At 61.9% G+C, this 57,671-nt stretch carries 49 protein-coding genes (1 of these 49 cut by a window edge); 24 read left to right on the forward strand and 25 right to left on the reverse strand.

Annotated features, from left to right (window positions below; translation table 11 throughout):
- Positions 1 to 1,198, forward strand: partial view of a CaiB/BaiF CoA transferase family protein gene (locus HGHM_RS18620; protein WP_019143082.1) — the 3' portion only. 26 nt of this gene lie to the left of the window's left edge; only the last 1,198 of its 1,224 coding nucleotides appear in the window; its start codon lies off the left edge, out of view; its stop codon occupies positions 1,196 to 1,198.
- A 152-nt stretch (positions 1,199 to 1,350) separates the two neighbouring features.
- Here HGHM_RS18620 and HGHM_RS18625 read toward each other — a convergent pair whose 3' ends face one another.
- The 7 genes from HGHM_RS18625 to HGHM_RS18660 all read right to left on the reverse strand — a co-directional run bounded on the left by HGHM_RS18625 (position 1,351) and on the right by HGHM_RS18660 (position 9,445).
- On the reverse strand, positions 1,351 to 2,181 hold the full coding sequence (locus HGHM_RS18625) for a DUF3014 domain-containing protein (RefSeq protein ID WP_019143083.1): 831 nt from the start codon (positions 2,179 to 2,181) through the stop codon (positions 1,351 to 1,353).
- Between the two features lie 85 nt (positions 2,182 to 2,266).
- Positions 2,267 to 4,036 (reverse strand): chloride channel protein, encoded by a 1,770-nt coding sequence (locus HGHM_RS18630; RefSeq protein ID WP_019143084.1) that lies wholly within the window; start codon positions 4,034 to 4,036, stop codon positions 2,267 to 2,269.
- Between the two features lie 25 nt (positions 4,037 to 4,061).
- Positions 4,062 to 4,487: a MarR family winged helix-turn-helix transcriptional regulator gene (locus HGHM_RS18635; protein ID WP_019143085.1), complete on the reverse strand. Its 426-nt coding sequence runs from the start codon at positions 4,485 to 4,487 to the stop codon at positions 4,062 to 4,064.
- A gap of 354 nt (positions 4,488 to 4,841) precedes the next feature.
- The gene (locus tag HGHM_RS18640; protein ID WP_019143086.1) at positions 4,842 to 6,284 is read right to left on the reverse strand and encodes an MFS transporter; all 1,443 of its coding nucleotides are present in this window, start codon (positions 6,282 to 6,284) and stop codon (positions 4,842 to 4,844) included.
- 147 nt (positions 6,285 to 6,431) lie between these two features.
- Positions 6,432 to 7,004, reverse strand: a complete 573-nt coding sequence (locus tag HGHM_RS21900) for a DUF4337 domain-containing protein (protein ID WP_019143088.1) — start codon at positions 7,002 to 7,004, stop codon at positions 6,432 to 6,434.
- 111 nt (positions 7,005 to 7,115) lie between these two features.
- Positions 7,116 to 8,348: a polysaccharide pyruvyl transferase family protein gene (locus HGHM_RS18655; RefSeq protein WP_245549299.1), complete on the reverse strand. Its 1,233-nt coding sequence runs from the start codon at positions 8,346 to 8,348 to the stop codon at positions 7,116 to 7,118.
- Positions 8,345 to 9,445, reverse strand: a complete 1,101-nt coding sequence (locus tag HGHM_RS18660; protein ID WP_019143090.1) for a 6-phosphofructokinase — start codon at positions 9,443 to 9,445, stop codon at positions 8,345 to 8,347. The genes HGHM_RS18655 and HGHM_RS18660 overlap by 4 nt, the downstream gene beginning before the upstream one ends.
- Positions 9,446 to 9,664: 219 nt before the next feature.
- On the opposite strand from HGHM_RS18660, the gene HGHM_RS18670 reads away from it, so the two are divergent.
- The gene (locus HGHM_RS18670) at positions 9,665 to 9,877 is read left to right on the forward strand and encodes a DUF3820 family protein (protein WP_019143092.1); all 213 of its coding nucleotides are present in this window, start codon (positions 9,665 to 9,667) and stop codon (positions 9,875 to 9,877) included.
- Positions 9,878 to 10,146: 269 nt separating this feature from the next.
- Entirely contained in the window at positions 10,147 to 10,368 is a 222-nt protein-coding gene (locus HGHM_RS18675) for a hypothetical protein (RefSeq protein ID WP_019143093.1), read from the forward strand.
- Between the two features lie 31 nt (positions 10,369 to 10,399).
- Here the strand turns inward: HGHM_RS18675 and HGHM_RS18680 are convergent, their stop codons facing one another.
- Together HGHM_RS18680 and HGHM_RS21905 are read right to left on the reverse strand one after the other, a co-directional pair.
- Complete coding sequence (locus HGHM_RS18680; RefSeq protein ID WP_051155346.1) at positions 10,400 to 10,786, reverse strand: VOC family protein; 387 nt, start codon at positions 10,784 to 10,786, stop codon at positions 10,400 to 10,402.
- Complete coding sequence (locus HGHM_RS21905; RefSeq protein ID WP_034349383.1) at positions 10,771 to 11,400, reverse strand: DUF1326 domain-containing protein; 630 nt, start codon at positions 11,398 to 11,400, stop codon at positions 10,771 to 10,773. Before HGHM_RS21905 ends, HGHM_RS18680 begins: the two co-directional genes overlap by 16 nt.
- 266 nt (positions 11,401 to 11,666) lie before the next feature.
- On the opposite strand from HGHM_RS21905, the gene HGHM_RS18690 reads away from it, so the two are divergent.
- On the forward strand, positions 11,667 to 12,968 hold the full coding sequence (locus HGHM_RS18690) for a solute carrier family 23 protein (RefSeq protein WP_019143096.1): 1,302 nt from the start codon (positions 11,667 to 11,669) through the stop codon (positions 12,966 to 12,968).
- A 119-nt stretch (positions 12,969 to 13,087) separates the two neighbouring features.
- Here HGHM_RS18690 and HGHM_RS18695 read toward each other — a convergent pair whose 3' ends face one another.
- The 7 genes from HGHM_RS18695 to HGHM_RS18725 all read right to left on the reverse strand — a co-directional run bounded on the left by HGHM_RS18695 (position 13,088) and on the right by HGHM_RS18725 (position 19,716).
- Entirely contained in the window at positions 13,088 to 13,531 is a 444-nt protein-coding gene (locus tag HGHM_RS18695) for a DMT family transporter (protein WP_019143097.1), read from the reverse strand.
- Positions 13,532 to 13,626: 95 nt separating this feature from the next.
- Complete coding sequence (locus tag HGHM_RS18700) at positions 13,627 to 14,067, reverse strand: DUF2721 domain-containing protein (protein ID WP_026076196.1); 441 nt, start codon at positions 14,065 to 14,067, stop codon at positions 13,627 to 13,629.
- A gap of 173 nt (positions 14,068 to 14,240) precedes the next feature.
- Positions 14,241 to 14,906 (reverse strand): hypothetical protein, encoded by a 666-nt coding sequence (locus tag HGHM_RS18705; RefSeq protein ID WP_019143099.1) that lies wholly within the window; start codon positions 14,904 to 14,906, stop codon positions 14,241 to 14,243.
- A 157-nt stretch (positions 14,907 to 15,063) separates the two neighbouring features.
- Positions 15,064 to 16,491, reverse strand: a complete 1,428-nt coding sequence (locus HGHM_RS18710) for a hypothetical protein (RefSeq protein ID WP_019143100.1) — start codon at positions 16,489 to 16,491, stop codon at positions 15,064 to 15,066.
- 235 nt (positions 16,492 to 16,726) lie between these two features.
- Positions 16,727 to 17,626: a DMT family transporter gene (locus HGHM_RS18715; protein WP_019143101.1), complete on the reverse strand. Its 900-nt coding sequence runs from the start codon at positions 17,624 to 17,626 to the stop codon at positions 16,727 to 16,729.
- Positions 17,627 to 18,070 (reverse strand): thioesterase family protein, encoded by a 444-nt coding sequence (locus HGHM_RS18720; RefSeq protein ID WP_019143102.1) that lies wholly within the window; start codon positions 18,068 to 18,070, stop codon positions 17,627 to 17,629.
- 89 nt (positions 18,071 to 18,159) lie between these two features.
- Positions 18,160 to 19,716, reverse strand: a complete 1,557-nt coding sequence (locus HGHM_RS18725; protein WP_019143103.1) for a right-handed parallel beta-helix repeat-containing protein — start codon at positions 19,714 to 19,716, stop codon at positions 18,160 to 18,162.
- Between HGHM_RS18725 and HGHM_RS23425 the strand changes: the two genes are divergently transcribed.
- On the forward strand, positions 19,688 to 19,990 hold the full coding sequence (locus HGHM_RS23425) for a hypothetical protein (RefSeq protein ID WP_161603799.1): 303 nt from the start codon (positions 19,688 to 19,690) through the stop codon (positions 19,988 to 19,990). The genes HGHM_RS18725 and HGHM_RS23425 overlap by 29 nt on opposite strands.
- 325 nt (positions 19,991 to 20,315) lie before the next feature.
- Positions 20,316 to 21,014, forward strand: a complete 699-nt coding sequence (locus HGHM_RS18735; RefSeq protein WP_026076197.1) for a hemerythrin domain-containing protein — start codon at positions 20,316 to 20,318, stop codon at positions 21,012 to 21,014.
- Between the two features lie 2 nt (positions 21,015 to 21,016).
- On the opposite strand, the gene HGHM_RS18740 is transcribed toward HGHM_RS18735, so the two are convergent.
- From HGHM_RS18740 to HGHM_RS18755, 4 genes are all read right to left on the reverse strand, one after another.
- Positions 21,017 to 22,360 (reverse strand): GAF domain-containing protein, encoded by a 1,344-nt coding sequence (locus HGHM_RS18740; RefSeq protein WP_019143106.1) that lies wholly within the window; start codon positions 22,358 to 22,360, stop codon positions 21,017 to 21,019.
- A complete protein-coding gene (locus tag HGHM_RS18745) occupies positions 22,357 to 22,854 on the reverse strand; it encodes a hypothetical protein (RefSeq protein ID WP_026076198.1) in 498 nt (165 codons plus the stop codon). Before HGHM_RS18745 ends, HGHM_RS18740 begins: the two co-directional genes overlap by 4 nt.
- Positions 22,855 to 23,022: 168 nt before the next feature.
- On the reverse strand, positions 23,023 to 24,069 hold the full coding sequence (gene pstS / locus HGHM_RS18750; protein ID WP_019143108.1) for a phosphate ABC transporter substrate-binding protein PstS: 1,047 nt from the start codon (positions 24,067 to 24,069) through the stop codon (positions 23,023 to 23,025).
- Between the two features lie 168 nt (positions 24,070 to 24,237).
- Entirely contained in the window at positions 24,238 to 24,954 is a 717-nt protein-coding gene (locus HGHM_RS18755) for a glutathione binding-like protein (RefSeq protein ID WP_019143109.1), read from the reverse strand.
- A 275-nt stretch (positions 24,955 to 25,229) separates the two neighbouring features.
- On the opposite strand from HGHM_RS18755, the gene HGHM_RS18760 reads away from it, so the two are divergent.
- The 4 genes from HGHM_RS18760 to HGHM_RS18775 all read left to right on the forward strand — a co-directional run bounded on the left by HGHM_RS18760 (position 25,230) and on the right by HGHM_RS18775 (position 32,282).
- Positions 25,230 to 25,667 carry a MarR family winged helix-turn-helix transcriptional regulator gene (locus tag HGHM_RS18760; protein ID WP_019143110.1) on the forward strand — a complete coding sequence of 146 codons (438 nt, stop codon included), beginning with the start codon at positions 25,230 to 25,232 and terminating at the stop codon, positions 25,665 to 25,667.
- Positions 25,667 to 26,869, forward strand: a complete 1,203-nt coding sequence (locus HGHM_RS18765) for a multidrug effflux MFS transporter (RefSeq protein ID WP_019143111.1) — start codon at positions 25,667 to 25,669, stop codon at positions 26,867 to 26,869. Before HGHM_RS18760 ends, HGHM_RS18765 begins: the two co-directional genes overlap by 1 nt.
- Positions 26,870 to 27,049: 180 nt before the next feature.
- On the forward strand, positions 27,050 to 30,079 hold the full coding sequence (locus HGHM_RS22460) for a PAS domain-containing protein (RefSeq protein ID WP_019143112.1): 3,030 nt from the start codon (positions 27,050 to 27,052) through the stop codon (positions 30,077 to 30,079).
- A 400-nt stretch (positions 30,080 to 30,479) separates the two neighbouring features.
- A complete protein-coding gene (locus tag HGHM_RS18775; protein WP_019143113.1) occupies positions 30,480 to 32,282 on the forward strand; it encodes an SLC13 family permease in 1,803 nt (600 codons plus the stop codon).
- Between the two features lie 30 nt (positions 32,283 to 32,312).
- Here the strand turns inward: HGHM_RS18775 and HGHM_RS18780 are convergent, their stop codons facing one another.
- Complete coding sequence (locus HGHM_RS18780; protein WP_148415791.1) at positions 32,313 to 33,932, reverse strand: FAD-dependent monooxygenase; 1,620 nt, start codon at positions 33,930 to 33,932, stop codon at positions 32,313 to 32,315.
- Positions 33,933 to 34,377: 445 nt separating this feature from the next.
- On the opposite strand from HGHM_RS18780, the gene HGHM_RS18785 reads away from it, so the two are divergent.
- The 4 genes from HGHM_RS18785 (at position 34,378) to HGHM_RS22465 (ending at position 38,917) form a co-directional block, all read left to right on the forward strand.
- Positions 34,378 to 34,884, forward strand: coding sequence for an SET domain-containing protein (locus HGHM_RS18785; protein WP_026076200.1), 507 nt, complete (start codon positions 34,378 to 34,380; stop codon positions 34,882 to 34,884).
- A gap of 114 nt (positions 34,885 to 34,998) precedes the next feature.
- Positions 34,999 to 35,391, forward strand: a complete 393-nt coding sequence (locus HGHM_RS21915; RefSeq protein ID WP_034349387.1) for a DUF2946 domain-containing protein — start codon at positions 34,999 to 35,001, stop codon at positions 35,389 to 35,391.
- 163 nt (positions 35,392 to 35,554) lie between these two features.
- Entirely contained in the window at positions 35,555 to 36,517 is a 963-nt protein-coding gene (locus HGHM_RS18795) for a transporter (protein WP_019143117.1), read from the forward strand.
- A 189-nt stretch (positions 36,518 to 36,706) separates the two neighbouring features.
- Entirely contained in the window at positions 36,707 to 38,917 is a 2,211-nt protein-coding gene (locus HGHM_RS22465) for a hybrid sensor histidine kinase/response regulator (protein WP_019143118.1), read from the forward strand.
- Positions 38,918 to 39,037: 120 nt separating this feature from the next.
- Here the strand turns inward: HGHM_RS22465 and leuA are convergent, their stop codons facing one another.
- The 3 genes from leuA to HGHM_RS18815 all read right to left on the reverse strand — a co-directional run bounded on the left by leuA (position 39,038) and on the right by HGHM_RS18815 (position 43,229).
- Positions 39,038 to 40,741, reverse strand: a complete 1,704-nt coding sequence (gene leuA / locus HGHM_RS18805) for a 2-isopropylmalate synthase (protein WP_019143119.1) — start codon at positions 40,739 to 40,741, stop codon at positions 39,038 to 39,040.
- 490 nt (positions 40,742 to 41,231) lie between these two features.
- The gene (locus tag HGHM_RS18810) at positions 41,232 to 41,999 is read right to left on the reverse strand and encodes a ferritin-like domain-containing protein (RefSeq protein ID WP_019143120.1); all 768 of its coding nucleotides are present in this window, start codon (positions 41,997 to 41,999) and stop codon (positions 41,232 to 41,234) included.
- 57 nt (positions 42,000 to 42,056) lie between these two features.
- Positions 42,057 to 43,229, reverse strand: a complete 1,173-nt coding sequence (locus HGHM_RS18815; RefSeq protein WP_019143121.1) for a hypothetical protein — start codon at positions 43,227 to 43,229, stop codon at positions 42,057 to 42,059.
- A 623-nt stretch (positions 43,230 to 43,852) separates the two neighbouring features.
- Here HGHM_RS18815 and HGHM_RS21925 point away from each other — a divergent pair.
- The 10 genes from HGHM_RS21925 (at position 43,853) to HGHM_RS18865 (ending at position 55,244) form a co-directional block, all read left to right on the forward strand.
- The gene (locus HGHM_RS21925; RefSeq protein ID WP_051155365.1) at positions 43,853 to 45,076 is read left to right on the forward strand and encodes an MFS transporter; all 1,224 of its coding nucleotides are present in this window, start codon (positions 43,853 to 43,855) and stop codon (positions 45,074 to 45,076) included.
- 400 nt (positions 45,077 to 45,476) lie between these two features.
- Positions 45,477 to 46,688 carry an ABC transporter substrate-binding protein gene (locus HGHM_RS18825; protein ID WP_019143123.1) on the forward strand — a complete coding sequence of 404 codons (1,212 nt, stop codon included), beginning with the start codon at positions 45,477 to 45,479 and terminating at the stop codon, positions 46,686 to 46,688.
- A 60-nt stretch (positions 46,689 to 46,748) separates the two neighbouring features.
- Entirely contained in the window at positions 46,749 to 48,257 is a 1,509-nt protein-coding gene (locus HGHM_RS21930) for an amidase (protein WP_019143124.1), read from the forward strand.
- Positions 48,244 to 49,134: a branched-chain amino acid ABC transporter permease gene (locus tag HGHM_RS18835; protein ID WP_019143125.1), complete on the forward strand. Its 891-nt coding sequence runs from the start codon at positions 48,244 to 48,246 to the stop codon at positions 49,132 to 49,134. Before HGHM_RS21930 ends, HGHM_RS18835 begins: the two co-directional genes overlap by 14 nt.
- Positions 49,131 to 50,126, forward strand: a complete 996-nt coding sequence (locus tag HGHM_RS18840) for a branched-chain amino acid ABC transporter permease (RefSeq protein WP_019143126.1) — start codon at positions 49,131 to 49,133, stop codon at positions 50,124 to 50,126. The genes HGHM_RS18835 and HGHM_RS18840 overlap by 4 nt, the downstream gene beginning before the upstream one ends.
- Complete coding sequence (locus tag HGHM_RS18845; RefSeq protein ID WP_019143127.1) at positions 50,123 to 50,845, forward strand: ABC transporter ATP-binding protein; 723 nt, start codon at positions 50,123 to 50,125, stop codon at positions 50,843 to 50,845. The genes HGHM_RS18840 and HGHM_RS18845 overlap by 4 nt, the downstream gene beginning before the upstream one ends.
- On the forward strand, positions 50,838 to 51,572 hold the full coding sequence (locus tag HGHM_RS18850) for an ABC transporter ATP-binding protein (protein ID WP_019143128.1): 735 nt from the start codon (positions 50,838 to 50,840) through the stop codon (positions 51,570 to 51,572). Before HGHM_RS18845 ends, HGHM_RS18850 begins: the two co-directional genes overlap by 8 nt.
- Positions 51,572 to 52,090, forward strand: a complete 519-nt coding sequence (locus HGHM_RS18855; RefSeq protein WP_019143129.1) for an ureidoglycolate lyase — start codon at positions 51,572 to 51,574, stop codon at positions 52,088 to 52,090. The genes HGHM_RS18850 and HGHM_RS18855 overlap by 1 nt, the downstream gene beginning before the upstream one ends.
- 133 nt (positions 52,091 to 52,223) lie before the next feature.
- Positions 52,224 to 53,510 carry an MFS transporter gene (locus HGHM_RS18860; protein ID WP_019143130.1) on the forward strand — a complete coding sequence of 429 codons (1,287 nt, stop codon included), beginning with the start codon at positions 52,224 to 52,226 and terminating at the stop codon, positions 53,508 to 53,510.
- 183 nt (positions 53,511 to 53,693) lie between these two features.
- Positions 53,694 to 55,244 carry an ankyrin repeat domain-containing protein gene (locus tag HGHM_RS18865; RefSeq protein ID WP_019143131.1) on the forward strand — a complete coding sequence of 517 codons (1,551 nt, stop codon included), beginning with the start codon at positions 53,694 to 53,696 and terminating at the stop codon, positions 55,242 to 55,244.
- Positions 55,245 to 55,297: 53 nt separating this feature from the next.
- On the opposite strand, the gene HGHM_RS22470 is transcribed toward HGHM_RS18865, so the two are convergent.
- A complete protein-coding gene (locus HGHM_RS22470) occupies positions 55,298 to 57,376 on the reverse strand; it encodes an ATP-binding protein (protein ID WP_051155347.1) in 2,079 nt (692 codons plus the stop codon).
- Positions 57,377 to 57,671 lie beyond the last annotated feature (295 nt).

Genomic DNA, 57,671 nt, shown 5'->3' on the forward strand with positions numbered 1-57,671 from the left:
CGTCCTCGACCTGACGCGCGTCCTCGCCGGTCCCTGGGCCTGCCAGATTCTGGCCGACCTCGGCGCCGAAGTGATCAAGATCGAACGCCCGGGCAGCGGCGACGATACCCGCGCCTGGGGGCCGCCCTACCTGAAGGACAGCGACGGCAAGGATACCCGGGAGTCGGCGTACTTCCTGTCCGCCAACCGCGGCAAGAAGTCCGTGACCCTCGACATTTCGAAGCCCGAGGGACAGGCGATCATCCGCAAGCTCGCGGCCGAAAGCGATGTCTTCATCGAAAACTACAAGGTCGGCGACATGGCGCGCTACGGCCTGTCCTATAAGGACCTGAAGGAACTGAACCCGCGCCTGGTCTATTGCTCGGTCACCGGTTTCGGCCAGGACGGCCCGATGTCCGGCTTTGCCGGCTACGACTTCATCATCCAGGGCATGGGCGGACTGATGAGCATCACCGGCGAACGCGACGACCTGCCGGGCGGCGGCCCGCAAAAGCTCGGCGTCGCCTTTTCCGACCTGATGACGGGCATGTATTCGACCGTCGCCATCCTGTCGGCGCTGGAAAACCGGCACCAGTCTGGCCAGGGTCAGTACATCGACATGGCGCTGCTGGACGTGCAGGTGGCCGCGATGGCCAACATGAACATGAACTACCTGGTGTCCGGCGCCATTCCCAAGCGCCAGGGCAATGCGCATGCCAACATCGTGCCCTACCAGGTATTCCGCTCGAAGGATGGCCACCTCGTGCTGGCGGTCGGCAATGACCGGCAGTTCGCGAAATTCTGCGACATCGCCGGCTGCCCGGAACTGGCCAAGGACGAGCGCTTCGCGACCAATGCCAACCGGGTGCGGAACCGCGAAATCCTGGTGCCCCTGCTGCAGGAAGTACTCCTGCAGCGCACCACGCAGGAATGGGTCGCGCCGCTGGAAACAGCCGGCGTGCCGTCGGGCCCGATCAACAACATCGCGCAGACCTTCGAGCATCCGCAGGTCAAGCATCGCAAGATGCACGTCGATCTGCCCCATCCGCAATCGGGCACCGTCCCGTCGGTAGCGAACCCGATCAAGTTCTCGGCCACGCCGATCACCTATCGCAGCGCCCCGCCCATGCTCGGGCAGCACACGCAAGACGTTCTTTCCACGCTGGGCGGGCTGTCCGAGGCCGAGATCAAGGCGCTGAAGGACAAGGGCGTCATCTGAAGCGGCATCCGGCGGGCGGGACCCGCCGGTTTTTCGTCGCCGGGTCGGAATGGTTCAGGCGGTACAGCCGTGAAGACTGGGCCGCCGGCGGCAGGCTGCGGCTGATGGCCGGGCGCTGCAATCCATGAGAAAAGGCAGTGCCGGCGCTGCCGTCATTGCGTCGATTCGGTTTCCTTCAGCGTTTCCTTGCTGGTCAGCTCCGCGCGGATCTGACGCAATTTGCTTTTGATTTTTGCCGCATTCTCGGCTCCCATGCGCATCATGATCTTGTGCCCGGCCGAACTGGCTTCCAGCTCCGGATCGGCAAACTTGTAGAGTACGTGCGGCTGCGTTAGCTGTACCGGCGCCTCGGGTTCGGGTGCGGCCAGCAAGTGGTCGATCACCGCGACCAGGCGATCGTTGAAGTAGGCGTTCGGGTATCCCTGTTCCCGATAGGCGTGCTGGAACAGGGGATAAAAATGAATGTACAGCGCGACCAGCTTCTTCGCATCGAACTTATCGGCAAGCCGTACATAAGGTGTGTAGCGCTCCGCATTGCCGGGCGCGATGGCCAGCTCATCTCCCGTTCCGGTCGTGCGGAAGGTGCCTTCAGCCGGCTTCGTGGGGAGCAGGCGCGCAGCCAGCGTCTTGCGCGGCAGATTATCGACGGTAACCACAATGTGCCGCACGATGTCCTCCGGCCGCAGCAGGGCTTTGATCCCTCTCTCGCCGAGCATGGCAGCCAGCGCCTTCCACACATCGCTGTCGCTCTCGTTCAGGGCGGGAAGCGCGCTCGCATCCGCCTCTTCCTTCAGGGGATAGCGGATGGCCGGTTCGGCCGACTCTGCCCGCGGCGGCGGCGAATCTGGCACATCTGCCGGCACGGCTACCGGCTGCAGCACCGGACTTGCCGGCTCCTGCGCCAGGTAGAGCGCGACGCCCGTCACGGTCCCGGCCAGCAGAACGCCAGCCGCCGTCCATCCTCGCGTTTTCCGTCTCATCATGTACCTCCCTGCAGGCAATAACTGCTGCCGCCAGCCTGCACTTGCCCTATTCTGGCCCGATTGTCGGCGCCGGGTTTATCCGGGATCAGGAACTTGCACTCTGGCTGGGCCGTTTCCTGGTCCAGTGAATCAATTTTTCGCGCTGATGTTCTTCTTCATAAAAATGCAGGGAAGTCTTGATCAGGTCGCTGCGCGAAATCAGTCCGACCAGGCGGCGCCGGGCGGGATGGTCCACGACGGCGACGCGCTCCACCCCATGCACCGCCAGGTAGGTGGCGATGGTGCGGCAGGTCTGGTGCGGAAGCGCAATCAGGGAAGCCTCTTCCAGCAGCTCGCCGATCCGTGCATGCCCCGAATGCTGCGCCCGCAGGCGATGGAGCGTTTCGCGGTCGACGAGGCCGATGAAGCGGCCTTCGGCACTGGTAACGGGATAGCTGCGGAACTTCTGCTGGCCTTCGAAATAGCGCGCCGCCATCTCTTCCAGCGGCATTTCCGCGGGAATCCTGACGATTTCTGTGGTCATGATGTCTTCGGCGTGCGTGCGTTCCATTGGATCGACGCCGTATTCGCGGTAGATATGGCGGCCGCGCCGGGCAATTTTTTCCGTCATGATGGAGCGCCGCATGGCCAGCACGGTGAATCCATAGGAAACGCCGGTTGCCAGCAGCAGTGGCAGCAGTGCATTGAAGTCGCCGGTCAGGCCGAGGGCGAAGATCGCGGCCGTCAGGGGCGCACCCAGCACCCCGGCCAGCACTGCCGCCATGCAGACCAGCGACCACAGCGAGGGATCGCCGCCCGGCGATACCATCGACACCACCGTTCCCAACCCGGCGCCCAGCATGAGCAGCGGCGCCAGCACACCGCCGGAAGTTCCCGACCCGAGGGCAATCACCCAGATCACGGCTTTCACTGTCAGCAGGGCCAGCGCTGCGCTCGCAGCGATCTTGTGGTTCAGCAGGTCGGAGATGACGTCGTAACCGACGCCGAACGCACGCGGTTCGAGGTAGCCCCCGATCCCCACGACCACGGCACCGAGTGCCGGCCACCACATCCAGTGGACCGGTAGCCTGGCAAACATGTCTTCCACCTTGTAGAGCGCCATCGACATGCCCGCCGACAGGGCGCCGCAGAGCAGGCCCGCGACCAGGCATACGGCAAGCGCGACCGGCCCGACCGGCTCAGTGTGAAGCGGGAACAGCGGCGCGGCATCCAGCAGCAGGGGCCGTGCGAATCCCGCCACGGCGCATGCCAGGATGACGGGAAGCAGGCTGCGCGGCCGCCATTCGAAGAGCAGCAATTCGACGGCCAGCAGTACGGCCGCCACCGGCGTGCCGAACACTGCCGTCATGCCGGCAGTCGCTCCGGCCACCAGCAGCGTCTTGCGCTCGGCGGCGCTCAGCATGAAATGCTGCGCGATCAGCGAGCCGATGGCGCCGCCAGTCATGATGATCGGACCTTCGGCGCCGAACGGTCCGCCGCTGCCGATAACGATGCCCGACGACAGCGGCTTGAGCACTGCCACCTTGGCCGACATGCGGCTTTTCCCGAACAGAATGGCTTCGATCGCTTCCGGTATGCCGTGGCCCCGGATCTTGTCCGAGCCGAAGCGTGCAATCAGGCCGACGACGAGGCTGCCGATCACCGGCACCACAATGACCCATGCCCCCAGAGTGTGCTCGGATGGCGAACGGTTGACGAAGGAAAACGTCTGAAAGAAGAAAAGATTGGTGAACAGGTGTATCAGGTTCAGCAATACGAAGGCAGCGATGGTCGAGGTCCCGCCAATGACAGCAGCGATGGCGGAAATGTAGAGCAGTCTCCGGTCGCTGCCGAAGTCGCGTTGATGCAGGCGCATGGGTATGGTTGCTTGGATTGGGAAACTAGTTGCGGTCGTTGAACTCGGAAATAGTGGCGACCTTGAATACCCTGCTAAGGGATTCAAGTTCGGCGCGGTGAAGTTCGGCAAGCTGACGCAGCTTCGACTCGCCGAGTGCGGTAAGACTGACCAGGACCTGGCGGCGGTCGACTTCGCCGGGAGAGCGCAGCACCAGCCCCGCACTCTCGCAACGCGAGACCAGCGCCACCACACCATGATGCTGCGACTGCAGCCGTTCGGCGAGCTCGCCCACGGTTGCCGACTCTCGCCCCGGAAATCCCTTTATGTGAAGCAGCAGGAGATATTGCAGCGGAGTCAAACCTTCTGCCTCTGCCGCTGATTCGCTGAAACGCAGGAAGCGTCGCAGCTGGTACCGGAATTCGGAAAGCGCTTCGAAATCGGCCTTGACGAGTTTTTTCGTGGTTTTCATGGCGCCCACTACGGGATGCATGCCGTCGTTGCGAGCGCGTAAATATATCACAATGTGATGTATTGGTGCCGAGACGGGCACTGCTTATGAATCGCCTCTGCCCTGCAATGAACGACAAGACAAGGCCCGAGCACAGCGAGGCGCTGCATGCACGTCCCTTGCAGAATGTGGCCGGCGGCCGCCCGACAGCAGGGTGCGCCTGCGCACCATGCAATCCCGGTGCGCACGGCGCCCCCTACTTCACCACGGCAGATTGAAATTCGTTACAGGGCGCGGCCTTTGCGAAATCACCGGTTTGATCACTGCACCCGGCCAAGCCTTGCATTGGCTTGCCTTGTTCATCCGGCATGCCAGTCAAGCCCTCGGCGCATTTTCGTCTTCCGCTGCTCCGAGTGGCAGCGCAACCTGTTCCAGCGGCTTGCGCTCGGCATCCACTGCAAACCGTAAGGCGAGCATGCCGGCAATGATCACCAGGATGGCCGCGATGGCATAGCCGGCGGCGACCGCACCACGGCTGCCGCTTTCGATCAGCCGGCCGAACAGCGCCGGCGCGGCAAATCCGCCGGCGCCCGTTCCTACCGCATAAAATACGGAAATCGCGACGGCCCTCATCTCCAGCGGAAACACTTCGCTCACCGTCAGGTAAGCCGAGCTTGCCGCCGCCGATGCCAGGAAAAACACGGCAGACCAGCACAGCGCGAGGCTGCGCGCATCCAGCCAGCCCTGCAGGAAAGCCCAGCCGGTGAGCGCGAGACCAATCCCCGACAATATGTAAGTCCATCCGATCATGCTGCGCCGTCCGACATGGTCGAACAAGGGGCCGAGCACGAGCGGCCCCAGCACATTGCCGAGGGCAAAAGGAAAGATGTAGAGCGCAACCCGCCCTTCCGGCACCCCGTAAAAGCGCGTCAGCACCAGCGCGTAGGTGAAGAAGATCGCGTTGTAGAAGAAGGCCTGCGACAGCATCAGCGCCAGCGCCACCATGCTGCGATGTCGGTAGCGCCGCAGCAGCACGTGCACGACTTCAGCCATCGGCGGCGACCCTTTCCTGTGAAAGCCGATGTGGCCGGCGGCCGGTGCCAGCTTGCCGTGCCGGCTGGCGACTTCGGCTTCGATGCGCTCGATGATGCGCTGCGCCTCCTCGCCACGGCCGTGCGCGAGCAGCCAGCGCGGGCTCTCCGGCACGTCGCGCCGTACCAGCAGGATCGCCACTGCCAGTACGCCGCCCAGCACGAAGCCGGCACGCCAGCCCAAAGTCGGTCCGAGCACCCGCGTGTCGAGCAGCAGCAGCGACAGGGCTGCACCGAAGGCGGCGCCGATCCAGAAACTGCCATTGATCGCGAGATTGACCCGGCCGCGCACCCGCGCCGGAATCAGTTCGTCGATGGCGGAATTGATCGCGGCATATTCACCGCCTATGCCCAGCCCGGTGATGAAGCGACACACTGCAAAGAAGGCGAAGCCATCCGCAAAGCCGGTGGCGAGCGTGGCGCACATGTAGACGGCGAGCGTGACCAGGAACAGCTTCTTGCGGCCCAGCCGGTCAGCCAGGCGGCCGAACACCAGTGCACCGATGACCGCGCCTGCCACATACAGCGACCCCGCCCATCCGATCTGCCCGGCCGTCAGTCCGAGCGTGTCGGGACGTTCCAGTACGGCGCCAATCGAGCCCACCAGTGTCACTTCCAGGCCATCCAGCACCCAGGCGATGCCGAGCGCCAGCACCACGCGCCAATGCCAGCGCGACCAGGGCAGGCGGTCGAGGCGGGAAGGAATGTCGCTGCGCGTCAAAGCCATCTGTCCTTGTCCTCCGCCCCTGTCTGCTTTTGCCAAAGGATGAAAAAACTATTGTTACCCGCTTGTTGAAAGACGGTATCCATTTGCATCAAACCATGGCCATGCCGGGCACGTCATCGTGGCGCACGCCCGGGAAGAAATGCGAACTCAAGCGAGCAGCCCGGTGGCTGCGGTCGCCAGTGCCAGAAGTGCGGCACCTATCGAGCCGGCCAGCAGCCATCGCTTGCGTGTCAGGACGGTAATCGACGCCAGTGCGATTGCAATCTGGACCAGCGTCATGGCAAGCGCCATCTTGTGGTGCGGCCGCAGCATTGCATCCGCTTCCGCATCGAGCTTGTCCGCTTGCGCCTTGAGATGTTCCGCCTCGCGCCGGACCTCTTCCTTCTCCGCCTCGTAGCGCTTGGCATCGTTCAGGAATTCATCTCTTTTTTGTGGATCTTCCGTCTGGCGTGCGGCAGAGCGGGAAATGAACTCGCGTGTCGACTTGGCCTGATAGTAGGCCCACTGGTCGCTTGCCTGCGTGAGTTTTGCAATGCTGGAACTCTTCAGGATCTCGGCTTCGACACTGGTGCTGCCGCTCTGATAGCTGAACACGGCGCCGATCGTCGAAAGAATCGCGGTCAGCAAGGCAATCCGCTGCGCGAGACGATTTTCCCTGGACTCTTCTTCCAGCATCTGTTCATGCAGTCCCCGGACTTCGATTTCGGTTTCTTCCGCCATCGCCTTTCCCCTGCCGTTGCTCCTGCTTTCATCCAAGCGGGAATCTGGCATTTGACCCAATTCAAGGCTTTTCCGTTTCAGGCGCGGCCATGCCGGCTGATTCGCACCGGTTCATGCGCGCAACTTCCTGCAAAGCACATCAAAGCCTGCGCGGTACGCTGCCGCGAGTTCTCCCGCCTTTTCTTCAAGCCGCATCCGGTCCACCGCCATGGCTTGCCGGATTCCCCGGGCGGTTTCCCATACATCCACGGTCGTCGCCATGCCCTGCTCTTCCCATGCGGCGGCGAAGGCATCCTGCTTGGTCAGCCGGCCGCTCTGCACAGGATGCATGAGATTAATGCGCGGCATGCCAAAAGCCATGGCGACGATGCGGCCATGCAGGCTGCTGCCGCAATAGGCGCGGCTGCTGGCGATCAGGGCGCAGATTTCCCACAGATGGACGGACGTGAATATTCTGACGTGCGGGGACCGCATGCATGCCGCAAGCCGCCGGTAGCATTTCAGCTCGTCATGCCAGGGCGCGGTGCCGGCACGGAACAGGACCACGCCTTGCTCGCGCGCAAGATCGTCGAACTGGGTGGCGAGTTCGCCCAGAATTTCATCATCGTCGAAGCTGGTGTTGAACTGTACCGCGACATACCCATGCGGAAAGGCAGACAGCAGCTGAGCAACTTCCCCCTCCTGCGCGCGGCGACGGATCTCTGTGCCGAACAGTTCGGCCGTCATGACGGCGGGATCGGGCAGCAGCCGGGTGTCGACACCGCCTGCGTGCAGCAAGACCTGAGTTCGCCTGTCGCGCACGCCGACAGCATCCGCAGCGTTCAAGTTTGAGAGAACCTCCGCTTGCATGGCCGGTTCACAGGCATCGAAATCGACACCGCCGACGCCGTTGTAGATGATATGGCGTGCACATGGAAACAGACTGCGCGGCACCGTGTACGGCGCATGTCCCGCAAGCCCGAGTTCTTCGCGCGCCCATTGCATTGTTCCTTCAGAATGCGCATCGAAGCGCGCGATCACCTGCCGCGCCTGGGCGGGTTCGAGCAGCATCACGGCGGCTTCCCATGCAGTACAGGTCAGCAATTCGCCGCCGGCATGCATGATGTCGACCGGTCGCTCGCCCCATTCTTTGGCGATTTGCGCGATCGCTTGCACCTGATGGCCGCCGCAGGCGCGCAGGTCGCGACTTGCCAGACCGGCGAACACCAGCTTCCTTTCGCCCAGCATGGTCGCAGCCACATGCGGGAACAACAGATCGCCAAAGTTGTGACGGTCGAATGCGCCAAACAGGATGACGGGAATGTCTGACGCAAGCGTTTCCATCGCTGCAGAGGCCGTGATCAATCACCAAAGCTGATGCCGATGTCGCGCGCAGTCTGCAGCGTGTCGCTGTCCAGCGGCACGCCCTTCATGCGGCCGGTGACTTCTTCCAGCGCGACATATTCCACGTTCGGGAAGGCCAGCGACACCATTACGCCCGAGCGGCCCTGGTCCAGCGCACGCACTGCAGCGGCACCGAAGCGCAGCGCGGCGAGGCGGTCGAAGGCAGTCGGGCTGCCGCCACGCAGCAGATGGCCCAGCACTACCACCCGGGTTTCCTTGCCGGTACGCTCCTGCAATGCGGCGGCAACCCGTTCGCCGATGCCGCCGAGGCGTTCGGAATGCCCGGCGGCGGCGGCTTCCAGCACTTCGCGGTGGCCGCCGACAGGATGCGCCCCTTCTGCCACCACCACGATGGAATACATGCGCCCGAGGCGGTCGCGGCCGCGCACCCGCTCCGCCACCTTCTCCACATCGAAGGGAATTTCCGGAATCAGAATGCTGTGGGCGCCGCCCGCAATGCCGGCATGCAGCGCGATCCAGCCCGCATAGCGGCCCATGACTTCCACCACCATCACGCGCTGATGGCTTTCGGCCGTGCTGTGCAGGCGGTCCAGGCATTCGGTGGCGAAGGACACCGCGGTATCGAAGCCGAAGGTGGTGTAGGTCTTGTCGAGGTCATTGTCGATGGTCTTGGGCACGCTCACCACGCGCAAGCCCTTGCGATGCAAGGCATGGGCGATGGCCAGCGAGCCGTCGCCGCCGACGGAGATGAGGGCGTCCAGCTTTTCCCGCGCAAAGAAGTCCACGATCTCGCCCGTCCGGTCGGTTTCCCGGATGCTCCCGTCCGGCATCTGCATCGGAAACCGCAGCGGGCTGCCCTTGTTGGTCGTGCCCAGGATCGTGCCGCCCAGATGCGCGATGCCGCGCACCCGATCCAGGGTGAGACGGACTACGGCGCCTTCCGGATAGCGCTCGGGCGAGAGGATGCCGTTGAAGCCGTCGCGAATGCCATAGCATTCCCAGCCGCGCTTGTTGGCGGAAAGGGCGACCGCCCGGATGACGGCATTCAGGCCCGGGGCGTCACCCCCGCCGGTATTGATGGCAATGCGCCGAATCATTGTCGACACTGAAGCTCCTCTAAGAAAATCAGGTGGATGACAGGCCAAGTGGCCTGGCGGCAAGAGCCGCCATCCGGCCTTGCTTGCGACGCCAGTCGCCGATCTTATCTTCCGGACGTCAGGGAATGATTTTCCTCCTGCCGCAGGATAGACTCAGGATTTGGCACAATGTGCCGTCCTTCATTTTGATCCTGCAAAAGGCAGTCGATCTCAATCACGATGAATCCTGAACTTTTGCAACTCTTGCTCACCCGCCAGATGCCCTACGGGAAGTACAAGGGACGGCTGATTGCCGATCTGCCCGGCCATTACCTCGGCTGGTTCGCGCGCGAGGGCTTTCCGCGTGGCGAACTCGGCACGCTGCTGGCGCTGATGTATGAACTCGACCACAACGCCTTGCGGCATTTGCTCGATCCCTTGCGCGAGCGGTAGCAACACGCTTTCCGCAGCTGTTGGGCGGAAACCAACGCCGAAGCGGCACAAGACGCTCCCGGTCCGACTCTTCTTCCATGCGGATCACGGCCTGCAAGCCTGGCATACGCCAGGACTGCATCGAAAAAACGCTTTCATTTCAAGCTTCTGCATGGTTTCTCCACGCCAGGCTGCACGGCTGGCATGAAGGCTGCTGAAGTTGGGCGTCGTGCACCACCTGTCGACGCACGAATGGCAGCCAACTCAACCAAGCCTGAAGGAGAAACATCATGAGTACCATCCACATCCACGATTTGCACAATGCCCGCGAACTCGATGCCGGCGTCATGGCCAAGGTTCACGGCGGGCGGTTCAGGAAGGGGCTGATGGTTCCCGACTACAAGGAGCCGGAGGTCTATTACGACGACGGCATCAATATCTATACTTCCGACCCGTCGAAGAGCAACGTCGGTTACGACTCGCCCTTCACGCCCATCCCCCATCCTGCGTGACCGGGGATCGGCGCCGCATCCCGCGCTCCCGTCAGCCGAGCGGCCGCGCGAAGCTGAGTTCATGCCCGTCCGGATCGGCGATATGGAAATAGCGTTCGCCCCAGGACGCATCCAGCGGCGCGAACGCGGGCGCGAGACCAGCATCGAGTGCTTTGCGATACATGGCATCCACGTCCGAGACATACAGGATGACGCGCCCCCACCATGCACCTGACGCGCGCGCATCGGCGATCAGGTTCAGGAAGGAGGGGCCGACCGTGAACGAGGTGAATGCCGCATCCGGGCCGCCATACCTCAGCGGTAAGCCCAGCGCTTCATAGAAGCGCACTGCGCTTGCCATGTCGCGCGTTGCCAGCGTAACCGCACTCAGGGACTCGATCCGCACTCCGTCCGGCACCGCCACTACGCGCCCTGCCACGAGAACGGCGCGTATTGCCCGTTGTTGCGCCCGCCGGCATCATCCCAGTCGAAGCCGAGCGCATGCACATGGCTGCGTGCAGCATGGGCAAGCGCAAAGCGGTCGACGGCGGGATGGCCGGTGTTCTCAAGATAGAGCGGTTCGGTCGCATCCGGGTTCAGCCCGGTCGCGCCTTCGGCTGCCATGTCGACCAGCTTGGGCGCCGTCACGGACCACTTCATGCCATCCCGGTCGAAGCGGATCGGTGCAAAATCGACGCCGGCAAACGATCCGACGAGGCCGGAAAGTGCCGCCATCGGCCCGCCCGCCGCGCCGCTGACGATCGAAGCGATCGCTTCGCGTTGCGGCGCACTGGCGCGCTCGTCTGCAATGACGCCAACCGTCCAGTTGCCCTTGGCCATTTCCTGCGGCGTGAAGCCGAGGACGATGAAGCCCAGGCCGTCGAGGGGCTGCTCCCCGAACTGGCCGCGTTCGATCTGAAACGCCATGGCGAAGGTGCATGAACCCTTGCTCGGCTTGACCGCCATGCGTCCGGGAACACATGGACAAACGTAATCACAACTGCAGGTCTCGTAATACTGACCACTGACATTCCAGGTCGGCGTTGCCATCATCCATCTCCTATTCTTGCTTATGATCGTTTCGGGCTCCCGCGGCATGCCGGTTTGGCCCGGAGCGCGCTGATCCGTGCACGGCTCATGCAGGGATGCCACAAAATCACTATAGGACAGCGAATCGGGACACAACAGCATCATGTCGAAGTTGTCATTTTTCATGTCTGTCAATACACTTGCCGGTGCAAAATTTTCAATCAACAACCGGTGGGTGCCAGGATTGCAGGTCTGCTGCGCAAGCCTGCCGGATCACCCGGAGAATCCTGATGACGTATTTCCCCCAATGGCGCGTGCGGCAAGGCACCGGTGACGGCCAAGGCGCCGTGATCGGCACGGAAGAACGCCTGCCCTGGCCGCAGACCATCGCGATGGGCATCCAGCACGTGGTGGCCATGTTCGGCTCCACCGTGCTGGCGCCGCTGCTGATGGGCTTCGATCCCAACCTCGCGATCTTCATGTCGGGCATCGGCACGCTGCTGTTCTTCGTGTTCGTCGGCGGGCGGGTGCCGAGTTACCTCGGCTCGAGCTTCGCCTTCATCGGCCTGGTGATCCTGGTGTCCGGCTATGGCGGCCAGGGGCCGAATCCGAACATCGGGGTGGCGCTCGGCGGCATCGTCGCCTGCGGCATCGTCTATGCGCTGATCGGCCTCGTAGTGATGGCCATCGGCACCAACTGGATCGAAAAGCTGATGCCGCCGGTGGTCACCGGCGCAGTGGTGGCCGTCATCGGCCTGAACCTGGCGCCGATCGCGGTCAAGGGCGTTTCCGGCAACAGCTTCGATGCCTGGATGGCGCTGGTCACCATACTCTGCGTCGGTCTGGTGGCGGTGTTCACGCGCGGCATGGTGCAGCGCCTGCTGATCCTCATCGGCCTGCTGCTGGCCTATCTCATTTATGCCGTGCTCACCAATGGAGCCGGCCTGGGCAAGCCGATCGACTTTTCCGGCGTGGCCAATGCCGCCTGGTTCGGCGTGCCGCATTTTGTCTCGCCGGTATTCAAGGCTGATGCGATGGCCCTGCTGGCGCCGGTGGCCGTGATCCTGGTGGCGGAAAACCTGGGCCATATCAAGGCGGTCAGCGCCATGACGCACCAGAACCTCGACCGCTACATGGGACGCGCCTTTGTTGGCGACGGCGTGGCCACTGTCCTGTCGGGCAGCGTCGGCGGCACCGGCGTTACCACCTATGCGGAAAACATCGGTGTCATGGCGGTCACGAAGATCTATTCGACGCTGGTGTTCGTGGTGGCCGCGGTGATCGCACTGGTGCTCGGGTTCTCGCCGAAATTCGGCGCCGTCATCCAGACCATTCCCGGCCCGGTGCTGGGCGGCGTGTCGATCGTGGTGTTCGGCCTGATCGCCGTCGCCGGGGCGCGTATCTGGGTGGAAAACCGGGTCGATTTTTCGGATAACCGCAACCTGATCGTGGCAGCCGTCACCCTGGTGCTGGGCGCCGGCGACTTCACCCTGAAGCTGGGGCAGTTCTCGCTGGGCGGGATCGGGACCGCGACCTTCGGCGCGATCATCCTGCACGCCTTGCTGTCTTCGGGCTCCGGGCGCAAGGGCTGACACCGCGCCGCTTCCGTTTCATGCAAATGGCTCCTTCGGGAGCCATTTTTTGTAGGGTGCGCATGGCGCACCCTACTTTCTTCTCCGGCGCGAAGAAGCCGTTCTAAAGCGAAAAGCATTCAGTTCCTGACGATCAGCACCACCCCGCCGACCAGCAGCAGCGCGCCGAAGATGCGCCAGGCATTGATGCTGTGCTGGGCAAAGCCGACCGCGCCGAAATGGTCGAGGATGAGCGAAGTGCACAACTGCGCCGTCACCAGGATGCTGATCAGGCTGGCCGCGCCCAGCTTCGGCGCGACGAAGATCGAGGTCGCGATGTAGTAGGCGCCGAGCGCTCCGCCAAGCCAGGCCCAGACCGGCACCTTGGAAACGGTTTGCAGCGACGGCCAGGGCGCGCGCGTCAGCAGCGCATAGGCCAGCAGGCATAGGGAGCCGACGCTGAAAGACACGAAGGCAGCGAGGATCGGACTGCCGATGATGGAACGCAGCGAATTGTTGACACCGACCTGGATGGAAAGCGCGGCGCCGGCCGCAATCGCGGCGAGGACAGAAAGCAAGTTCATTGACGTTCTTTCGGTAGCATGAAATGAAATGCGCTTCGTGTACCGGGAGCATTCCGGCCGAAGCGCTCAGTTGTTGCGACGGCCTGCGGGGCAGGTCAGCGCATGCTTTCCCACGTAATGTTCACCGCCAGGAAAATCTCGCGCAGAAATACGATCAGGCCGCTGATGAAGGCGAACATGGCGAGGATGAACAGCCCGGCCATGATGCTCGAGAGATTGGCCACCAGGAAGGCATCGATGAAGGCGGTCGCAATGATCAGGCCGACGAACAATCCGCAAAAGACTTCGCAAGTCACCGCCAGATAGATCAGCCTCAGACGCCGGCCGAGCACTTCGAGTTCATGCCGGGTCGCCTCGATATTCATGACTTCCTGCCGGTGCAGTCTTTCCTCGAGAGCCCGGATGCGGTCTACGATGCGCGACAGCCGGTTGATCAGCACGCCGATGATGGTGCCCACTGCAGTCAGCAGGAAAACCGGCGCGATGGCGAGCTGGATGAGGTGGGTGACGTTATCGACTTTAATTAGCGGAAACAGAGGCGGCTCCCTTCACCGGAATGCCAGTCAAGTCTGGCGCAGCATAGTTTACCGACAAGTGCCGTGATGGACAAATCGGGTGTGCCGCGCCGCGGAGGGAGCGGAAAGATGAGCAAAAGAAAGGCGGCATCCCTTCCGGGATGCCGCCCCAGGACAATCTTCGACCAATTACCTCAGAACTTGTAAGTCAGGCCGACGCGCACCACCGGGTAATACCGGTAATCCTTGGCCTTGTCGCGCAAGTCCTGGCTTTCCCGCTCCAAATCGGATGCGAGCTGGGAGCATATGGTTGGGTCGCACCCGCTAGCCTTCAGATTGACATCGGGCGAACCCTGGAACATCACGCCCACATCGGCCGTAAATCCCCAGCCCTTGTTCTTGCCCACGGCATTGCCCCAGCCGATGCCAACATAGGGGGCGACCTTGTTGAAGTCGATGTTGCCGTCGACTTGTCCGGCGTCCGACGCGCTGTAGGTGCGGCCGTTGAAGGTATAGGTATTGCCCGCAACCGGCTTGGCGGTGGCCGACACCTTGTTGCCGTTGTAGACCAGGCCGCCGGTCAGGCGGAACTGCGTCGAAGTCGGATACAGGTCCAGCAAGGCATCGAAGGTACGCAGCTTGAGCTTCGCATCGTAGGTTGCGTCTTCGGTATCCCAGTCGGAGGAATAGTTCAGCCCGTTGAAGCCGAGGCGCGCATTGAGGGTTTCCTTGATCAGCGGTGCAACCAGGTGCAGGCCGGCGCCCGAGGTGCCGATTTCAGCAGTGATACCGACGGACTGGGCATGCGCGGATGCGGCGAAGGTTCCGAGAACAGCGATTGCAGCAAAGATTTTCTTCATGATGAGTCTTGAATAAGCAATTAAAAAAGAGCAGGTGAAAATGGATTGAATGAATCAGTGGGCAGCGATCTTCCTTTCGTTTTCAATGGCCGTATGGTTGTCGCCGGACCTGGATATACCGGGCCCGGACTGATGGAGAATCTGCGGATGGCGGGACTTATGGCTGTGCGGCGACCGTGCTTGTAGGTGCTTCAGGCGCCGGGCGCGGCCCGGGATCAGCTTCCGCAACGGCGTTCTGTTCCGATGCCGGCGTTGCCGTGGAAGCCTCCGCAAGGCTAGCTTCGGCTTCCGTCGCTTGCGTTTCTTCGATCGCATAGGACTCGAGCGCGGCCGGCGCCTCAATGCCTTCGGTGATCACCTGCACGGCATGGGGGTCGCCCCCGGCCAGCGCCAGCTTCGCCTTGGCGCCGACCCCGCCCGCTTCGGCCAGCTTGATCATGCCCGCGAGCCGTTCTTCGTCGAACACGAAGGCATTCTCGGCTTGCGAGCGGGAGGCAAGCTTGTAATGCAGGGTGTAGGCGGCAAGCGGATCGGCACCGAGCCTGGCCATGCGGTCGAAGGCCCATTTGTCGGCCATGTAGAAGCCGGTGCCGGCCACCCATGAAATGCCGCTCAGGCTGGATTTGAAGATGGCGGCGGTGCGAAGCGCGCCCACGGCAATCTCCTGGGCGGTAGCCTTCGCGATTTCCTTGATGGCGGCTTCGAGCGCCTTTTTCCGTACGGCGTCCGCCACCTGCTCCGCCGCGTAGTTGGCGAGTTCCTTGCCCGCTGCCTGGGCTGCCGCCTTGCCCGCTTCGGAGGCGGCATATTGGGCCGCTGCCGCCGACGCCGCATTGGCTGCAGCGCCCACGCCGCTGGCGATACTGGCGACGGTAAGCGTGGTTTTCACCACCTTCATGCCGTAGTGATAGGTTTTCATGCGCGCGCCGGCTTCTTCGGACAAGCCTTGCGTCCACAGCACCACCCACATCGCCTCATCCGGCGTCAGGTCCTGCTCGAATATCGACATTGCGTGCGTGGATTTGAGCCAGTGGTAATCCTGGGCATTCGGATCCTTGGGCTTGGTGACTTCGACGTGTCCGCGGCAGACCTCGATCGGCTTGATCTTCACTTTGCGCAGGTCGGACAGCGTGAGCGTGAATTCATCACCATCGTCGCGCAGGTCCATCAGCTTTTCGAACAACTCGTCGGCGTCGTCCTTGGTGCCGTCAATCCGCTGGATCTTGTCGCCGGGTTGCAGGCCGGATTCCGGCGTCGCGGCGATGATCGTCAGGCGCTCGTCGACCTGCAGCCCGCGCACCCAGGCGATTCTTTCCATGCGCGGCAGATCGTAGGAACTGGCCACGACGAAGGGCAGCTCCCATTGCTTGTCGCAATCCTTGTCCTTGAGTTGCGCGGATTTGATGATGCTCGGCCGGAGCGTCTGTTCCGCCTTGCCGTAGGTGCGGATCGCGGCAAGCAGCTTTTCGTCGACCGGGCTGCCGTCGTCGACGGTGTACCTGGTAGCGCATCCGCTCGCCAGGAGGCACAAAACGAGCGCGCAGGCGGCCAGGAAGCCCGAGCGCCAGCTGGACTGGTTTTTCATTCTTCTTTTCCCTGATCTCTCTAAGTTGTCATTCGCCGGCTCCGGCGACGCAAGGCGGTCCTGAGCCGAACCCGGGCTTCGATGGCCTCTATGGGTCTTTTGGCAATAACGGCAAGTCGGTACAGAAATTAAGGGTTGGTTTCGATTTTTTTTGCTTGTTGGGTAAAACCAGGAAAACCCTTGGAGGAAGGCAGGAAGGCAGGCTGCGGGAACGCGGCGGCCCGCCGGTACGGCTTCAGCGCCGGGAGGAAAACACGATTCCGCCTACAATCAGAGCGAAGGCGACAGCATGGTAGGCATGCGGCGCTTCGCCGAGGAAGGCGGAGGACATCAGGGCGGCGAACAGCGGCGTGAGGTTATTGAAGAAGCCGGCGATATTCGGGCCCACGCGCTGCACTCCGGCACCCCAGAAACGCAAGGCGAGAATCGCCGGTCCGATGGCCACATACAGCAGCGCCGCAACCAGGGTCAGGCTCCACTCGATCTGGCGCGCGCCCATCATCCATTCGCCGGCTGCGAACGCGCCGGACCACAGCAAGCCATAACTGATCTGGGCCATCAGGAACGCAGCCCAGTCGCGCCGGATGGCATCCGGCCCGACAGAGCGGGTCAGCAGCCAGCTGTAGAACGACCAGGCGATGGTCGCAAGGAGAATGAAGATGTCGCCGATCACCAGCCGCATCGCCAGCAACTGACGCCACTCGCCGCGGCTCAACACCAGCAGCACGCCGGCAATCGACAGCACGGCACCGATGATTTGAGTGCGCGACACGGCCGCACCGAAGAACATCCATCCGACGAGCATCATCCACACCGGCATGCTGGAAGCGACCAGGGTGACGTTGATCGGCGTGGAAGTCTGCAGCGCCATGTATTGCAAAGCATTGTAGAGACCGATGCTCAGCAGGCCGAGCAGTGCGAAATGCCGCCAGTATTTCCACAGCCCGCTGCCACGGCGGAAGACAGAGGCTCCGAGCGGCAGCAGGATCACGAAGGCGAGCACCCAGCGCAGGAAGTTGAGCATGATCGGCGGCACCATCTCGTTCACCATGCGGCCGACGACGGCGTTGCCCGCCCATAGCAAAGGCGGGATCACGAGCATCAGCACAGTGGATGGGCTCAGCCTTTGTTCCATTCAAGCCACCCAGTTGACCTTGGCAAACCGGCTGTAAAACCCTTCCGGCATCGCCGTCACCTTGCGCGCCTTGTAGTCGAAGAAAACGAAGCCGGACTTCGCCATGGCGATCAAGGCCTGGTCGCGCGGCCGGGTGATGCGGAAGATGATGTCGCCGCCGTACTTGTTGAAATCCATGACGCCGACTTCGAACAGCAGCTGGTCGCGGGCATGGGCTTCGGCCCGGTAGGTGGTGGCGAGGTCGGTGACAATGGTGCCGATGCCCTCTTCCGCCGTGTCATGGATGCCGAAGTCGTAGAGGAAACGCGCGCGCGCCTCGGAAATCATCGAAATCATCGAATCATTGCCGAGATGGTTGGCGCCGTTGATGTCGGTTACCCGGACGGTGAGCTGGGTGGAATAGCAGTACTGGTCTTCGGGGAATTCAAGTTTCAGGCGCGGCATTGCGGATCTCGTTCGACAGGAATGCCGCAATTCGCGGCCGGGGAATTGTACCCGTTTGGCCGCGCCTTGCGCATCCTGCCCGCGATCCGCTACTGGGTTTTGAAGGTCGAGGACTGGTCCTGCCCGGTCCTGGCCTTCCATTGCTCGAAGCTCAGTGCCTCGCCGTTGTAATTGGCGAAGACGGAAGAGGAACTGGCGTAGTCGTTGCCGCTGTAGGTGCCGAACTGGGCTGCGGCGGCCGGGTTGAGCGTGCTGCCGATGCGGTAGGTTTCTTCCCCAATCCTGGCGCTGAAGCGGTTTCCGCTGACGACGATGTTGCGGACGTTCGAGCCATCCCCGGTTTCCCCGATTTCGACATGCGTCTGATGGCTTTGCGAGAAGGCGTTGCCGGTGACAGTGTTGCCGAAGCTGTTGAAGATCATCATGCCGTTGGCATTGCCGCTGATGGTGTTGCTTGCGACCGTCACCGCATTGGCCGAGCCGTCCAGGAAGATGCCCCAGGCGAGCCGCTGGGTGCCGCCGACATTCCGGATGATGTTGGCTTCGACCCGGGAATTGAGCGGCTGCTTGTCATCCGCGTTTGCGTAGAACCCGCCACAGTCGGTGAGCACCAGGCAGGCGGTATCGACGGTGTTGCCCGTTACTGTCGCGTTGCGGAAGAAGCGGATGCCGATGTAGCCGGAATTGGTGACGCTGTTGTTGAGGATTTGCGCACCACTGCTGGAGGCAAGATAGATCGCGGCATGGGCGTTGGTCGGCATGCCGATGGAGCCGGCAGCATCGATGCTCGAATTCCGGATCAGTTCTCCGCCGCCGCCCCAGCGCACCATGATGGCGTCATGGCGCACATTGCGCAGGCTGCTGTCTTTTACCGACAGGCCCGAGCCGCCGGAATTCAGGATGCCGTTCTCCGATGCATTGATGATCTCGGCATTGCTGACGGCAAGTCCCGTCGCTCCGGGCGCGTTGATGCCGTTCGCGGCACCGAACACGCGCACACCGTCGACCGTGATGTTCCGCGAGTTGGAGGCCTCGATGCCGTTCTGGTTCGGCGATGCCCAGGCCCTTCCTTCCGGCGATTGCCCGTCCGGCGTCCAGACGTAGAGCCGGCCTCCGCTGACGGCCCACTCGCCGGGCTCATCCAGCATCCACAGCTTGCCTTCCACATAGAAGGATGCGGCGCCGCTCGGCGCATAGCCGTCGTAGGCCGGATTGCCGGTAGTTGCAAGCGACATCGTGCCGTTCGAATAGGCGGTGATCCGGCGTGCATCGATCGACCAGTCGTAGGCCCGGAATACCAGAGTCGCGCCGGCGAGATCGGCATTCGGCATCGCATAGCTCAGGCTGTTGGCAGTCGAGCTCGATGCCTTCGCCCAGGTTTGCGCCCTGCTCGGCCAATGCGCCAGCGCGATGGGTTGACCATCGATGAGGACTTGTGCCGCGTCGAAGGCAATCAGCGCCGAATAGATATTTCCCTGCTCCCGGGTCCAGCCGGTGACTGCCTGACCGGGCGTCAGCACGGCCTTGCCGCAGCCGCCGGCGGTTTTTACCGTCACATCCGACTTGCCTGCAAGGTCCAGCGTGCCGACATAAATTCGGCCGCATTGCAGCTCCAGCGTGCTGCCGCTGGCAACATTCGCAGGCATGGGCAATGGCGGCTGCGCCGCATCAGGCGCAAGCACTTCCGGCAAGGGCGCCGGACTGGCAACGACGCTGGAATTCGGCGCCTCGACGCTCGACGAGGCATCGGAACTGGAAGAGCTTGGGCTGGAACCGGAGCCGCCTCCGCAGCCAATGAGCAATGCGCTGAGCGAAATGGAGAGAAGGCTTAGCGAAGCTGTGGGCGATACATATGATCGATTCTTCATTGTCTTTATGGAACTGCTCCCTGTTGCAAGTCATGCTCAGAGCTTGCACTGAGGGAAATAGTTCCAGAAAGAATTGTTTCTAATTCTTATGACCGCTGTAAAAGACAATGAAAATTTTGCAGGTGATTGCCTCGCCTGTATGCAGCACGAGGCAATCGGTACGTTCCGTAGCCGTGACGCGGAGCAAACAAAGGCCGGCTGTCGCGCGCCGGCCCCTTCTATTCGATCGGCTGCCCGGAGAAGGCTCTTCGTTTAAGAATTTTTTAGCATTTTCTGAGTGAAGTTTTAAGAACGACGCAATCGGTATGGCCGTACTCTGCATGGCATGCCGAACATCGCGCATCCCCCGTAAAACCTTTACATGAACGGAGAAGAAATTGGAACACAGCACACAACCCCAACGCATGGACATTTATGCGTTCATTCACAAAGCCTTGCGCGCCTGCATGTGCCACGCTTTGACCACTCTCGGCAGCACCGACGCGGCGGATGAGAGAGAAGTCGGCGCGGCTCTGGCCGAGGTGCGTTCGCTCGCTGCGCTGTGCGAATCGCACGTGGAGCACGAAAACGAATTCGTTCATCCGGCGATGGAAGCTTGCCGGCCCGGTTCGTCGGCACAGACAGCAGATGACCATGGGCATCACCGGATCGCGCTCAAGCGCCTCACAACGCTGGCCGATCAAGTCGATGCCGCCGCCGGCGATGCGCGCGCTGCCGCGCTGGCCCGACTCTACCGCCATCTCGCCACATTTGTCGGGGAGAATTTCATTCACATGGAACAGGAGGAGACAGCCAACAACCAGGTGCTGTGGTCCGCCTACACTGACGCCGATCTGGCAGCGATCGAACATGCCATTCACCAAACCATTCCGCCGCAGGAAATGGAGGCGTACATGCGATGGATGCTTCCGGCGCTCAGCGCTGCCGAACGTGCGGCACTGCTGACGGAGATCCGTGACAATGCGCCGGCTCCGGTCTTTGACGGCATGATGCAACTGGCGCAGCAATGCCTGTCTGCGCGCGATATCGGCAAGTTGAACGCCGCACTGGCTCTGCCGGTTGAGATGGCGGCATAGGCTCAGGTCGCTTCTTCGACCAGGCGGAGCGGGCGCCCGACGTTGAGCCGGAAACGGCCGCGCCCGGTCTTTTCGATGCGTACGCAGGCATCCCGCTCGGCCAGGCGTTTGCCGAGCAGGACCAGGCGCGCTTCCAGATTGTCGCTGATGTCGGGAAGACGGATCCGCGGATCGAGCCGCAGCTCCCGGTTGCTGAACTCGGTGCGCTTGTGCTCGGCGTAGTCGCGCGCGAGCTGCCAGAAAATCGCGCCCGCGACACCCTTGATGAGGTATTCGCCGCCCAGAAAGATGCTGTCGTTTTCCGGATAGTGGCGAACGACGAGCGGCGCACCAGCGGGCTGTGCCGGCGCAGCGGGCGCAGGAGCCAGGTCGTCGATCGCTTCGGCACTGCCCTGCAGGAGCTGCATGATCATCCCGAGCTGTGCGGCAACCGTGACGAGCGCGTCTTCATCATCGTAGGAGAAACGCAGGTCGTGCGGGCTTTCCACGAACAGCACGCCGAGCAGACGCTGGCAAGACGTGACGGGCACGGCGAGCTGGCTGCGCGATTGGGGCAGACCGGGAAACGGTATCTCGGTCCGCAGCGCGTCGGCCCCTCCGCTTGCTTCGATGCTTTGCCGTATCGCCCGGCTGTAGCCGTACTCGGCGGTCATGTGGCCGATGCGAATTGGCGTGCGTTCGCGCGCCGCAACGCCGATCACGCCTTGCCCGAGCGGTATTTCGGAGCCGACACCGGACGCCTCGTAGCCGCGGCTGGCCACCGTATAGAGCATGCCGCGCCCCTGGTCGAGCATCAGGATCATGGCATGGTCGATGCCGAATTGCTGCTCCAGGCATTGCAGGGTGGTGGCCAGCAATCCTTCGAAGTCGGAACAGGCCGCAAGGCGCTGCGTGCAGACCCGCGTAGCTGCCAGCAGATTCCGCGCCGGCAGCGGGTGCGGCAGCGTTAGTCCCGGTATGGGACGGACCTCCAGTACCCGGAAAACATCGGCGCCAAGCAGGCGGAAAACGCCGCTCATGCCGGTGTGGGAAGCGATGCCGGCCAGTTTTGCCTTCATGCTTTCGAACAGCGGTCCGGACGTCTCGGTGCGCAGATACTGCAAGGACAAGAGATAGTGGGCGGCCGTCACCGGATCGCCGACCCGAAGCGATGCATAGGGATTCGCGAGCAGGTTCTGGCGCGTCTTGTTGAAGAACTGGTAGGACAGAGCGACATGCTCGCTGTCGACGAACTGCACCTGTGACAGGTAGGCGATGTTCGGCGTGCCGTCCGGTGCCGCGGTTGCCATCGCGCCCGGAATCACCCCTTCCAGGCATTCCCGTATCGCATCGACTTTCGAACTCATCGGCGCGTCTCCAGGCGTTCACCGGCGCGCGGGCCCGGCGTCTGCGAAAACGCGGCCGTCGGCATGAAATCGATGGCGACAAGCTCATCCGCCGCGCAGGCGAGCATCGCCCGGACCATCGCTTCCGCATGACCGATGGCGACGGTTTCCTTCACGAAGGCGTCGCGATAGGCATCCACGAGGCGCAGCTCAGCCTCCGACAGCTGTCGCACATCTGCGCGCTGCGCCTTCAGCTGGATGGTTCGGTGGGTCGAGGGCTGGCTGAACACGGCCGCGATGGGGCCGCGGTTCCGGATGTCCGCAATCAGGTCGGCAGCATGGTCCATGCCCACGAACAGGGTGACCTGCATCCGGTCGGACGAAACCGTGCATCCGAAGGCGCGCGTCTGACTGGGAATCGGTCCGTGCCGGGTAGCGGCCACGGAAATGGACACGCCGCCCTGCAGGAAGGCGGCGTGATCGGCATCGATGAGTGGCTGCGAGGAAACATCCATGGGCTGGCGCATTCGTCGGTTTGGCAGTGCATATGCAATGCACGCGCAGGATATCCTGGTGCAATGATACCGCGTAAATCCGATGGCTCATGACCGCTTCTCCCCGGTCGGTTACTCCCGCAGCGCAAGCCCGCGAATCGCGCAAGGGCGATCCATGGATGAAGCTTCCTACATGAACGACCACCCAAGCGGCTTGCCATCCTGGTCCGTGATCCGGGTGAACTCGCCATAGATCCTTGCCTGCACCGCGTCCGGCAGGCGCACGAAATCAATGCCGTTGACGGTGTCATCGCCTTTCAGAAATGCCCAGGTAAAGAACCTGAGCGTGGCGATGGTCGCCTTCGGATTGCTCGTCTTCCTGGGCACGATGACGAAAGTGCCCATGGTGATCGGCCAGCTTGAGGGGCCGGGTTTGTCGGTCAGTGCCTCTTCGAATGCGGCCTTGCTTTTCCAGCCGCTGTTGGCCAGCGCCGATGCGAATGCGGTTGGAGACGGCTCCACATAACGGCCGTGGCTGTTCCTGAGTTTCGGGTAGACCAGCTTGTCCTGCACCACGTAGTTGTAATCGACATAGCCGATCGCGCCCGTAGTTTGCCTCACTGCCGCGACCATGCCGCTGCTGCCCTTCACCTGCAATGCACCGGCCGGCCATTTGACGGTGAAACCGGTGCCGAATCCGGACTTCCATGCTGCGCTGACCTTGCTCAGGTAATCGCTCAGGTTGTAAGTAGTACCGGAGCCGTCCTGGCGCGCCACGATCACGATGGACAGCTTCGGCAGGGCGATGCCGGGATTGAGCGCAGCAATCGCGGCGTCGCTCCACTTCGTGATTTTGCCGGCGTAGATATCAGCGAGCACCTCGCCGCTCAGGAGCAGTTCTCCCGCTTTCACGCCAGGCAGGTTGATGACCGGGACCACACCGGAGATTGCGGTGGGAAAGCACAACAGGTTTTCCTTCGCGAGTTCTTCACGGCCCAGGGCCACGTCGCTCGCGCCGAAATCGACAGCCTTTGCCTTGATCTGCCTGATGCCGGCGGACGATCCGACAGGCTGGTATTCGACCGAGATGCCGTTCTTCTGCCGGTACAGCTCGGCCCATTTCGTGTAGAGCGGGTGGGCGGCGGAAGAACCCGCGCCTCCCACATCGGCTGCTTGGCTAAAAAGGGGCAGCAGCAGGCAAAGGCTGAGCCATGCGGTTTTTATTGTGGAAGGCATGATCGGATCAGGTAGTTGAAAGGCCGCGCCGGATCCTACAGGGGGAACATGACTGTTTGATGACAGGACCGCGCAGCCATGAAGACGGTCATGGATGGCAGACCACTCCAATTCGCGGCACAGCCTGCCCGGCCTTTGCCGGACAGGCTCCTGAGTGAACCGGCAGCCTTATGCGGAGGGTGCGTTCCGGTCCGGAATGTTCAATCCCTTTGCGACTGCAGGGCGTGCAAGGAAGCGTTCGAGCACCCGTGTTACATGCGGAAAATCCGCGATGCCCACGATGTCGCCGGCTTCGTAAAAGCCGATCAGGTTGCGCACCCAGGGGAACGTGGCGATATCGGCGATCGTGTAGGTGTCGCCCATGATCCAGTCGCGGCCGGCGAGGCGCTGGTTGAGCACGCCGAGCAGGCGCTTCGATTCCGCCACATAGCGGTCGCGCGGTCGCTTGTCTTCGTAATCCTTGCCGGCGAATTTATGGAAAAATCCGAGCTGGCCGAACATCGGCCCGATGCCGCCCATCTGGAACATGAGCCACTGGATCGCCTCGTAGCGGGCGCCAGGATCCTGCGGGAGCAACTTGCCGCTCTTGTCGGCCAGGTAGATCAGGATCGCGCCGGATTCGAACAGCGGCAGCGGCTTGCCGCCCGGGCCGTTCGGATCGAGGATCGCGGGAATCTTGTTGTTCGGATTGAGCGACAAAAATTCCGGTGACAGCTGGTCGTTGGTTTCGAAGCGCACCAGATGCGGCTCGTAAGGCAGGCCGGTTTCCTCGAGCATGATCGACGCCTTGACGCCATTCGGCGTCGGCAGGGAGTAGAGCTGGATGCGGTCAGGATGCCGGGCCGGCCATTTCTTCGTGATGGGAAAAGCGGAAAGATCGGTCATAAGGATTCCTTGTACAGAAGTCAGGGCTATGGGAATGTCCGGATGGATGGGAAGCGCCGAATTGCTGGAAGGGCAGGAACACAATCCGGACTTGCCTCGTATTATGCCGTCTTCCGGAATTTCGCTTTGGCAGCCGAGTGTGCCGCAATCGATCCGCGGCCAGCGCCTTTGAGGGGCCGTCCTGTGCCGTTTCTGGCGCAAAAGCGGGCAAGCGAAGATGCTGCAATGCTAGCTCGCTTATAATAAGCAATGCTTATCAATCGCCGGAACCACCCATGCAAGTGCGCCAGGACAGCCTCGGATTCCTGATTGCCGATCTCTCCCGTCTCATGCGCCGCGCCTTCGCGCAGCAGCTCACCGGCAGCTCCCTGACGCTGGCCCAGGCCAGGGCACTGCTCTACCTTTCCCGCAATGAAGGCATGCGCCAGGTGGACCTGGCAGCCAACCTCGAAATCCAGCCGATGACGCTCGCGCGCCTGGTCGACCAGCTGGAAGCCGGCGGACTGCTCGAACGCCGATCGGATCCGGCGGACCGGCGCGCCTACCGGCTGTATCTCAAGCCCGCCGCCGCCCCTCATCTGGAAGCCGTGAAGCAGGTGGCGAAAGCCATTCGCAGCGATGTGCTGCGCGGCGTCGGCAAGGAGCACGCGGACATCCTGCTCGCCACGCTGGAGCAAATGCATGGCAACCTTGTCGAGCAGGAGGAAGGCTGATGCGAAACGAAAGCCTGACACGGCGCCCTCCCCTCTGGCTGCTGGTGCTCATTGCCTTCAGCGGTACGCTGGCAATGCACATGTTCGTGCCGGCCTTGCCCAATGCGGCCCAGGACCTCGGCGCCAGCATCGCCCAGATGCAGATGACCATCAGCCTGTATGTCGGCGGCCTGGCCGTGGGCCAGCTGGTGTACGGGCCGCTGTCGGACTGTTTCGGGCGCCGCCCCACGCTGATGGTCGGCCTCGCTCTCTATACCGTTGCGGGTCTGGCTGCGGCCCTGGCGCCGCAGGTGCATGCACTGGTCGCCGCGCGTCTGTTCCAGGCGCTGGGCGGCTGCGCCGGACTGGTGCTGGGACGGGCGATCGTGCGCGATACTGCCGGGCCGGACGACGCGGTAGGCCGGCTTGCCCTGATGAACCTGATGATGATGGTCGGACCGGGTCTGGCGCCGATGATCGGCGGCACGCTGTCTGACAGTTTCGGCTGGCGCGCCATCTTCCTGTTGCTGGCCCTCCTTGGCGCTACCAGCATGACATTCGCATGGCGGCTCCTGCCGGAAACGGGGCGACCTACCGGCCGCATCAGCGCGGCCTCGCTTGCGCGTGATTACAAGAGCCTGCTGCGCTCACCCGCCTTCGTCGGCTATGCCATCGGCGGCGGCTGCGCGACCACTTCCTTCTATGCCTTCATCGCTGCCGCACCATTCATCTTCGTCAATGAATTGCATCGCTCGCCGCATGAAGTCGGCATCTACCTCGGCATCGTGGTGGCGGGCATGTCGCTCGGGAATGCGCTGATCACCCGTCTCATTCGCAGGCTGCCCATCGAGCGCCTGATGGTCGGATCCAATGCGCTCAGTGCGGTCAGTGCCTTCGCCCTGCTGGCGACGGTGCTGCTGGGAGCATTGAACGTGTACCTGATGGTCGGCCTGATGTTCGTGTTCACCGCGGGCGCCGGGATGTCCAGTCCGACGGCCCTGACCAAGGCAGTCAGCGTCGACTCCAAGCTGATCGGGTCGGCCGCCGGATTGTACGGGTTCACCCAGATGGCCATAGGCGCGCTCTGCACCTCTCTTGCCGGCGTCGGCCGCGATCCGGCACTTGCCGCTGCCGCCGTGCTCGCCCTTGCCGGCATCGCCGGGCAAGCTGCATTCTGGATGGCCCTGCACCGCGACAGGGCCGTCCGCCAGGCCTCGTCTTGAGCATGCCGGCGCTTCGGTACAAGCCGAGGCCACCGGGCATGCTGCTACCGCCGCCCGCCGGCACATCGCATTGATCGGCCACCGGCTCGCAGGTGGCGTCCGGCAGCCGCGCATGTCGTTGTTCCGCGTCCGGCACCCTGCTAGAATCGATTCGTTGCTTTTATGGCAAGGGAACCTATCGTGGCGCACGCGAATACAAGCAGAGTGACCGGCTCCGCGTCCGGATTTCTTTCCGGCGGCGGGGAAATGGGCGCACTCTTGCGTGCGCACGACTGGACAAGCACGCCGCTCGGGCATCCGGATACCTGGCCGGCCACCCTGAAAACCGCCATCCGCCTGATCTTGACCAGCAGCCACCCCATGTTCATCTGGTGGGGCCCCGATCTGATCCAGTTCTATAACGATGCCTACCGCCGGACGCTCGGGCCGGAGCGGCATCCGGCTGCCCTGGGCCAGCGCGGGCAGGAATGCTGGCTGGAAATCTGGGACATCATCGGCCCGGACATCGAGCTGGTCATGTCCGGCCAGGGCGCGACATGGCGCGAAGACGCGCTCGTTCCCGTAACACGCCACGGCAAGCGGGAAAACGTCTGGTGGAACTATGGATTCAGCCCGCTCGAAGATGAGTCGGGGGTGCGGGGCATCCTCGTCATCTGCAGCGATGTCACGGAACAGCACCTGAACCGCGAAAGACTGGTGCAACTGAACCGGGAACTGGACGGCGAAGTGCAGGTGCGCCAGCAGGCGCAAGCGGATTTGACGATTGAACGCGATCGCATCGATGCCGCCCTCGGAAAGTCGCGCGACGATCTCGCGCGCCAAGTGCGCGACTGGCAGCGGCTGCATGACATGAGCAGCATGCTCCTGAAGGCGCGTACCCTGGAAGACCAGTTTGACATCGTCCTCAAGGCGGTTACCGACTTCCACCACTGCAGCCAGGGCGCCATTTCCCTGCATGACCCGAAATCAAACTGCCTGGTCAGCCAGGCGAGCCTCGGCCTGACCGAATCCGGCATGGCCTGCCTTGCCAGCGTGCCGGTCGGCGCCGGCGCATGTGGTCTGGCCTTCCAGACCATGGGCCGGGTTATCGTGGAAGACACGGAGACCGATCCTGTGTACGAACCCTACCGGGATTTCGCCAGGGAACAAGGCATAAGAGCGCTGTACAGTACACCGTTCTTTTCCCTTGCCGGCGAACCCCTGGGCGTGCTGAGCGTGTACTACGACACGCCGCGAAGACCGGATGAACGGGAGCTGCGGCTGACCGATATCTGCGCCGGCCAGATTGCCTTGTTCATCGAGCGCGCCCGGGCGGAACAGCAATTGCACCGGGAACAGGAACGCAGCCACCGCATCCTCGAGACGATGAAAGATGGATTCATCTTGCTGGATGCCGATTTTCGCGTGGTGCAAATCAATGCGGCCGGCCTCAGGATCGAAGGCCGGCCGGCGTCGGAAATGCTCGGCCGCAGCCACTGGGAGCTCTGGCCCGGCACGGAAGACGGGCCGACAGGCAAGACCTACAAGCAGGTGATGCGGGAGCGGCAGCCGGCCAGCGTGGAATCCTGCTATGTCCTGCGGGGGCGTGAAACCTGGTTTGACGTCATCGCCTATCCGCATGAGGACGGGATCGCGCTTCTGTACCGCGACATCACCGATTACAAGCAGACCTCGAGGGAATTGGCCCGGGTGATGGCCGAATCCGAGCGCCGCAGGCGCTTGTACGAGACGATCCTGGACAACACCCCTGATCTGGCCTATGTGTTCGATCTCGATCATCGATTCACCTACGCCAATGCCGTGCTGCTCCGGATCTGGGGCAGGACCTGGGATGAAGCCATTGGCAGGAGTTTCCTCGAGCTCGGTTATGAACCCTGGCACGCCGAGATGCACGACCGCGAAATCGAGCAGGCCAAGTCCACCAGGCAGCCCATCCGGGGAGAGGTGCCTTTCAACGGAACGCTTGGAAGGCGCATCTACGAATATATCTTCGTCCCGGTTCTCGGCCCCGACGGTGAAGTCGAAGCGATTGCCGGAACCACCCGCGACGTGACCGAGCGCAGGAAAGCCGAGGAAGCATTGCGGCAGGAAAGCCTGCGCAAGGACGATTTTCTCGCCATGCTGGCGCATGAACTCAGGAATCCGCTGGCGCCGATCAGCGCCGCGGCAGAACTGATGGAGCTGGCGCCATTCGATCAGGCACAATTGACCAGTGCCGGCCAGATCATCGCGCGGCAGGTAAGGCACCTGACCGGCCTGGTCGATGATCTGCTGGACGTGTCACGGGTCACGCGTGGCCTCACGACCATTCAGCCCAGGCCGCTGGACATCAAGAGCCTCGTGCCGCTCGCGGTGGAACAGGTGCGCTCATTGATCGAGTCCAGGCACCATCGCCTGATTCTCGAGCTGGCCGCCGGCCCTGCCCATGTGTCGGGCGACAGGAAAAGACTGGTGCAGATCCTGGTCAATCTGCTGAACAACGCTGCCAAGTACACACCGGATGGCGGCAATATCCGCGTCAGGATGGAGGTCGATGAGCGCCAGGTCAGTTTGAGCGTGCAGGATGACGGGATAGGGATTGCGCCGGAGCTGCAGCTTCATGTATTCGACTTGTTCACCCAGCTCGACAGGACGTCCGATCGTTCGCAAGGCGGATTGGGCATAGGACTCGCCCTGGTCAAAGCCTTGACCGAACTGCATGGCGGCACCATTGCTTGCAGCAGTGATGGGCCAGGCAAAGGCAGCCAATTCACCGTCAGCCTGCCCAAGCTGACGGAGCGGAGCGATCCGTCCGTCGACCGACCTCCCCGGCTACCCATTGCGGACGACAAGCTCCGGATTCTGGTCGTGGACGACAACGTCGATGCCGCGCACATGCTGGCGATGTACCTGCAGGCCTTAGGGCACGAAGTCTTCACCGAGCATGGATCGAAGCGGGCATTCGAGCGCGCCAAGGCAGAACGGCCGGATGTATGCGTGCTCGATATCGGCCTGCCCGAGATCGATGGCAACCAATTGGCGCGCATGCTGAGAGCGCAGGGCGAGACGGAAAAATCCCTGCTGATTGCCCTGACCGGCTACGATCAGGAACAGGACAGGCTCACTTCCCTGGCCGCAGGATTTGACCACCATCTTGTCAAGCCCGTGGACATTCCCCGCCTGAACGCCTTGCTGGCGCAAGGGCGCACGCCGAGAGAGCGCCGGGCCTGACCTTGCCATCTTCGTGCGCCGCCGCGCTTGCGGTGGAAATGCACGAAGGATGAACAGGCCCCATGCATTTCCTCCCAGTTATCCTCATGGGCTGCTTCAGTGCAAGGATGAAACGTTCCATAGAGAATAAATTTCCTCCATAGAAATCCTGCCGTCTCCCGCATTCCCTTCCGCCGCCCCCAGCGTCGCTGAGTAATTTTTCCACGACGGACCAAAAGCTGAGACATGCCGGTGGCGTCTGTTCGTGCCGCACCTTGTAACTTTTTCCTTGCGTACACGCTGCATTGACAAGTGCATCCCGTATTTACCGCGCCGCAGTGCTGGAACATTACTTGCTGATCTGTCCGGAACATCTCTCCGGCAACCTTGCCTCCCCGCAGGCAAGCCTCTAAAACACTACATGCAATCGATTACAACACCCCAGATCATTTATCTCATCATCGCCGCTGCCACGCTGGCTCTGCTGATCACCGACCGGCTACGGGTCGATCTCGTTGGCCTCCTCGTCATCCTTGCGCTCGCCTTGACCGGCATTCTTACTCCCCAGCAGGCATTTTCCGGGCTGGGCAGCGAACCCGCGCTGGTGATTGCTGCCATCTTCGTGCTCAGCCGCGGCTTGCAGCTGACCGGTGTCGCGGATACGGTCACGGGCTGGATCGTGCGGCTCGCGGGAAAGAGCGAAAGGCGCATGGTCTCGGTGATGATGCTCGGCGTGTCGGCGTTTTCCACCTTCACTGAACATGTCACGCCGACAGCGATCATGATGCCGGTGCTGCTCAGGCTGTCACGCGAACGCAATATCCCGGCGTCCAAACTGCTGATGCCGCTCTCCTTTGCCGCGTCGCTGGGCAGCACGATTGCCCTGATCGGCGCGCCCGCCTTTCTCTTCGCCAGCACCCTGCTGCAGCGCGCCGGCCGGCCGGCGCTCGGCCTGTTTTCCATTGCTCCGATCGGGCTGGTCCTGGTGGTCATCGGCGTGCTCTATGTGCTGCTGATCGGCCGCTTCCTGCTGCCGTCCAACAAGGGGCGCGACACCACCAATGACATCTTTACCCAGGGGCGCTATCTCGCGGAAGTCAGCATCCCGCCCGAATCCACTCTCATCGGCGCCGGCCACGGTCGCTTCCACGAACTGGGCCTGCGTTCGCTCGAGATCCTCAAGTGGATGCGTGATGGCAAGGCCTTGCGCGGGCCGCTGGACGATTTCAAGCTGAACGCGAATGACATGCTGCTGGTGCGTCTGACTCCCGATGACCTCGCGACCCTGCGGCAGGAGCCGGAAGGCGTGCGGCTCAAGCCGATCGAACAGTTCGACCTGCCCGGCGCGGAAGCGCAGACGCCCGGGGAAGAACTGAGCGCCCGGCTGGCGCAGGCAGTGGTCATGCCCGGATCGAGCCTGATCGGGCATACCATCCACGAAGCCAACCTGCAGCACCGCTACGGGATCGTGGTGGTGGCCTTGTCGCGGCAAGGCGCGCCCACCTCCGAAGCAATCGACCGGGTACGCCTGCGCGCCGGCGACGTGCTGGTGCTTGAAGGCGACGAGGATGAAGTACGGCACCTGACCGAGGAACAGCCTACCCTCCTGATGGCCCCGTTTCCCGGCAAGCCCCGTCCGCGTACCGCCAAGCGTGCGGCCGCCATCATGCTGGGCGTCATCGCTGCCGCCTCATTCAACATCGCCCCGCTGGAAGTGGTAGCCGTCGCGGGAGCAGTGGCGATGGTCTTGGTCGGCTGCCTTACGGTCAACCAGGCCTATGACGCCATCGACAAGCGGATCTTCCTTTTCATCGCCGGTGCCATTCCGCTGGGGACCGCAATGCAGAAGACCGGCCTGGCGGCAGAAGCCGGCCGCCTGCTGCAGACATGGTTGGGCCACTGGCCGGAATTCTGGATCCTGGTCGCAATCTTCGCCGTCGCCGGCTTGCTGACCCAGGTGCTGTCGGACACGGCCACGCTCTCCATTCTCGGCCCGGTTGCCATCGCATTTGCCCATGCCCTGGGGCGCGCGCCCGAACCCTTTGTGCTGGCCGTGGCCTTCGCTTCCGTGACTTCCTTCCTGACGCCGATCGCGCACTGGGGCAACCTGTTGGTCTTTACTCCCGGCCAGTACCGTTTCACCGACTTCGTGAAAGTCGGCACGCCGCTGACCGTCCTGATTGCGCTGGTCGTGGCATGGATGGGGCCGATCGTGTTTGGATGAGCGTCCCCGGCTTTACCCGCATGAGATCGTTCACGGCCGTCCGTGCGTGGCGGCTTCCTCGCGCGGTTCGGCTTCGGCAAGCGCCATCCGCAACTTCACCCGCTCGCGCAGGTAATCCTTCAATGCCGGCATATCAAGCTGCGTGCCTGCAAGGCCGACATGCCCGTCGGGACGCAGCAGGTAGAACGAGGGCCTGGGAATCTGCGCGTGCGCCAGCGCCTGCTTGTTTTCCGGCGTGTCCGGAATCGTGCAGATGGCAATGAGTTTCATCTCCTGATCGGACAGCGCGCCGGCCGGCAGCGACTGGCCGAACAGCATCAGGCTGAAGCACGTGTCATCCAGTTTCTGGAACAGGTCCTCGACCGGCCCATTCGGCGCGAATTGCAGCCGCATCCACGGAAAGCGATCGCCCGCGCAGGGGGCGTCACCCGGGAGTTGCGCCGCCATTCGGGACAAAGGGCTGCGCGGGTAACGGATTCCGATCTGCGAAATCGTGCGGAAGGCCAGCTTGCGCGCACGTTCACGATGCATCGCAATGGCGACCGCCCTGGGAAAGATCCGCATGCGGAACACTTCGGCATACCATCGCTCGGACACAAAGAATGTGAAGGCACGATCGGTGGTGCGAAGCAGGCGCGAGGCAACCGGAGCGCGTTCCAGGTCATACGAGTCGAGCAAACCATCTTCCGCCTGGCCCGACACCACGAGCGCAAGCTTCCATGCCAGGTTGTAGGCATCCTGCAATCCGGTATTCATGCCTTGCGCGCCGACCGGACTGTGGACGTGGGCGGCATCGCCGAGCAGGAAGCAGCGGCGGTCGCGGAACCGGGCGGCACGCCGGTGATGCACGTGGTAGGTAGAGAACCAGCTGCATTCCTGGAACCGCAGCGCAGTGCCTGCCTCGTTGCGGATATAGGGTTCGACCGCGTCGAAGTCGATGTTGCTACGGGTGAGCAATTCCGGCGGAACGATCCCCACCACCCGCCAGTGGTTCTCTCCACGCATCGGGAAAAACAGGTGAAAGCCGCGCGGCCACAGATAAATGTTCAATTCGTCCGGCGTCATGGAACCGGTTACGATGGTATCGGCAACATAGAACAAGTCTTCATAGGGCGCGCCCACGAAGTCGATATTGCACAAGCTGCGCACCGCACTGTGGGCGCCATCGCAGCCGGCGACCCATTTGGCCTCGATTTCCAGCGTCCGGCCGTCGGCTTGCTCCAGCGTGGCCGTAACGCCTTCCTTTGCCTGCTCAAGTCCGACGAGCTTTGTGTTCCACTGTATGTCGGTGCCGCGGTCGCGCAGGATCGTCCCGAGCAGCCGTTCATTGTCATCCTGGCCCAGGATCAGAAGAAACGGATAGGGGCTCAAATCCTGCCCGATGTCACCCAGCGGCACGCGCGCCGCGCGCCGTCCCTGGACCCACATGTTGGCGCCGGTCGCGCGCTTGCCGAGTTCGACTGCCTCCTCGGCGATGCCGAGTTGCGAATAAATTTCGAGCGTGCGCGCCTGCACGCCGAGCGCCTTCGTCTGCACGGAAGGGCCGGGATTGCGGTCCACGATTACTGCCCGGATATCGTGCTTGAGAAGTTGGTTGGCGAGCATCAAGCCAGTCGGGCCCGCACCGACAATGAGGATATCGGTTTCCATGGAGGTGGTCTCCATTCTTCAATGCGTTCATGGGATCTGTCGGCCGGAAATATCCTGCCGGGGAATGGCGAGGTTGGCGCAGACCGGTTTGTTCACCGGGAACCGGTGAGCATCGTCTTCTTATTTTGGATGCCGGATGGCTAAAGCCATGCTGGTCGATCACGGCGACCTTGAGATAGGTCATAGGGCTGCCAGATAGGAGGCTCGTCCAGTGCAAGCGACCTGCGGTGCACAAGCGCAATATGGCCAGCTTGCAAGCAGCGATCAGCCAGCGACGAAGCCGCAGCGCTGGTCGAGATTGCCGGGGATAGTTCATGCGCGGAAATCGGCAGGTCATTTAACGTGCGTCATCGCCGCCCCTCTCCGGGATGGTCATCATTGTCCCGGCCATCATTTCTTGCCCATACCAACCATGCGCACAAGGACCAACGCCGCCGATTTCAGCATGCCCACCCCTTCGCGGCCGGGCCGCACACGCAAGCCAGGAGCCTGGGCCGTCAGGGAGTCGCTTATCCATGGCAAGGGAGTGTTTGCGACCAGGCCGATTGCACCGGGGGAGCGCATCATCGAATACAAGGGCGAGCGCATTTCCTGGCCGGAAGCACTGCGCCGGGCGGAGCGTAACGGCGGACCGTTGAATCACACCTTTTTCTTCACCCTGTCCGATGGACGAGTCATCGACGGTGGCAGCCAGGGCAATGCGGCGCGCTTCATCAATCATTCATGCGAACCGAATTGCGAGGCGATGGAGCATGAGGATGGCAGGGTCTACATCTATTCCCTGCGCCACATCGATGCGGGCGAAGAGCTGAGCTACCACTACGCGCTGATCTATGAAGGGCGCCATACCGCCGCGGTCAAACGCGCATTCGCCTGCCATTGCGGCGCACCGAGCTGCCCCGGCGTCATGCTGGCGCCCAAGCGCCGCGCAGCCCGCAAGGCTTCCGCGTAACACACAGTCCGCGTTCGCTTCCATGCTATCGCGGCCGGCGACAGGCAAACCGGCACATGGTAAGCGCAAGTGCAAATCTGCCACGGTGGCCGATGATAAAATTCTGACATGGGAATGAGCCACCGAACCAGACGTCTTGCCGCAATGATCGCTTCTTTTGCGATCCTGCTGGCCTTGCTCGCCCCATCGGTTTCCCAAGCGCTTGCAGCCGGCAAGGGCAGTGGTTTTTGGCAGGAAATCTGTTCAGTCAATGCTGCCAAGCTCTACCTTGCGGACAACGACAGCACCTCCGGAGCGCCTTCACCCGCCAGCAAAAACGGACTCGCCCCGCAATGCGATTTCTGCCTGACCCATGCAGGCTCGTTCGGCCTGGCGCCGGCTGCCTTCACTATTCCGCTTGCCATTCAACCCAGCGTTCCTTCATTTCCCCCGCTCTTCTACCAGGCGCCGCGACGATTGTTCATCTGGTCCAGGCCGCCATCCCACGCCCCGCCCGTTCATCTCTAGCCATTAGTACGCCCGATCGCCGCGCAATCATGCGAGGCAGATCCACCGGCCGTCCCTGCTCCGCCTTGCGCCAGCAATTCCGGAGAACATGGACCGGCCATCCGTATATGGCATGCGTCTCCTGCTAAGAGCTGCCAGAAATCCGACACATTCGAGTTTAGAAATGAAAACCTTCAAGCCCTTCCTCATCGCCGCATGCTGCGGCAGCATCCTTCCTTCGCTGGCAATGGCCAGCTGCGGCTCCGCGTTTTGCACCGTCAACAGCAGCTGGACCTCAGAAAGCGCAGCGGTGGAAGCGGGTTCCGTACTGGACCTGCGCTACGAATACATCCACCAGGATCAGCCGCGGACAGGCAGCGACAATCTCGCGGTGGGAGAAATCCGGCGCCACCATGACGAAGTCAGCACGATCAACCGGAATTTGCTCGCCACCTATTCCCATACTTTCAACTCCGCGTGGGGGCTGTCGGTGGTGGTGCCGGTCGTGGACCGGGACCATCTGCATATCCATAACCATCAAGGCGGGCAGATTCCCGAGCGCTGGGATTTCACGGAACTGGGGGACGTGCGCGTCGTGGGCCGCTATCAGTTGCCCTACATCGGCGATCCGCTCAAGGCAAGCACAACCGGAATCACCTTTGGCGTGAAACTGCCCACCGGCAGAACCAGGCTTGCCAACGAGGACGGCGACGTGGCCGAACGCAGCCTGCAGCCGGGGACCGGCACGACCGATGCAATCATCGGCGCCTACTACCATCAGAAGCTGCCGGAATGGAGCTCTTCCTGGTTTGCCCAGACCCAGTACCAGCATGCGTTGAACAGCCACAATGACTACAAGCCGGGCGACCAGTTCGGCCTGGATGTCGGCTACCGTTACGGGTTGACCGACAATCTCGGTGCGCTGATTCAGGCCAACTTCCTTGTGAAGCGGCGTGACAGCGGCGCCGAAGCGGAACCCGAGGACAGCGGCGGCCGCTTCGTTTTTATCAGTCCGGGCCTCAGCTACACCATTTCAGACAATGTGCAGGTCTATAGCTTCTTCCAGAAATCCGTGTACCAGCATGTCAACGGCGTACAGCTGACCGCCGACAAGGCATTTGTCGTGGGCATTACCGGACGTTTCTGACGGGTTGAAGATAGGGAAGCGGTGTACCGCATCGCTTCCTCCTCGCACCTGCAGCAGACAGGAATGCACGGCCAGCGGCCCATCTTGCTGCCCTGATTCTGCAAAAAAAAGCAACAGCGGGTGAAGCGTCTGGAATTGAATTTGCATTATGGATAAGATGCAATTCTTTGCCACGACTGGTCTTCCGCCATGCGCATCCGCTCCCGTCTGCTCATCCTGGTCTTCGCGATCCTGATTCCGTCGGTGCTCGGCGCTGCGCTCGCCATCTATTACGTCTATGCGGAACAGCAAAAGTCTTACCGGGAAAGCATTCAGGAACTGACCAATGCCATGTCGCTTACCCTGGACAAGGAAATGTCCGGCCGCATCAGCATCTTGCAAACCCTGGCCAACGCCCCCTCCCTTACCGCTAACGATGTCCCGACTTTCTATCGTTATGCGCTCGAAGTTGCCTCGCATGCAGACGCGGTAGTCATCTTGTCGGACCAGGCAGGTCACCAGGTTTTCAACACCCGCGTGGCTTTGGGGACCGAGAATCTTCCAAGCATCAACACTTCCCTGCTCACGCTCCGCCAGCAGCACGGGCCTCATGTTCCGCTGGTGTCCGACGTGTATTATGCTCCGCTCGGCAAGAACCATAGCTTCGCCATACAGGTGCCGGTTGTCCGCGAGGGCCGCATCCTGTATTACCTGCAAATGAGTTCCTTCGTCAGGAATCTGCAGCGCCTGTTTGAACAACAGAAAATGCCTTCGGGGTGGATTGCAACCATCCTGGATCGCCAGGGGATGGTCGCCGCACGCTCGCAGGAGGCCGACAAGTTCGTCGGTGCTATCGCCGATGCCTCCCTCCGGACGAAGATCGCCGCAAGTCCGACGGGTACGAATGAAGGAACCACACTGAACGGCATTCCGGTGACGGCGTTTTACAGCCGGACACCCACATTCAACTGGTCCGTCGTGGTGAGCGTCCCGAGCGAAACCCTGCTGCGACCAGCCAGGAACGCCGCAGCCCTTGTCGCGGCAATCGCCCTGGCGCTGCTGGGCCTGGGCATGGCTGCGGCACTGGTCACCGCGCGCAAGACTGCCAAGTCGATGGAAGAGTTGCGCATGGCCGCTGCAGCACTGGGACAGGGAAATACGATTGCAGGACTGGCTTCCGGCGTTACCGAGATCGATGCGGTAAGCAAGGAAATGGCCCACGCAAGCGAACATATCCGCAACGCGAAAATCGAGCTGGAGCATCGGGTTGCCGATGCGGTTGCCACGGCCGAACGCTCGCAAAAAGCCTTGGTTCAATCCCAGAAGCTGGAAGCCCTGGGCCGTCTCACGGGCGGCATCGCGCATGACTTCAACAATGTGATGCAAACCCTCACCACCGGCTTGCAGCTGCTCTTGTTTACCGTGACCGAGCCCCGGCTCAAGGCAACGATAGAGGTATGCGAGCGTGCGGTAGAGAGGGCGGTGGAACTGACGCGACAGCTGATGGTGTTTGGACGGGTGCAGGACGCGCACCTCGCGGTGGTCGATCTGGTCCGCCAGGTCGAAGAGATCAAGCCTCTGCTGGTGGGAGGCCTGCGCAACAATATCGAGCTTCGATTTGACGTCGGACCCGATCTCTGGCCGGTGTCCATTGACCCCAGCCAGTTCGACCTGGCCATGCTAAACGTGGTCATCAATGCGCGTGATGCGATGCCCGACGGCGGAAGCATCGTCATCAGGATGCACAACTTCCCTCTGGCAGAATCGATGGGTGAGCTGGTCGCAGGCGACTACGTGCAGATTTCCGTCATCGATACCGGGCAAGGAATGCGGCAGGAAGTCCTGAGCAAGGCGCTTGATCCGTTCTTCACCACAAAACCGCTCGGGAAAGGCTCGGGCATGGGGCTGCCGCAAGCCTACGGATTCGCGAAGCAGTCGGCGGGCAACTTGACGCTCCACAGCAAGCCGGGCGAAGGGACGACTGTCATCTTTTACCTGCCAAGAGCGCACGGAGCGGTTGAGCCGAGCCCCGGGCCCCACAAAACGGCCATGCCGCGAAGCCTGGAAACGGGAAGCAGACTCCTGTTTGTCGAAGACGATCCTCTCGTTGCTACTGTCGTGATTCCTGCCCTGAAGGAGGCAGGCTTCGAAGTGCAGGAAGCAAAAAATGGTGAAGATGCCCTGGCGAAGATAAAACGGGACGGGCCGTTCGACGTGGTGTTCTCCGACGTTGTCATGCCCGGCCCGGTCAGCGGGATCGACCTGGCTGAGTACATTACCAGGCACGACAGCCGTACCAGAGTGGTCCTGGCCACCGGGTACTCGGACCAGCGCATAAATCTGCGCGGGGTGGAAATACTCGCCAAGCCGTATGACGTGCAGGAAGCCGTTGAGATCCTGAGCCGGACGCAATCTGACTGACTGCTCCTGCAACCCGGCTCCCTTCGCCGGCCGTCATGCGGCTGGCTTGCTTGCCTTAACTCGCGTGTGGCGGCGCTTGGCTCCATTCCTCCCGAACGCAGTGACGTTCCCGGCGCAGGCTTACCCTGCCTGGCTCGCTGCGGTCCTTTCCGCATTCAGCATCACCGGACAGCCGCGGGTTGCCAGCCGGTTGATCGCGTTGACCAGGGCGAGTACCGAAGCAGTGACAATATTCGTACTGATCCCGGCGCCGAATGCGGAGCCGGCCACGCCCGGCCAGGCTGCCTCCAGGATTGCGACAGCCTGGCCTTCCGCACCGGCGCTGATCGCCCGTTCTTCGTAGTGGTCGATGCGCACCGGAATGCCCAGCGCATCCACAGCCGCTGCGATCGGCCCATTGCCGTTCCCGCAAAGACGGTGGCGGCTGCCGCGGAAGCTAAGGTCCAGTTCGATGCTCCGGCCATTCTCGTCAAGCCGGTGTCCGTGGCAGATCAATGCGGCGTCGGCATGCTGGGTGTGGAGATAGGTGTCACGGAAGAGCGCCCACAGCTGATGGCCGCTGATCTCGCTTTCACTGGCATCGGCATGCTGCTGCACCAGTGCGCTGAACTCGACCTGCATGCGCCGCGGCATCTGAATCCCGCGTTCCCGCTCGAGCAGAAATGCGATCCCGCCCTTGCCGGACTGGCTGTTGACGCGGATGAGGCTGTCATAGGTGCGGCCAAGGTCTGCCGGGTCGATCGGAAGGTAAGGGACTTCCCATATGCCTTCCGGGTCACGCGCGGCGAGCCCTTTCTTGATGGCGTCCTGGTGCGAACCAGAGAACGCCGTGAAAACCAGGTCGCCGACGTAGGGGTGACGGGGATGAATCGGCAGCCCGGTACACTCCTCGGCAACGCGTGCGATACCGTTGATGTCGGAAAAATCGAGGTGCGGATGGACTCCCTGGGTGTAAAGATTGAGCGCAACGGTAACCAGGTCGAGGTTGCCGCTCCTCTCCCCGTTACCGAACAGGCAGCCTTCAACCCGCTGGGCGCCGGCCATCATCGCAAGCTCCGCTGCGGCTACCCCGGTACCCCTGTCGTTATGGGGGTGCACTGACAGGATGATGTGTTCGCGAGGCGCGAGCCGCCGGTGCATCCACTCGATCTGGTCGGCGAACACGTTCGGCGTCGCGTTTTCCACCGTGGTCGGCAGGTTGATGATGATGCGCCGGCCGGGGGCGGTGCCCCATGCATTGATCGCGGTCTGGCATGCCTGCAGCGATACGTCCAGCTCCGTCATGCAAAAGCATTCAGGTGAATACTGCAAGGTCCACTGCGTCTGCGGACAGGCATCAGTCAACTCCCGGACGTGCCGCACGTTGCGCTCGATGAAGCCCAGCATTTCCGGCACTGACATTCCGAACACGACTTCCCTCCACACCGGTGCCGTGGCGTTATAGAGGTGGACGATCGCCTGCCGCACACCCTTGACAGCTTCCACCGTCCTTTCGATCAGGTCGGGTCGGGACTGGGTCATGACCATCAGCGTGACGTCGTCCGGCACAAGGTCTTCTTCGATCAGTCGGCGCACGAAGTCGAAGTCGATCTGGGACGCGGCAGGAAAGCCGACTTCGATCTCCTTGAAGCCGATGCGCACAAGCTCACGGAACAAGCGCATCTTGCGTTCGCCGTTCATCGGCTCGAAGAGCGCCTGGTTGCCGTCGCGCAGGTCAGTGGAAAGCCAGATTGGCGAAGAGGCAATGACTTTCGAGGGCCATTGCCGGTCGGTGAGCTGGACAGGGGGAAAGGGGCGGTACTTGCGGGCGGGTTCTTGCATCATCTTGGGCTCCACGATTATTGCCGGCGTTCTTGCGCCAGCTGGTTCAACACGGATGTACTCCCCCTGTCGCGTCTGCCACTTGGCAGGTACGATGATTGGCCGGGATCAGGGGGGAGTCAGATGCGTGTGCGCGGTAGCAGCAGATGGGTGGCGAACGCGAGCAGACCCCGGCCAAGCCTCAGGCTTAGCAGTAGGTCTAGAGCCAGCAATTGCAGTTGATTCGCCATGCCGTTTTATAACATGGAACTTTCGGATACGGCAACAAGGGCGGATGAAAAGTCTCGCTTCATTCGCCGCATTTCAATCTCATAGGCGGCGGATGCATTGTCGCCATGAAACATAGGCGACACTGGAAAAGCGATTTCCCGTGTTCGACGTCCAAATACGGACGGAGCGACATTCCGTTCCGCTCCACGCCCCTGCCAGCCGCCGACGCAGCTTTGATTTCATGGCTGCGTATCGAACCGGGGCAGGAAGCGCGGACGGGATGTCAGTGGACCGAGGGCTGGCTTGTGCCTGCCTCCGTCTCTGCTGCCGACCCCAGCGTAGCTTCGTTGAACCAGGTTTCAACCTGCTGCAAATGGCTGCGTTCCGCCTCCAGCGCGGCGCGGAAATCCGCCGCCATCTGATCATGGTTCTGGGCTTCGGCGAGCGTGATCAATCCTTCCCAGCCATGGTTGTCGGTCATTTCCGCCACCAGTATCGCGTGCAGCGATTGCGCCACGCTGGTGCGGGCATCCGTCACCACCTGCAGCAGCCCCATGGATTCCACACCGACCACGTCGGCACAGGGAGTCATGGATGTCGGATCGCCGCCCAGCGTGCGAATGGCATCCGCGACCATGGCCGCATGGCGCACCTCTTCTTCACGGATGTGCAACAACCGTTCTCCGGGAATGGTCATGGTGCCTTCCTGTTCGAGCGCGGCGACCTTGGTGATCAGCGCGTCATACAGGCGCGCGCCGGTACGTTCGAATGCCAGCCGTTCCCCCAGCTTGTCGAGCAGGAGTTGCGGGGCATGACCGGTCATCATCGAGGCGCCGCTTTTCAGCATGCCCTTGACGGTGCCGGGAACGGGCACGGTGCCGAGCGGGTCGGCCTCGTTGATATAGGAGCTGCGCAATGCAGCCATCGCGGACGCGTCGCCCGCAGGGCTCGGGGTGGCGGCGGAGGATGAGGCTTGTGTCATGTCGTCGATGTCGAAAGGTGACATCTGGACGCCGGTGCGGTTCATGCCGATGGAGGGTGTTTCTTTCATGATGGATCCTTTCCTGGAAATTCTTCAGCTCGGTGGAACGAGAGACGCCAATGCGCGTCAGGCTGGCACGCCTGCGCGCCGGCTCAATTCCGTTCCCGGAGCCCAGATGTATCCTGCCGCAACGATTTCGGTCGGCACGCCTTCCGAGTTCATGTAGTTGCGGAGATTGATGGATTCCTGGCTTTCCTGCGACTTGTTGACATACTGGGCCCCCTTCGAACGCAGGTCGACTTCGTTGTTCAGCGTCTGGCGCACGAAGTCGCGCTGGCTTTCGAACTTGATCGGTTCCGGCAGGGCAGCCGGGAACAGTTCCGCAGGATCGCGGCCCTCATATTTCTTGAACAGTTCCGCGACATGGTGGAAATGGCCGAGCTCGTAATCGAGGAAGCGCTCCCAGATTGCCTTCAGGCGCGGATTGCTCTCGTACTGTACGCAGCTGTAGTAGTTATAGGCCTCGACGGCCTCGTGCAGCAGCCATTTTTCGAGCAGCGACTCGCTCGGGTCGATCAGCGAGGCGTACTGGGTGACGTGCTGGTCTTCGATGGAGGCGATTTCCGCATAGAGCTGACGCGCCATCGGATCGGAAAACAGCGGCCCGATGTTCATGTAATAGTCGTGGGTCTGGAATTCGCTCGCCACGAGCGTCAGCGCATTGACCTTGGACATTGGTGCTGCGGTAGCGCGGTCATAGGGATTGCGAACGTCATCGATGGGAGCACGATGCTGGATGATCGTCGGCCGCCCCGGCAGGATGTCGGTATAGCTCTGCGTGATGTTGTTCGGGTCCTTGCCTTCGAGGCGATCGAGCATCGCCGAGTAGCGATACAGGTGGTCGAAATCTTCGAGCAAGCCGTAGCGGTAGGTCTGGGCGAGATAGGCGTCGGGTTCGTTCTGGGCGATGGACGCGGTGACTTCGATGGCGACCTGTTCATACGCAATGGTCGTCTCCAGCGGCGAGTGGTCCGGGCCGATCAGCCAGTTCACCATCGTCTGCTGGTGATGCTCGCTGCGCTTGATGTTGGCCAGCGATACCCGCAAATCGCGATTCATCATGGTGGCCAGCGCCTGGAAACGGATTGCCTCGGTCTCGATCCCGTTCATGAGGATCACGCGGACACGCGTGTATGCATCATCGTTGAGCTTGCTGATCGGCTTGTTGACCAGGTCGCGCCATGTATAGCGCTGTTGCTCGACCGGGACTCCCTTGGAGTCGAATAAGTTGAATGCCATTGCGTCTTCCTTTCACGAGGTGTGTGTACTGGTTCGGGACATATCCTGACGATCCTTCGCTGGCCCGGAACATTCGATGCTGTTCTGCACGCCGCGCTGTTTCAGCCACTTGCCCATTGCTATCGATCTGTCGCAAGGGCGACCAGCGCCTTGGTTTCTTGTGCATTCGCAATGCGAAGAACAGCTCCCGCGTCCGTCACCATGTGGTTCAGATGATGTACAGCGTTGATAAAAGTTCCAACGCCGCCGCATTGCGAGTGTTTGCGGCAACGGGAACTTTCGTGCCTGCAGATGGAAGATGCTGGCGTAGCCGGTCCTTATGCCTTTCCAGACGGGTTGCAGAATACGGAAAGCTTGCATGCAGACAGCAGCTCGGAACAAACTGCGGGAGGGCGAATCTTTCATCTGAATTCCCCTATACTCGTGGGGCTCGATCGACTGAGAGCCCATACAGTCAATTCATATAGTTCTTGAAGTCGCAGGATGCCAACTCTTTCCTATAAAAAAATCAAAACTGATGCCGACCAGCAGTTTTGCTCTGTCTCCAATCATGAATCTCCCGTTACCCTCCTGCCTGCATCCATCCGGGCAGCGAGCGGGCGGGGAGCTCCGTGAGCCGCCTGATGAAGGGGACATTCCGTTCGCTGAGGAGCTACAACTATCGGATCTGGGCCGCCGGGGCACTGATATCCAATGTCGGAACGTGGATGCAGCGCACGGCGCAGGACTGGCTCGTGCTCACCCAGTTGACCAACGAAAATGCGACGGCGGTGGGCATCGTGATGTCCCTGCAGTTCGGACCGGCGCTGCTTCTGCTTCCCCTGACCGGATATGCCACCGACCATTTCGACCGGCGGAAGATCCTGTTCGTCACGCAGACATCCATGGGCGTGCTCGCCTTGGGCCTGGGCCTTCTCACGCTCTCAGGACACGCGCAACTGTGGCATGTTTATCTGTTCGCATTCCTGCTCGGAAGCGTCAGCGCGTTTGACGCCCCCGCGCGCCAGACCTTTGTGTCGGAACTCGTCGGCGAAGCCGACCTGACGAATGCAGTCGGCCTGAATTCGACCTCCTTCAACGCTGCGCGCATGATCGGCCCGGCCGTTGCCGGCCTGCTGATCGCGTCGACCGGCACCGGTTGGGTGTTCCTGATCAATGCGATTTCCTATGTCGCCGTGATTTGTTCGCTGTCGATGCTGCGCGTGGACCAGCTGCACGGGCGCGACCGGCGCGTAGGCATGCAGGGCGGGCTGCTGGCGGGATTCAGCTATGTGCTGGGCAGGCCCGACCTCAAGGCCCTGCTGCTGATGCTGTTCCTGCTCGGGACCTTCGGCCTGAACTTCCCGATTTTCATCTCGACTATGTCCGTCACCATCTTCCATGCCGGCGCCCGCGAATACGGCATCCTGACATCGGCCATGGCCATCGGCTCCGTCACCGGAGCGCTGCTGGCGGCGACACAGGCGAAGCCTCGCATTTCCCGGATCGCCGCCGCCGCAGCCATATTCGGCGTCGGCTGTGGCGTGGCGGCCATGGCGCCAGGCTATGGTTTTTTCGGCGCCGTACTCGTTGTCATCGGCGTCTCCGCTCAGACCTTCACCACCTCCATCAACAGCGTGGTGCAACTCTCCACCGAGGTGGGCATGCGCGGGCGGGTCATGGCCATTCTGCTTGCGATTCTCATGGGCGCCACGCCGCTCGGCGCACCCCTGGTCGGCTGGGTGGCCGACGTCTTCGGCCCGCGCTGGGCACTCGCGGTGGGTGCAGCATCGGGAATCGCCGCGGCAATCGTCGGCCTGCGCTACCTGCGCAGCCTGCGCCAGCCGGAAACCGAGGTGCAGCGCTAGTGACCCATCCCACAGGATTCTTCGTGGCGCCGCCGGTGGCATCCGGCGCCCCTGCATCCTGTACGCAAAGGCGAACGGACTTGCCCGCATGCGCGATCCGGGCTCCTGCCCGTCCAATCCATTACAGCAACCAATCATGACCAAAATCAAAGGGGTTGCCTTCTACAAAGTATCTTTTCCGGAATATTTGTTAGGCTGAGAAAGATGCTTTCCCCTGTCGATCCAGTGGGCAGAGGCGGTTTCCATCGGAGAAGGGCGAAGTAGCAAAAATGGTTCTTGCCGCGCGGGCATTTCACTGGCGCGGCATTACCTGACGACATGGTTTTGCTTCAGCGAGAGCGGCCCGGCCCGAATTGGCCGGCTGCACCAGATTCCAAATTTCATAAAACAGGAGACAGGAATGAAACGGTTCGCTTTGCTCGCCCTATCCCCATTCATCATTGCCGCCAGCGGCGCGGCTTCCGCTGCGGAACCTATCGCCATCGGCGTCAGCATTGCCCAGTCCCCGCCGGGCTCGGTGGTCCAGGGCACGCAGGTCAAGGATGGCATCGAGATCGTCAAGGACATGATCAATGCTCAGGGAGGCGTGCTGGGACGCCAGATCAAGCTGGTCTATGAAGACAATCAGGGCATTCCGGAAAAAGGCCGCGCCGCGACCGAGAAGCTGATCGCCAAGGACAAGGTGGTTGCGGTCACCGGCGGCCACCAGAGCTCGGTTTGCCTGGCCGAGATGGAAGTGGCGCATCGTGCCCATGTCCCCTACATCAATACCAATTGCTGGTCGGACGATATACGGAAGAAGGGTTATCCGGAAGTCTTCAATCCGTCCAACTACAACACCCGGGTGTCCACCGCCATGGCCGAGACCATCGCCGCCATGGGCGTCAAGCGTGTCGTGGCCTTTGCCGAAAACACCGACTACGGCATCGGGCAGGCCAAGCTGATGGCGGAGCTGATCAAGGCCAAGGCGCCCGGCGTCGACTTCAAATATGAAACACTCGACCGCGCCAGCAAGGATTTCACCCCGGCCATACTCGCCTTGCGCGCCAACCCGCCCGACATGGTGGTCAACATCATGCTGCCGCCAGCTGCCTACATCGTGATGAACCAGCTGTACGAACAGGGCGTGGCGCCGAGCGGGAAGACCTGGAGCTATGACGGTGCCGGCATCGCCGACTATCCGGACTTCTGGCAGAACGTGAAGGAAGCCGGCAAGTACATGGTGTCCTTCGGCCTGTACCACCCGAAGATGCCGATGCCGGAACTGGGCAAGCAAGTCGCGGCCGAGTACAAGAAGCGCACCAAGAATGAGCCCAACCGGCTGATCTTCCAGGCCGCCGATTCGCTGCTCCTGGTCGTGGATGCGATCAAGCAGAGCAAAAGCACCGATCCGGCAACGCTCATCAAGACCATGCAGAACATGACCTTCAGCGGCGCCCGCGGGACGTTCCAGTTTTCGAAAGAGCCGGGCTACAAGTTCCAGCAATGGGTCGACATTCCCTATGTGAATTACCAGCTCACAGCGGTGAACCAGCCGATCGCGGATTCCGTCCTGATCCAGGGGCCGGGCGAAAAGCTCGACCTGAAAAAGCTGGTCAAGCCAGGCCAGTAATCTGTCCCGCACTCCACCCATCCTCATCAGAGTTGGGTCTTATTCATACAGGGAGCCGCGATGGAATCGCTGAAAGAGGTGCTGGCGGGTTTTGCCGCTTGGCTTGGCCACGACCATGGCGACCGTGCCGGGGCGTGGATGGCACGGTTGCACATCAACCAGCCGGAGATCGACACGCTTCGGGCATTGCCGACACCGGCCTTGCCCGCCCATGTTGCCGCACCAGCCGGGCTCGACGAGCCGGCCGGCACGGGTACGCCGGAGGAAAATACGGGAACCGGCCAGCTCGAGGCTGCATCGGCGCTTGCCCGTGCGCGCGAACATCCTGACTGGCATATCTTCACACGCCTGGCCGATGCGCCGCCGCAGGCCGCGCCCGGCTTCCTCGCAGGCATGCCGGTCGTCATCAAGGACCTGATGACGGTACGCGGCTACCCGCTCACTTGCGGCAGCGGCTCGCAGGGGCAAGTGCAGGAGCAGGACGCCGAAGTGGTGGCGCGCATCCGGAAGGCAGGCGGTGCCATCATCGGCACGGCCAATCTGCATGAGCTGGCATACGGCATCACCAGCGACAATCCGCATTTCGGCCGGGTGCGCAATCCTGTTGCGCCGGAGCGCATCGCCGGCGGTTCCAGCGGCGGCACGGCCGCGGCGATCGCGGCGGGGATGGCAGTGGCGGGCGTCGGCACCGATACCGCGGGCTCGATCCGGATTCCAGCGGCATGCTGCGGCGTGGTCGGCCTCAAGCCGAGTTACGACGTGCTGCCGCGCGCCGGCGTGGCCGATCTGGCACCGACCCTGGATCACGTCGGCCCGATGGCCGATACGGTCGAACACTGTGCCGCGCTGTTTGCCGCCATGCTTGGTCTGCCGGCAGTCCCGGCCTGGCGCCGTGACAATCTCTCTGGCCTGAGAATCGCCAGGCTCGGAGGCTACTTCGAGCACCCCCTGGACCCGCTGGTGGCGCAAGCGCTCGACGCTGTCATGCAGGCCGCAGCCAGGGATGGCGCAGCCTGCAGCGTGCGCGAGATTGAGGGCTGCGAGAATGCACCCGCAATCCAGTTCCATACCATCTGTGCCGAAGCGACGAACGCCAACTGGGAGCGCCTGCAGCAGACGCCCGAGAGCATCGGCGAAGACGTGCGGGTGCGCCTGGAGATCGGCCTGTTCCTGCCGGCACCGCTGTACGTCAAGGCGCAGCGCTTGCGGCGCCAGCTGGCCGAGCGCATGGAGGAGGTATTGCGCGAAGCCGACATCCTCATCTGCGCCACCCTGCGCGCGCCGGCTCCGCCGGTCGGCGCACCAACGGTCGCGATCGGAGACGTGAACTATCCGATGCACACCGCGGCCACCCAGCTTACCCTGCCCTTCAACCTGACCGGGCTGCCCGCGCTGTCATTGCCCTGGTCCCGCACCACGGATGGCGTGCCGGTCTGCATCCAGATCGTCGGGCGGCGCGGTGCCGACTGGCAGGTGCTGGCCGTCGCGCAGCGGCTGCAACAGCTGGCGCCGTGGCGCCGCGACGTTTCCACGATAGCGGCATCGGGAGAATCACATGCTCGCGGCTGATCTTTTCATCAATGGCCTGATCATAGGCCTGTTCTATGCCTTGATGGCGGTGGGCCTGTCCATGATTTTCGGCGTCCTGAAGATCGTGAACTTCGCCCATGGCGAGTTCTACATGGTCGGCGCCTATGCCTATGTGCTGATCTCCCTGAAGCTCGGCATCTCGCCCTGGATCGCGCTGGCGCTGGCGGCGGTCTGCGGCGCCGCGCTCGGCTGGCTGGTGGAGCGCCTGCTCATGCGCCCGCTGTATGCCGGGTACGGGAGCTGGAGCATCATGAAAGACGAGTATGCGGTCGTGGTGACCTTCGGCCTGTCGCTGCTGCTGATCAATCTGGTGGACAAGATCGTCGGCCCCTACCCTTACCGCGGGCCAAGCCTGATCGAAACTTCGCGCTTCGCGTTCGGGCCGGTCATGCTCAATGGTCAGAAGCTGATTGCCGCCTGCCTGTCCGCAGCCATTCTCATCGGCCTGGCGCTGTTCATCAAGCGCTCGCTGTGGGGCCGTCAGATCCAGGCGGTCGCGCAGAACCGGCTCGGCGCTTCGCTTGCCGGCATCGACGCCACCCGCGCCACCAGTCTGATCTTTGCGATATCCGGCCTGCTCGCGGCCCTGGCCGGCGGCTTGCTCGCGCCCATGATCAATCCCGCGCCGGACGTCGGCGCTTTCCCTGCCATCAAGTCCTACGTCATCGTGGTGCTGGGCGGCATGGGCTCGATCTGGGGCAGCATGGCGGCGGCGCTGGTGCTCGGCGTGCTCGAATCGTTTTTCGCGGTGTACGGATCGTATGACTATCGCGATGCATTCGGCCTGCTTATATTGATTCTTGTGCTGCTGTTCCGGCCCCAGGGACTGTTCGGCGAAAGGGGGCGCGAGGTATGAGCACGATACGCAATCTCTGGGCCAATCGCCTGCGCACTGATTTTCGCGCCGCGCTGGCAGTCCTGTTCCTGCTCGCGCTCGCGCCGCTGGTCGTGACGAACTCCTATACACAGGGCATCCTGGTCGTCAGCATGTATTTCGCCATGCTGTCGCTCGGATGGAACCTGCTGGCGGGCTTTACCGGCCAGTTCTCCCTGGCACCGGCAGCCTTCGCGATGCTGGGTGCGTACACGACGGCGCTGCTTGCGTATCACTGGAAGATAAATCTTGCCATCGGCATACCGGCCGCCATCATTGCCACCGCCGTCATCGGCTGGGCGCTGGGCCGCATCGTCCTGCGCCTGAAGGGCCCCTACCTGGCGCTGACCACCTTGTCCTTTGCCGAAATCGCGCGCGTGGTCATCGGTAACTCGCATGAATTCACGCGCGGCGACCAGGGCCTGAATGTGCCGACCCTGATGGATAGCCGGCTCGGGTATTACTACCTGTTCCTGGCGGTGCTGCTTGCCATGCTGCTCGGCCTGTACGCCTTGATGCGCAGCCGCGCCGGCCGTTTCCTGCTTGCCATCCGCGATGATGAAATCGGCGCCGAAACCCGCGGCATCAACGTGGTGCGCTACAAGACGATGGCCTTTGCGCTCTCCTGCGCCATCTGCGGCTTGGCCGGCTCGCTCTACGGCACCTTCAGCCAGCTGGTCAGCCCGGAACTCGGACTGGTGCTGCAAACCGGCCTGGTCATTTCGATGGTGGTCATCGGGGGCATAGGCACGCTCACCGGGCCGCTCATCGGAGCGCTGCTGGTGTATGTCGCCTCCGAATGGCTGCGCGATGTCGGCAATATCCAGATGATCGTATTCGCATTCGCGGTGATCATCTTTGCCCGCTTCTTCCGCACCGGCTTGTGGGGGCTGGTGACTGACCGATGGTCCCGCGCGGCCGGCCGCAAGCCAGAGCCGCAGGTGGCGAAAAAAACGGCAGGAGACGCACGATGACGCTCCTCAAGACACTCGGCCTGTCCAAGCACTTCGGCGGCGTGGCCGCGGTAGACCAGGTCGACATTTCGGTGAAGGCCGGCGAGATACTCGGGCTGGTCGGCCCCAACGGCTCGGGCAAGACCACCGTGCTGAACATGCTGTCGGGCTTCCTGGCACCCGATGCGGGGGAAGTCTGGTTTGCGGATGAGAACGTCACGCGCTTGTCGCCAGTGCAGCTGGCGCACCGCGGCCTGCTGCGCATGTTCCAGATGACGCGCGTCTTTCCCCGCATCTCCTGCCTCGACAATCTCCTGGTGGCCGGCATGGCGATGGGCTTGCCGGAAAAGGAAGCAAACGGCCAGGCGAGCGCCCTGCTGGAAGAGCTGACCCTGACGCCGGTGCAATACCTCGATGCCGGTTCCCTCTCCGGCGGGCAGCGCAAATTGCTCGAATTTGGCATGTGCTTCATCAAGCCGCCGCGCATTGCCCTGCTGGATGAACCGTTCGCAGCGGTGCATCCCGTCATGCGCGAAACCATGGCCGGCTTCATCCGGCGCCGCCATGCGCAAGGCCAGACCTTCATCCTGGTCAGCCATGACATGCCAATCGTGGTCGAACTGTGCCAGCGCGCGGTGTGCATGAACCTGGGGCGCGTGATCGCGGAGGGGCCGACTCGCACCGTGCTGGAAAGCGCGCCCGTCATCGAGGCTTATCTCGGGAGCACGAGCCATGCCTGAACTCTTGCTCAGCCTGGAAAAGGTCACCGCCGGCTATGCCCAGGACATCGACGTGCTGCGCGATGTGTCGCTCACGGTGCATGCCGGTGAAATAAGCGGCCTGATCGGGCTTAACGGTGCCGGCAAGTCGACGGTGGTCAAAACCATTTGCGGATTCCTCGCGCCCAAGGAAGGACGCATCCGGTTCCGCGATCAGGACATCAGCGGCATCGCGCCGCACAGGCTGATCGACCACGGCATCTGCTGCATACCACAGGAGTCGAGCCTGTTTCCCTACCTGACGGTGGAAGAAAACCTGCTGCTGCCCCTGCAGGGGCGGGCAAAGCATTACGGCCCAGTGCTCAAGCAGCGCTACGAGGAAGTGCTGGAAGCATTCCCGACGGTGCGCGAGAAGCGGCGGGCACAGGCCAGCGATCTTTCGGGCGGGCAGCAAAAGCAGGTGGAATTCGCAAAAGCCTGGCTGCAGCAACCCAAACTCTGCCTGATCGATGAACCCAGCATCGGTTTGTCGCCGATTCTTGCAGAGGGCGTGTTCACATGGATCGAAAAATTCGCCAAAGCCGGCATGGGCATCCTGCTGATCGATCACAATGTCCGGCGCGTGGTCAACATGTCGGATCGGGTCCATGTGCTCAGCCTCGGCCGCATTACCGCTGCGGGCCAGAGGAAGGATTTCGAGGGTGACCTGCATGAGCAGGTGAAGCAGTGGCTGGGCCTGAACTTCTGATGCGCCATCTCGCCTGTCATCCGCTGAACGCATCGGCATTCGCACCCTTCGGCACCGTCATCGATACCGAAGGCAGGACTGCGGATCTGATCAACGAGGGCACGACACGGCGTTATGCCGACCTCGCCAGCCTCGATCTTTGCAGCGATGGCAATCCCCGCCTCCATCTTTACCTCGCATCGGCGCGCGCGTTTCCGCTGCGCTTGACGCAGCTGGAACGGCACCGACACGCCAGCCAGGTATTCATTCCGCTGAATGGGCAGCGTTTCATCGTGGTGGTGGCGCCGGGCGCGGCCCAACCCGAATGGGAAAACATTCAAGCCTTCCTGAGCGCGCCGGGGCAGGCGATTGCCCTGCATCGAGGAAGCTGGCATCATGGCCTGCTGGCCCTGAATGAGGGCGACCGCTTCGCAGTCATCGACGGCGCCGGGTATCGTAGCGACACGGAAGAAATGCCGTTGCCGGAGGAAATCCTGCTCGATTTGCCAACATCGCTCTACGAAGACAAGCCGGCCTGATGGAATGCGCGGGTCATCGAGCCCCTGACGCGACTCCGTACCTGCCCTTATCGATCCGATAACATCCTTCGCTTTTGCACGAAGCCGCTCTCGTGCAAAATTGCGGCACCACGGCTTTCGGAATACCCCATACATGCAACCCCGCTCTCCCAGTTTCAGCACTCCGGCGCTCAGCAGCGGCACCATCGTCCTGCTGACGACGCTGTATTGCGCGCAAGGCTTGCCTTCCGGCCTGATCGCGCACTCGCTGCCAGTCCTGATGCGCCAGCATGGCGTCGACCTGGCCTTGATCGGCCTGCTCAAGCTGCTGGCCCTGCCCTGGGTACTCAAGGCCGTGTGGGCGCCCTGGGTCGACCGGCTGGCCTCCGCTCGCCTCGGCCACCATCGCGGCTGGATACTGCCATTGCAGGCAAGCGTGCTGACGATCGTCGCTGTATTGGCCTTGCTGCCGCCGGACGCCTTGTTCGGCGCCTGGCTGCCGGTGCTGCTGGGCTTGCTCGCCTGCGTCAACCTGGCGGCCGCCACGCAGGACATCGCGACCGACGGGCTGGCCGTTCGCCTGCTGCCGCCACGCTGGCGCGGGCTGGGCAACAGCCTGCAGGTCGGCGGGTACAAGGCCGGCATGATCGTCAGCGGCAGCCTGCTGTTACTGGTGGTCGGTGACTGGGGATGGCGGACAGCGGTCGGCCTGATCGCCATCCTGGTGGCCTGCATGACGGTGCCGGTCCTGCTGTTCCCGGAAAAGCGCATCCTGCCGTTTCACCCTGAACTGGCCGAGCCGCAGGGGGGGCCGCGGCTGTTGTGGCGGCATTACCGTGGTTTTCTCGCCCGACCCGGCATGGGCCCATGGCTGCTGGTGGTGCTCACCTTCAAGCTCGGCGATTCGCTCGGCTCGCCGATGATCAAGCCCATGCTGGTGGACCATGGATGGACGTCCGCAGCCGTGGGGCAGCTCACGCTGGTCAGCAGCATCACCGGCATTGCCGGCGCCCTTCTGGGTGGACTGATCTATGCCCGCCTCGGCGCGCGGCGCGGGCTCATCCTGTTCGGCTTGGCGCAGGCATTCGGGATCGCGGCGATGGCATGGCTGGCGCATTCCGGCGCCAATGCCTACACCGCATACGGCATTGCGCTGTTCGAGCAGGTGGCCGATGGCATGTCGACAGTCGCCCTGTTTGCCATGATGATGAATCAATGCCGCCCCGAGCACGAAGGCGCGGACTACACCATCCAGGCCTGCGCGCAAGTGGTCCTGTCGGGCATCGTCGGCTCCCTGAGCGGCCTGGCGGCAAAATGGCTCGGATATGAAGGCCACTTCCTGCTGGCCGGCCTGCTCGGCATCTTGGCACTCGTGTTTGTTATTCGCTACTTTGCGAGACAGGCCGTTATTCCTGTTCCGGTGCCATCAACAGCAGCTTGAAACGCCAGATGCGAGGCTGAAGTTCAATCTGGTGTTGCACGACCGTTGCATGTACTTTTTCCTGGCATAGGTCCGAACGAGCAAAGATACAATTCGGCAAGCATCGGGTATTGGAGCGTGCTCCTGAAACGATCCGCCAATTCTTGATGACTACCCATTTATTAATGCGTCGTCACGCTCGCCATGAACATAATTAAAACGATTGCCCTGCTTGGTTTATTTGCTTGTGTCCAGGCGCAGGCCGCAAGCTTCGATTGCGGACAAGCGCGCTCCACTTCCGAAAAACTGATCTGCAGTGGCGAGAAGCTGTCCGAGCTGGATACGCAACTGGACGAGGCCTACAGGACAGCGAAGGAGAACGCCAGTACGGACAAAGCCAGGCGCCTGAAAGGGGAACAGCTTCAGTGGCTGCGGAACATCAGAAACCGATGTGAGGACACGGCCTGCCTTCTGAACGCCTACGAAAGCCGCCTCAACGAGCTTGATCCGTTTGCAGACAAGCAGATTACTTGCGAAGAGATGAAAAAATCCCCGGAACTTGTCTTTTCGGGTGGAATTGACTTGGGAAGCGGGTCGGGATCTCCTATTGATGTGGACTACAAATGCCGCGAGAGCCTGGACCAGCAGGGCTTCATGCTGAAGCTGCTCGATTTGGCGGAGAAGATCCGGGGAGAGAACGGTCCTCAGATTTGTACAGGGTCGATAGTCCATGCCCAGTGGCGCTACTATCATTTCAGCCTGGCCGAAGCAGGATTTTCACCAGGAACGCTGATGCGGGAACTGCCATCGGTGCGCACAGGTACGGATTGGAATTCGTTCGCGCGCGCGGAAGGAACTGATGACGATAGTCGTACCATCAGCTATTTCCAGCAGTGGTCAGAACAAAGTCTTTTCAATCACGACCTGTATCAAGAATTTGTTTCCGAGGTGGATCGGGTTCTGCCTGAGCTTGTGAAGCATTACGAACGCAAGCTCGGATTGCCCAGGCAGGATGCGAAGATTGCAGCGGGAGGAGCATTAAGGCTTGTCGTGCAGCGTGCGGCTGGAGGCTTTCCCCGCAGCGAGCTGCAGCCCGATTCTGTTCTGGTACGACTCGTACGCGACAAACAAGTTACGCCGGATGAGATTCGAAGCGCGCTAAACGGCAACAAAGGCGATCCGGCCCGCCATTCCGAAGCCGATATTTACCAGGCACTGGTCGTTGCGCTAATCAAGAACAGGCCGCTACAGATCGTTTCCTCTCTGACTGGAATGCTGAGCCCGGAGGCCTTGCAACGCCTGGGTGAAGGCAAGGAACCCTTGCTGTCGTTTGCTATTAACAGCCAGGAAAATCTGGAATATCTGATCCGCCGGAAACCACCTGTGAATGCGGCAAACGACTTCGGCAAAACTGCGCTCTTCTATGCCATCGGTTCAAACAATCACAAAGCCGCCGAGACACTCCTGCGGGCTGGCGCCGACGTCAATCAGGCATACAAATCGGCGAAAGAACTGAGGCCGGACGACGATAAATGCACATACTTCGCCCTTGCCCATACGAAGCGGACACCGCTGATGCATGCGGCACAGCATAGCGACGTTCGAATGCTCAAGTTGCTGATCCAGGCCAATGCGCACCTGGATGCTGCAGATGACATGGGCTATAACGCGCTGGACTATGCCGTCATGGGCAGGAACAAGGATAACGAGACCTACTTGAAGTCCCTGGGCCTGAAATTCGGGGCGCCGAAATAAGGTTCCGCTCCTGATCCCGCGGTACGGGAGCGGACAAAAAAGAAATCTGCGACTCAGCTTGGCGCCACCCGATGCCCGGTCAGCGGAAGGTGGACAGTAAAGGTGCTGCCCAGATTTGCGCCTTCGCTGAATGCCTCCACCCGCCCGCCGTGCAGCGCCACCAGTCTTTGTACCAGCGCCAGGCCGATTCCCAGCCCTCCCTGTGCCTTTGACCCGTGCTCGCCGATTTGCTCGAACATCTGAAAGATCTTGGCCTGCGCCTCCACGGGAATGCCGATTCCGTTATCCGAAATCTGTACCACTGCTTCATGGTCTTTCCTGAACGCCGACAACTCGATCTGTCCGCCGGGTGGCGTGTACTTGGCGGCATTGCTGAGCAAATTGATGAAGACCTGATGCATGCGCCCTGCGTCCACGTCCATATGGAGGGGAGCGTCCGGAAGGCTTACCTTGAATTCGTGCCCAGCCGGTTCCATGAAGGTCTGAGCGGATTCAGCGACATTGACGAGCACATCCCTCAAATCAACCCGCTCGCACTCCAGCCTGACTTTTCCACTGTTGATGCGCGCCACGTCCAGCAGGTCCTCAATCATGCGTCCCATCTGATCAGTTTGATTTTGCAGGATGCGCCGCGCACGCGAAGTTGCCGGAGAGTCAGGCGGCAAGCGCTCGAGAATGTCCAGCCCGCTCTGCAGCGGAGCAAGAAGGTTCCTGAGTTCGTGGGAAAGCGTTGCGAGGAATTCGCCTTTCAGACGGTCCGCATTGGTCAGTTCGTCGGCCAGATCGCGGAGTTTCTCCTCTTTCAGTTTACGATCCGTAATGTCTATCCCGACTGCCGCGACGGCGAGAAGTGCTTCATTCGCGTCGAGAATGGGCGATAGCACCAGCTCAACCATGCGCCGTGTGCCATCCGCCCGGGAATAGATAGCCTCACAGGTGAACGCCCTTCCATTGAGCACTTGTTCAAAACCCTTTTCTACGTTCTCGGCGTGATCCGGCATGTTGCTCCACCAGCTGCCGGACCAATATTTCTGGCCAATGACCTGTTCGCGTGTATAGCCGCTGTGAATCAGGCTCGCATCGTTCGCCTCGAGTATGGTTCCGTCCCGGGAAAGAACGCAGGCGAAGTAGCGCCCCTGCTCGAAGAATGTGCGGAACTTGGCATTGGCTTCGGCCAACGCAGTGGCCTCGGCCTGGGCCGCCTGGAGAGCGATCGCACGTTGCACCTGCTGCTGCCTCTGGATGTAAAAGAACACGCCCGAAAACATCAGCAATGACAGGACAACGGCAGCTCCGATGGCTCCGGTGGCCGTACGTCGCCATGCTTCGAGTGCGACGCTTTCCCTGGTGCTCAAGACAACCACCAGCGGTTGATGCTCGAGCCCGCGGTAGCTCGCGATGCGCTGGTAATTGAAGGGCGGGCCGGCTGTCGTGTAGGAGGCTGCACGCTCGCGGGGAAGATACAGTGCAAACAAAGGCAGGTGCCCGTAAGTGCGACCGATACTTGCATCGTCATCCGGATGGCGGGCAATCAATCGTCCGTCTGCGTGATACAGGGACATCACCTGCCCTGGGCGCAAGTGCAGCTTGTGGTACAGACGGGACAAGGAGTCAAGCTGGACCGCTGCAACCACGACTCCCTTGAACTCTCCGCTCGGAGAGACGATTCTCCGCGTCGAGGCGACAAACCAGCCTGTACCGGACCGACTCAGCATCGCCGAGGACAAGCCTTGCTTCAGATTTTCATTCTCGATGTACTGGCGAAAATAATCGCGGTCCATCAAGGAGACATCGGGTGTCGTGGGGTAATCGGTATCGTGCTGGATGAAACCGTTTGGGCCAATGACAAACAGTGCCCTGACGGCAGGCAGATATTGCAGGTACTTGAGCATCAGCTTCCGGGCTTGCGGGTCGTGCCGGGACAAGCTGCGGGACGCGAAGTAGCTGGATATGCCCAGCAAGGCGATATCGACGCTGCCGAACGTCCGGGCCATGTTCTCTTCCAGCACCGTCGCCATGGTCGAGGTCTCGTCCTGGGCTTGTTGCAGAGACTGGCTCCGCTCTCGCATCAATGCAATGCTCAAGGCCAGGACCGCTGTCAGCCAGAATACACAAGCCACCAGAATTGCCATATTCGCATGCGGCGGAAGCGCGGATTTCCAGCTTTTGAGACCCAAGGCCCCTCCCTTGATCGTTAGGAAGTCAAAAGTTGTTACCTGCTCTGTTTCGCGGCCATTCGATGGATTCTTCAGTTTGACGGCTTTTTTAGGGGCCCATCAAACGCCGGCTGAAAAATCCCGCGCAACGACTAATTCTATTGTAAGTTCCCATCAAGACCATGCTGCAACGCGTGATGCATCCGCGTGGCCGAATATGACCCCGTTGGTCAACTTCGATGGTTAAGGGGTTGGCGATGCACTATATGCC

Origin of the sequence: Noviherbaspirillum massiliense JC206 (assembly GCF_000312045.1) — a bacterium.
Taxonomy (GTDB): domain Bacteria; phylum Pseudomonadota; class Gammaproteobacteria; order Burkholderiales; family Burkholderiaceae_D; genus Noviherbaspirillum; species Noviherbaspirillum massiliense.

Bases quoted from the DNA above. Each gene is read 5' to 3' on its own strand.
- HGHM_RS18625 (WP_019143083.1), bottom strand. From the start codon at position 2,181: ATGATGAGACGGAAAACGCGAGGATGGACGGCGGCTGGCGTTCTGCTG.
- HGHM_RS18630 (WP_019143084.1), bottom strand. From the start codon at position 4,036: ATGCGCCTGCATCAACGCGACTTCGGCAGCGACCGGAGACTGCTCTAC.
- HGHM_RS18635 (WP_019143085.1), bottom strand. From the start codon at position 4,487: ATGAAAACCACGAAAAAACTCGTCAAGGCCGATTTCGAAGCGCTTTCC.
- HGHM_RS18640 (WP_019143086.1), bottom strand. From the start codon at position 6,284: ATGGCTTTGACGCGCAGCGACATTCCTTCCCGCCTCGACCGCCTGCCC.
- HGHM_RS21900 (WP_019143088.1), bottom strand. From the start codon at position 7,004: ATGGCGGAAGAAACCGAAATCGAAGTCCGGGGACTGCATGAACAGATG.
- HGHM_RS18660 (WP_019143090.1), bottom strand. From the start codon at position 9,445: ATGATTCGGCGCATTGCCATCAATACCGGCGGGGGTGACGCCCCGGGC.
- HGHM_RS18670 (WP_019143092.1), top strand. From the start codon at position 9,665: ATGAATCCTGAACTTTTGCAACTCTTGCTCACCCGCCAGATGCCCTAC.
- HGHM_RS18675 (WP_019143093.1), top strand. From the start codon at position 10,147: ATGAGTACCATCCACATCCACGATTTGCACAATGCCCGCGAACTCGAT.
- HGHM_RS21905 (WP_034349383.1), bottom strand. From the start codon at position 11,400: ATGATGGCAACGCCGACCTGGAATGTCAGTGGTCAGTATTACGAGACC.
- HGHM_RS18690 (WP_019143096.1), top strand. From the start codon at position 11,667: ATGACGTATTTCCCCCAATGGCGCGTGCGGCAAGGCACCGGTGACGGC.
- HGHM_RS18695 (WP_019143097.1), bottom strand. From the start codon at position 13,531: ATGAACTTGCTTTCTGTCCTCGCCGCGATTGCGGCCGGCGCCGCGCTT.
- HGHM_RS18705 (WP_019143099.1), bottom strand. From the start codon at position 14,906: ATGAAGAAAATCTTTGCTGCAATCGCTGTTCTCGGAACCTTCGCCGCA.
- HGHM_RS18710 (WP_019143100.1), bottom strand. From the start codon at position 16,491: ATGAAAAACCAGTCCAGCTGGCGCTCGGGCTTCCTGGCCGCCTGCGCG.
- HGHM_RS18715 (WP_019143101.1), bottom strand. From the start codon at position 17,626: ATGGAACAAAGGCTGAGCCCATCCACTGTGCTGATGCTCGTGATCCCG.
- HGHM_RS18720 (WP_019143102.1), bottom strand. From the start codon at position 18,070: ATGCCGCGCCTGAAACTTGAATTCCCCGAAGACCAGTACTGCTATTCC.
- HGHM_RS18725 (WP_019143103.1), bottom strand. From the start codon at position 19,716: ATGCCTGCGAATGTTGCCAGCGGCAGCACGCTGGAGCTGCAATGCGGC.
- HGHM_RS18740 (WP_019143106.1), bottom strand. From the start codon at position 22,360: ATGAGTTCGAAAGTCGATGCGATACGGGAATGCCTGGAAGGGGTGATT.
- HGHM_RS18745 (WP_026076198.1), bottom strand. From the start codon at position 22,854: ATGGATGTTTCCTCGCAGCCACTCATCGATGCCGATCACGCCGCCTTC.
- pstS (WP_019143108.1), bottom strand. From the start codon at position 24,069: ATGCCTTCCACAATAAAAACCGCATGGCTCAGCCTTTGCCTGCTGCTG.
- HGHM_RS18755 (WP_019143109.1), bottom strand. From the start codon at position 24,954: ATGACCGATCTTTCCGCTTTTCCCATCACGAAGAAATGGCCGGCCCGG.
- HGHM_RS18760 (WP_019143110.1), top strand. From the start codon at position 25,230: ATGCAAGTGCGCCAGGACAGCCTCGGATTCCTGATTGCCGATCTCTCC.
- HGHM_RS18765 (WP_019143111.1), top strand. From the start codon at position 25,667: ATGCGAAACGAAAGCCTGACACGGCGCCCTCCCCTCTGGCTGCTGGTG.
- HGHM_RS18775 (WP_019143113.1), top strand. From the start codon at position 30,480: ATGCAATCGATTACAACACCCCAGATCATTTATCTCATCATCGCCGCT.
- HGHM_RS18780 (WP_148415791.1), bottom strand. From the start codon at position 33,932: ATGGAAACCGATATCCTCATTGTCGGTGCGGGCCCGACTGGCTTGATG.
- HGHM_RS18785 (WP_026076200.1), top strand. From the start codon at position 34,378: ATGCCCACCCCTTCGCGGCCGGGCCGCACACGCAAGCCAGGAGCCTGG.
- HGHM_RS21915 (WP_034349387.1), top strand. From the start codon at position 34,999: ATGAGCCACCGAACCAGACGTCTTGCCGCAATGATCGCTTCTTTTGCG.
- HGHM_RS18795 (WP_019143117.1), top strand. From the start codon at position 35,555: ATGAAAACCTTCAAGCCCTTCCTCATCGCCGCATGCTGCGGCAGCATC.
- HGHM_RS22465 (WP_019143118.1), top strand. From the start codon at position 36,707: ATGCGCATCCGCTCCCGTCTGCTCATCCTGGTCTTCGCGATCCTGATT.
- leuA (WP_019143119.1), bottom strand. From the start codon at position 40,741: ATGATGCAAGAACCCGCCCGCAAGTACCGCCCCTTTCCCCCTGTCCAG.
- HGHM_RS18810 (WP_019143120.1), bottom strand. From the start codon at position 41,999: ATGAAAGAAACACCCTCCATCGGCATGAACCGCACCGGCGTCCAGATG.
- HGHM_RS18815 (WP_019143121.1), bottom strand. From the start codon at position 43,229: ATGGCATTCAACTTATTCGACTCCAAGGGAGTCCCGGTCGAGCAACAG.
- HGHM_RS21925 (WP_051155365.1), top strand. From the start codon at position 43,853: ATGAAGGGGACATTCCGTTCGCTGAGGAGCTACAACTATCGGATCTGG.
- HGHM_RS18825 (WP_019143123.1), top strand. From the start codon at position 45,477: ATGAAACGGTTCGCTTTGCTCGCCCTATCCCCATTCATCATTGCCGCC.
- HGHM_RS21930 (WP_019143124.1), top strand. From the start codon at position 46,749: ATGGAATCGCTGAAAGAGGTGCTGGCGGGTTTTGCCGCTTGGCTTGGC.
- HGHM_RS18835 (WP_019143125.1), top strand. From the start codon at position 48,244: ATGCTCGCGGCTGATCTTTTCATCAATGGCCTGATCATAGGCCTGTTC.
- HGHM_RS18840 (WP_019143126.1), top strand. From the start codon at position 49,131: ATGAGCACGATACGCAATCTCTGGGCCAATCGCCTGCGCACTGATTTT.
- HGHM_RS18845 (WP_019143127.1), top strand. From the start codon at position 50,123: ATGACGCTCCTCAAGACACTCGGCCTGTCCAAGCACTTCGGCGGCGTG.
- HGHM_RS18850 (WP_019143128.1), top strand. From the start codon at position 50,838: ATGCCTGAACTCTTGCTCAGCCTGGAAAAGGTCACCGCCGGCTATGCC.
- HGHM_RS18855 (WP_019143129.1), top strand. From the start codon at position 51,572: ATGCGCCATCTCGCCTGTCATCCGCTGAACGCATCGGCATTCGCACCC.
- HGHM_RS18860 (WP_019143130.1), top strand. From the start codon at position 52,224: ATGCAACCCCGCTCTCCCAGTTTCAGCACTCCGGCGCTCAGCAGCGGC.
- HGHM_RS18865 (WP_019143131.1), top strand. From the start codon at position 53,694: ATGAACATAATTAAAACGATTGCCCTGCTTGGTTTATTTGCTTGTGTC.
- HGHM_RS22470 (WP_051155347.1), bottom strand. From the start codon at position 57,376: ATGGCAATTCTGGTGGCTTGTGTATTCTGGCTGACAGCGGTCCTGGCC.